The 49,769-nt window shown below is 41.6% G+C and carries 46 protein-coding genes and 1 other RNA gene (1 of these 47 only partly in view); 16 read left to right on the top strand and 31 right to left on the bottom strand.

All coding sequences use genetic code 11. The features are described 5' to 3' along the window. Positions 1-698 (top strand): ATP-grasp fold amidoligase family protein (locus GKR71_RS14000; protein ID WP_154634449.1); only part of this gene is annotated, 698 nt, incomplete at its 5' end. 77 nt (positions 699-775) lie between these two features. Here the strand turns inward: GKR71_RS14000 and GKR71_RS13995 are convergent. Both GKR71_RS13995 and prpR read right to left on the bottom strand, forming a co-directional pair. Next, positions 776-1,918 carry an MFS transporter gene (locus GKR71_RS13995; RefSeq protein ID WP_036951232.1) on the bottom strand — a complete coding sequence of 381 codons (1,143 nt, stop codon included), beginning with the start codon at positions 1,916-1,918 and terminating at the stop codon, positions 776-778. Between the two features lie 687 nt (positions 1,919-2,605). Then, positions 2,606-4,183 carry a propionate catabolism operon regulatory protein PrpR gene (gene prpR / locus GKR71_RS13990; RefSeq protein WP_154609671.1) on the bottom strand — a complete coding sequence of 526 codons (1,578 nt, stop codon included), beginning with the start codon at positions 4,181-4,183 and terminating at the stop codon, positions 2,606-2,608. A gap of 294 nt (positions 4,184-4,477) precedes the next feature. Here prpR and prpB point away from each other — a divergent pair, with 294 nt between their 5' ends. From prpB to GKR71_RS13975, 3 genes are all read left to right on the top strand, one after another. Further along, the gene (gene prpB, locus GKR71_RS13985; protein ID WP_036951115.1) at positions 4,478-5,368 is read left to right on the top strand and encodes a methylisocitrate lyase; all 891 of its coding nucleotides are present in this window, start codon (positions 4,478-4,480) and stop codon (positions 5,366-5,368) included. Positions 5,369-5,442: 74 nt separating this feature from the next. Further along, positions 5,443-6,597, top strand: a complete 1,155-nt coding sequence (prpC, locus tag GKR71_RS13980; RefSeq protein WP_154600031.1) for a bifunctional 2-methylcitrate synthase/citrate synthase — start codon at positions 5,443-5,445, stop codon at positions 6,595-6,597. A gap of 14 nt (positions 6,598-6,611) precedes the next feature. After that, positions 6,612-8,066, top strand: coding sequence for a bifunctional 2-methylcitrate dehydratase/aconitate hydratase (locus GKR71_RS13975; RefSeq protein WP_154634448.1), 1,455 nt, complete (start codon positions 6,612-6,614; stop codon positions 8,064-8,066). An 86-nt stretch (positions 8,067-8,152) separates the two neighbouring features. Here the strand turns inward: GKR71_RS13975 and GKR71_RS13970 are convergent, their stop codons facing one another. From GKR71_RS13970 to GKR71_RS13950, 5 genes are all read right to left on the bottom strand, one after another. Then, the gene (locus GKR71_RS13970; protein WP_154600033.1) at positions 8,153-8,320 is read right to left on the bottom strand and encodes a hypothetical protein; all 168 of its coding nucleotides are present in this window, start codon (positions 8,318-8,320) and stop codon (positions 8,153-8,155) included. Next, positions 8,308-8,676, bottom strand: coding sequence for a type II toxin-antitoxin system RelE/ParE family toxin (locus GKR71_RS13965; RefSeq protein WP_410431437.1), 369 nt, complete (start codon positions 8,674-8,676; stop codon positions 8,308-8,310). The genes GKR71_RS13970 and GKR71_RS13965 overlap by 13 nt, the downstream gene beginning before the upstream one ends. Before the next feature lie 316 nt (positions 8,677-8,992). Further along, entirely contained in the window at positions 8,993-10,366 is a 1,374-nt protein-coding gene (gene dbpA, locus GKR71_RS13960) for an ATP-dependent RNA helicase DbpA (protein WP_230085088.1), read from the bottom strand. Between the two features lie 64 nt (positions 10,367-10,430). Then, the gene (locus GKR71_RS13955) at positions 10,431-11,471 is read right to left on the bottom strand and encodes a galactose-1-epimerase (RefSeq protein ID WP_154634447.1); all 1,041 of its coding nucleotides are present in this window, start codon (positions 11,469-11,471) and stop codon (positions 10,431-10,433) included. Between the two features lie 147 nt (positions 11,472-11,618). Further along, positions 11,619-12,548 (bottom strand): cation diffusion facilitator family transporter, encoded by a 930-nt coding sequence (locus tag GKR71_RS13950; RefSeq protein WP_036951121.1) that lies wholly within the window; start codon positions 12,546-12,548, stop codon positions 11,619-11,621. Between the two features lie 376 nt (positions 12,549-12,924). Between GKR71_RS13950 and GKR71_RS13945 the strand changes: the two genes are divergently transcribed. Beyond that, positions 12,925-13,362, top strand: coding sequence for a universal stress protein (locus tag GKR71_RS13945; protein WP_154634446.1), 438 nt, complete (start codon positions 12,925-12,927; stop codon positions 13,360-13,362). Positions 13,363-13,422: 60 nt separating this feature from the next. Here the strand turns inward: GKR71_RS13945 and eco are convergent, their stop codons facing one another. Further along, the gene (gene eco / locus GKR71_RS13940) at positions 13,423-13,899 is read right to left on the bottom strand and encodes a serine protease inhibitor ecotin (RefSeq protein ID WP_036951124.1); all 477 of its coding nucleotides are present in this window, start codon (positions 13,897-13,899) and stop codon (positions 13,423-13,425) included. Between the two features lie 265 nt (positions 13,900-14,164). On the opposite strand from eco, the gene GKR71_RS13935 reads away from it, so the two are divergent. From GKR71_RS13935 to GKR71_RS13925, 3 genes are all read left to right on the top strand, one after another. Then, the gene (locus tag GKR71_RS13935) at positions 14,165-14,377 is read left to right on the top strand and encodes a DUF465 domain-containing protein (RefSeq protein ID WP_036951125.1); all 213 of its coding nucleotides are present in this window, start codon (positions 14,165-14,167) and stop codon (positions 14,375-14,377) included. Between the two features lie 247 nt (positions 14,378-14,624). Next, positions 14,625-14,981: a nitrous oxide-stimulated promoter family protein gene (locus GKR71_RS13930; protein ID WP_036951235.1), complete on the top strand. Its 357-nt coding sequence runs from the start codon at positions 14,625-14,627 to the stop codon at positions 14,979-14,981. 891 nt (positions 14,982-15,872) lie between these two features. Then, complete coding sequence (locus GKR71_RS13925) at positions 15,873-16,688, top strand: helix-turn-helix transcriptional regulator (RefSeq protein WP_036951126.1); 816 nt, start codon at positions 15,873-15,875, stop codon at positions 16,686-16,688. 152 nt (positions 16,689-16,840) lie between these two features. On the opposite strand, the gene GKR71_RS20095 is transcribed toward GKR71_RS13925, so the two are convergent. The 7 genes from GKR71_RS20095 to xerD all read right to left on the bottom strand — a co-directional run bounded on the left by GKR71_RS20095 (position 16,841) and on the right by xerD (position 27,320). After that, on the bottom strand, positions 16,841-20,020 hold the full coding sequence (locus GKR71_RS20095; protein WP_230083137.1) for an FKBP-type peptidyl-prolyl cis-trans isomerase: 3,180 nt from the start codon (positions 20,018-20,020) through the stop codon (positions 16,841-16,843). Then, a complete protein-coding gene (locus GKR71_RS13915) occupies positions 20,017-20,517 on the bottom strand; it encodes a hypothetical protein (protein ID WP_108478264.1) in 501 nt (166 codons plus the stop codon). The genes GKR71_RS20095 and GKR71_RS13915 overlap by 4 nt, the downstream gene beginning before the upstream one ends. A 685-nt stretch (positions 20,518-21,202) precedes the next feature. Continuing rightward, entirely contained in the window at positions 21,203-22,720 is a 1,518-nt protein-coding gene (gene lysS, locus GKR71_RS13910) for a lysine--tRNA ligase (RefSeq protein WP_036951129.1), read from the bottom strand. Between the two features lie 7 nt (positions 22,721-22,727). After that, positions 22,728-23,829, bottom strand: a protein-coding gene (gene prfB, locus GKR71_RS13905; RefSeq protein WP_108478266.1) for a peptide chain release factor 2 whose coding sequence is annotated in 2 segments (ribosomal slippage) — positions 22,728-23,750 and positions 23,752-23,829 — 1,101 coding nt in all. Because the reading frame shifts where the segments join, the coding sequence is not laid out codon by codon here. A 127-nt stretch (positions 23,830-23,956) separates the two neighbouring features. Next, positions 23,957-25,690 (bottom strand): single-stranded-DNA-specific exonuclease RecJ, encoded by a 1,734-nt coding sequence (gene recJ / locus GKR71_RS13900; protein ID WP_230085087.1) that lies wholly within the window; start codon positions 25,688-25,690, stop codon positions 23,957-23,959. An 8-nt stretch (positions 25,691-25,698) separates the two neighbouring features. Continuing rightward, positions 25,699-26,400 (bottom strand): bifunctional protein-disulfide isomerase/oxidoreductase DsbC, encoded by a 702-nt coding sequence (gene dsbC, locus GKR71_RS13895; RefSeq protein ID WP_036951131.1) that lies wholly within the window; start codon positions 26,398-26,400, stop codon positions 25,699-25,701. Positions 26,401-26,417: 17 nt separating this feature from the next. Continuing rightward, a complete protein-coding gene (xerD, locus tag GKR71_RS13890) occupies positions 26,418-27,320 on the bottom strand; it encodes a site-specific tyrosine recombinase XerD (protein ID WP_036951132.1) in 903 nt (300 codons plus the stop codon). Between the two features lie 117 nt (positions 27,321-27,437). Here xerD and fldB point away from each other — a divergent pair, with 117 nt between their 5' ends. Further along, the gene (gene fldB, locus GKR71_RS13885) at positions 27,438-27,956 is read left to right on the top strand and encodes a flavodoxin FldB (protein WP_036951134.1); all 519 of its coding nucleotides are present in this window, start codon (positions 27,438-27,440) and stop codon (positions 27,954-27,956) included. 25 nt (positions 27,957-27,981) lie between these two features. Here the strand turns inward: fldB and GKR71_RS13880 are convergent, their stop codons facing one another. Beyond that, entirely contained in the window at positions 27,982-28,392 is a 411-nt protein-coding gene (locus tag GKR71_RS13880; RefSeq protein ID WP_036951135.1) for a protein YgfX, read from the bottom strand. After that, positions 28,373-28,639 (bottom strand): FAD assembly factor SdhE, encoded by a 267-nt coding sequence (gene sdhE, locus GKR71_RS13875; RefSeq protein ID WP_036951240.1) that lies wholly within the window; start codon positions 28,637-28,639, stop codon positions 28,373-28,375. Before sdhE ends, GKR71_RS13880 begins: the two co-directional genes overlap by 20 nt. A 291-nt stretch (positions 28,640-28,930) precedes the next feature. Here sdhE and ygfZ point away from each other — a divergent pair, with 291 nt between their 5' ends. After that, the gene (gene ygfZ, locus GKR71_RS13870; RefSeq protein ID WP_036951136.1) at positions 28,931-29,917 is read left to right on the top strand and encodes a tRNA-modifying protein YgfZ; all 987 of its coding nucleotides are present in this window, start codon (positions 28,931-28,933) and stop codon (positions 29,915-29,917) included. 11 nt (positions 29,918-29,928) lie between these two features. Continuing rightward, positions 29,929-30,549: an HD domain-containing protein gene (locus GKR71_RS13865; RefSeq protein WP_036951137.1), complete on the top strand. Its 621-nt coding sequence runs from the start codon at positions 29,929-29,931 to the stop codon at positions 30,547-30,549. 69 nt (positions 30,550-30,618) lie between these two features. On the opposite strand, the gene gcvP is transcribed toward GKR71_RS13865, so the two are convergent. The 7 genes from gcvP to GKR71_RS13830 all read right to left on the bottom strand — a co-directional run bounded on the left by gcvP (position 30,619) and on the right by GKR71_RS13830 (position 40,274). After that, entirely contained in the window at positions 30,619-33,495 is a 2,877-nt protein-coding gene (gene gcvP / locus GKR71_RS13860) for an aminomethyl-transferring glycine dehydrogenase (protein ID WP_154634445.1), read from the bottom strand. 190 nt (positions 33,496-33,685) lie between these two features. Next, entirely contained in the window at positions 33,686-34,078 is a 393-nt protein-coding gene (gene gcvH / locus GKR71_RS13855) for a glycine cleavage system protein GcvH (protein ID WP_036951141.1), read from the bottom strand. A 92-nt stretch (positions 34,079-34,170) separates the two neighbouring features. Continuing rightward, positions 34,171-35,265, bottom strand: coding sequence for a glycine cleavage system aminomethyltransferase GcvT (gene gcvT / locus GKR71_RS13850; protein ID WP_036951142.1), 1,095 nt, complete (start codon positions 35,263-35,265; stop codon positions 34,171-34,173). Positions 35,266-35,740: 475 nt separating this feature from the next. Then, complete coding sequence (ubiI, locus tag GKR71_RS13845; protein WP_108478269.1) at positions 35,741-36,967, bottom strand: FAD-dependent 2-octaprenylphenol hydroxylase; 1,227 nt, start codon at positions 36,965-36,967, stop codon at positions 35,741-35,743. A 25-nt stretch (positions 36,968-36,992) separates the two neighbouring features. After that, positions 36,993-38,171 (bottom strand): 2-octaprenyl-6-methoxyphenyl hydroxylase, encoded by a 1,179-nt coding sequence (gene ubiH / locus GKR71_RS13840; RefSeq protein WP_154634444.1) that lies wholly within the window; start codon positions 38,169-38,171, stop codon positions 36,993-36,995. A 37-nt stretch (positions 38,172-38,208) separates the two neighbouring features. After that, positions 38,209-39,531: a Xaa-Pro aminopeptidase gene (gene pepP, locus GKR71_RS13835; RefSeq protein WP_036951148.1), complete on the bottom strand. Its 1,323-nt coding sequence runs from the start codon at positions 39,529-39,531 to the stop codon at positions 38,209-38,211. Positions 39,532-39,695: 164 nt separating this feature from the next. Beyond that, positions 39,696-40,274, bottom strand: coding sequence for a YecA/YgfB family protein (locus GKR71_RS13830; protein ID WP_036951150.1), 579 nt, complete (start codon positions 40,272-40,274; stop codon positions 39,696-39,698). Between the two features lie 221 nt (positions 40,275-40,495). On the opposite strand from GKR71_RS13830, the gene zapA reads away from it, so the two are divergent. The 3 genes from zapA to GKR71_RS13815 all read left to right on the top strand — a co-directional run bounded on the left by zapA (position 40,496) and on the right by GKR71_RS13815 (position 41,852). Further along, positions 40,496-40,825, top strand: a complete 330-nt coding sequence (gene zapA, locus GKR71_RS13825) for a cell division protein ZapA (RefSeq protein WP_036951152.1) — start codon at positions 40,496-40,498, stop codon at positions 40,823-40,825. A gap of 110 nt (positions 40,826-40,935) precedes the next feature. After that, positions 40,936-41,118: non-coding RNA, 6S RNA (gene ssrS / locus GKR71_RS13820), on the top strand. A 131-nt stretch (positions 41,119-41,249) separates the two neighbouring features. Further along, positions 41,250-41,852, top strand: coding sequence for a 5-formyltetrahydrofolate cyclo-ligase (locus GKR71_RS13815; protein ID WP_230082548.1), 603 nt, complete (start codon positions 41,250-41,252; stop codon positions 41,850-41,852). Positions 41,853-41,902: 50 nt separating this feature from the next. On the opposite strand, the gene serA is transcribed toward GKR71_RS13815, so the two are convergent. Then, positions 41,903-43,153: a phosphoglycerate dehydrogenase gene (gene serA / locus GKR71_RS13810; protein ID WP_036951154.1), complete on the bottom strand. Its 1,251-nt coding sequence runs from the start codon at positions 43,151-43,153 to the stop codon at positions 41,903-41,905. Between the two features lie 446 nt (positions 43,154-43,599). After that, positions 43,600-44,259 carry a ribose-5-phosphate isomerase RpiA gene (gene rpiA / locus GKR71_RS13805; RefSeq protein WP_108478272.1) on the bottom strand — a complete coding sequence of 220 codons (660 nt, stop codon included), beginning with the start codon at positions 44,257-44,259 and terminating at the stop codon, positions 43,600-43,602. Positions 44,260-44,456: 197 nt separating this feature from the next. On the opposite strand from rpiA, the gene GKR71_RS13800 reads away from it, so the two are divergent. Then, positions 44,457-45,377 carry a LysR family transcriptional regulator ArgP gene (locus GKR71_RS13800; RefSeq protein WP_036951157.1) on the top strand — a complete coding sequence of 307 codons (921 nt, stop codon included), beginning with the start codon at positions 44,457-44,459 and terminating at the stop codon, positions 45,375-45,377. Here the strand turns inward: GKR71_RS13800 and GKR71_RS13795 are convergent. The 4 genes from GKR71_RS13795 to GKR71_RS13780 form a co-directional block, all read right to left on the bottom strand. Then, positions 45,367-46,095 (bottom strand): oxidative stress defense protein, encoded by a 729-nt coding sequence (locus GKR71_RS13795; RefSeq protein ID WP_230085086.1) that lies wholly within the window; start codon positions 46,093-46,095, stop codon positions 45,367-45,369. The genes GKR71_RS13800 and GKR71_RS13795 overlap by 11 nt on opposite strands. 115 nt (positions 46,096-46,210) lie before the next feature. Further along, positions 46,211-46,828 (bottom strand): arginine exporter ArgO, encoded by a 618-nt coding sequence (gene argO / locus GKR71_RS13790; protein ID WP_132495786.1) that lies wholly within the window; start codon positions 46,826-46,828, stop codon positions 46,211-46,213. Positions 46,829-47,045: 217 nt separating this feature from the next. Beyond that, positions 47,046-47,918, bottom strand: a complete 873-nt coding sequence (gene mscS / locus GKR71_RS13785; protein WP_036951161.1) for a small-conductance mechanosensitive channel MscS — start codon at positions 47,916-47,918, stop codon at positions 47,046-47,048. A gap of 152 nt (positions 47,919-48,070) precedes the next feature. Continuing rightward, the gene (locus tag GKR71_RS13780; protein ID WP_036951163.1) at positions 48,071-48,436 is read right to left on the bottom strand and encodes a YacL family protein; all 366 of its coding nucleotides are present in this window, start codon (positions 48,434-48,436) and stop codon (positions 48,071-48,073) included. 175 nt (positions 48,437-48,611) lie between these two features. On the opposite strand from GKR71_RS13780, the gene GKR71_RS13775 reads away from it, so the two are divergent. Further along, positions 48,612-48,989 (top strand): VOC family protein, encoded by a 378-nt coding sequence (locus tag GKR71_RS13775; RefSeq protein WP_036951165.1) that lies wholly within the window; start codon positions 48,612-48,614, stop codon positions 48,987-48,989. A gap of 110 nt (positions 48,990-49,099) precedes the next feature. On the opposite strand, the gene acnB is transcribed toward GKR71_RS13775, so the two are convergent. Then, positions 49,100-49,769 carry the 3' portion of a bifunctional aconitate hydratase 2/2-methylisocitrate dehydratase gene (acnB, locus tag GKR71_RS13770; protein WP_036951167.1) on the bottom strand. 1,928 nt of this gene lie beyond the right edge of the window, so 670 of the gene's 2,598 nt are visible here — the last part of the coding sequence; the start codon falls outside the window, past its right edge — the gene reads right to left on this strand; the stop codon is at positions 49,100-49,102.

The raw sequence follows: 49,769 nt of genomic DNA, 5'->3' as shown, positions 1-49,769 counted from the left end.
CTATTCTCGCCACTTATCAACATGTGGATGAAATTGATATTACGAAACTGCCCCAGCGCTTTGTATTGAAATGCACCCACGACAGCGGCAGCAGTATTATTTGCACCGATAAATCACAGTTTGATTTACAAAAAGCCAAAGACAAGCTGTCATTCAATTTACTCAAAAATCTCTATTACATTACTCGTGAACGCCATTATAAAAATATTCCTGCGCAGATTATTTGCGAGGAATATATCGATTTGTTTGAGCAGAAAAAGAGAAAGCTAGTACCCGAAACCTGCCGCATTCATTGTTTCTCGGGTAAACCCGTTTACGCAGAAATCGATTATACCGACGAAGATGGCACCGAGTTTATCAACCTTTATGATACGGAATGGCAATTGCAGCCGGTCAGTTTTGGTTATCCTCAAATGCTAGAACCGGTCAGTGAACCAACACAATTTAGAGAGATGCTAAGATTAGCTGAAATTTTAGTGACGCCATTCGATTATTGCCGAGCTGACTTTTTAATGGCAGAAAACAAACTCTATTTTAGTGAACTTACCTTCGCACCCAATGCGGGACGTACCGTGATCAGCCCACTCTCTTGGGACTTTAAACTTGGAGAGTTATGGGAGCAGAAAATCACAACGCCAAACATGCTTCATTCACGCAAACCTGAGCTCGTACTCGCCAACCTCAATAAGAAAAAATAGCCATAAAAAAACGCGCTACTCATTCAAGATAGCGCGTTTTTTTTCATTACTAGTGGCGAGCAATTTATCAAGCACGGTCAGTTTGCCAATACACTTGCCTTACGACGTAAACTTGCAATCAGCATATAAATTGCCGTCACTAACAGCACAATAAAGAAGAAATTCGTTAACCCGCTATGTTGTTCTAACATTGTTCCCGCTGCGATAGGTCCCATCGCAGAGCCCACACTATAACTAAATAACATCACTTGGGTCGCTGCCACAATAAATGACGAGTCCAAATTATCACACGCTAAAGTGATCGCTATCGGATACAAGGCAAATGATGACATTCCTAGCAGGGCTAGCGCCACAATCATCACCACATAATCTGATGAGATGTAAATCATACCCATCGCAAAAACACCTAATAATGAAACCATGGCTAATAATAAGGTTTTGCTCATCATTACTGACAATTTACTGATCACTGGCTGAATTAACATGCCACCCAAAATAATGGATGCCATCAAAACACCAACTTGATCCGTCGTAAAATTATCTTTTTTCAGTGATAGCGGCATTAGCCCATAAATGGTTCCCATCACAATACCGGATACCATACACCCCATAATAGCTGGCTTACTTAAACGAGTGATCTGCTTAAATGATAATTTTTGATGCAAGCCACTTGCTGGTTGCCCTTGACGTACCAATAAAGGCGGTAAAACTGCCACTAGCAGTAAACCGAGTACCACAATAAAAGGAACAACGCCCTGAGTACCAATCACACCAATAGCAAGCTGCCCAAGTGTTGTTCCCCCATATAACGAGGTCATATAGAAACTCAGTCGTTTTGCTCGCTCTTTTGGATTATCACCAATCAGTAACCAAGATTCCACCACGACAAAAATTCCTGCTACCGCAATACCCGCAATTAAACGATTTGGTAGCCAAGCTTCAATTGTCGGTGTCCATGGCAGTAAAACAACCGTTGCTGCCAACATTAATAAGAAACTAATAAAGGAGAGACGGTGACCAATTTTTGCGATCACAGGCTCAATCATCATTGAGCCAATTAATAAACCAATATAGTAGGCACTCGCTAACCAGCCTGCATATTGCGTATCAATGTCAAAGCTACCCATTGATAACGGGATCAAGCTCATCAAGTAACCTGAAGCAATAGCAAATAGTGTTAAGCCTGCAACAGGTACAAAGGTATTGTCGCCTTTACGCATTAACATGGTGGACATTTTCACGTCCTACTCTCCAAAAATAAGATAAATATTGTGCGCTGCAGACGTCGATAATCACGGCAAAATCATTCATAAAAATGAATATATTTTAGCGACTGGTGCAGTGATGAAATTAAATAGATGAGGCTAATTTGAGCGCAATATAGATCTTTCAAGACCGGAATGACAATGAGAAAAACTAATGATGACTAGTAAATTTATTTATGTGAGAAAAATCACGTTTTTTTATGCAGTAAAACCCCCTAGAAAATCGCCATAAAAACAAACAATTCATTTAATATCAATATCATAAAAAGAAAACCGAAAAATCCCTATCGTTACTTTTTGAAACAAAACTTCCTACTTCTATCCTCTCTTTCAAAATATATTTATCACTTTTCTTAAAAAGAAATCTATTCAAAACTATTTTTGCTAATTAATTAGCCTCAGGCTTATCAATATACTTAATTAGTGGTATTTATTACTCAAACGCCCATTCTTTATAAATTATTATCTTTTTTTAATAATCATCTTCTAACTTCTGGTTGTCTTCTAACTGTCTTCTAACTTCGAGTTGCCTTCTAACTAGTTTTTGCTGTGGCAAGGCGGTAAGCATCAGTTAGCCTGGGGAGCATACATAAGTATGTGACTCAGGTAACTTATGCGAAACCAACACAGCCACAGTGAAAACTAGGTCGAAGACAAGCGTCGCCATAAAGTTGTCCGACTGATACCGAGAAACTCCGCCACCGCCTTACGATCCCCATTAAACCTTGCCATCACTTCCTCTAGCGTCTCGGTTCCTTCCTGCGTCTTTGCCGGATTTACCTTTGTTTTCCTTTCTGGCGATAGCATCTTGAGCATGTCTGGATTGATGCTTTTATCCGCATAGGCACTACAATAGAGCGCGACACGCTCCATTAAGTTACGTAATTCTCGTACATTGCCTGGCCATGAATAGGAGAGAAAAAAGTCTCGACAACTGAGAAGTTGCTTAACTCTAAAGGCTGGAAGAGGCAGTTGTAATCCGGCAAAAGCAAGTTTCAATAATCGTTCTGCAAGCGTGAAAATATCCTCATTACGCTCTGATAATGCGGGAACTTTCATGCGAAGAACACCTAGGCGATAGAAAAGATCGCCACGGAATTTGCCTTGCGCTACCCATTCATCAAGGTCGCAGTGGGTCGCACAGATAACACGAACGTTAACCTGTAGCGGTCGATACCCTCCTACTCGTACCACGGAACGCTCTTCTAACACACGCAATAACCGAGTTTGTAACGCTATTGGCATCTCACCGATTTCATCAAGAAAAAGGGTTCCCCCATTCGCTAGTTCAAACAACCCTGCTCGACCGCCTCTACGCGAGCCAGTAAATGCGCCTTCTTCGTAACCAAACAGTTCCGCTTCCAGTAATGTTTCAGGAATGGCACCACAGTTGACGGCCACAAATGGCATTTGCTGTTTACTGCGTTTTTGCTGATTAAACAAACTGTATTCGTGATGAATAGCTTGGGCCACCATCTCTTTCCCCGTGCCACTTTCACCTTGTATTAACACCGTGGCATCTGAACGGGCATACAACATAATGGTTTGACGAACTCGCTCCATTGCAGGCGACAAACCAATCAGGTCATTAATCGTGTGTCTAACTTTTGCTGTATTCAGCTGAGGATAACGTGATTGCTCAGTCACATGGCGATGGGACATTCTGCTGAGCTCAATCGCATCAGAAAAGGCTTGTCGAATGGTCTGTGTCGAGTAGATAAAAATCCCTGTCATACCCATTTCTTCAGCAAGATCTGTAATTAATCCCGCTCCCACAATGACTTTTACCCCCATGGCTTTTAGTGCTTTTAGTTGTGCTCGAGCATCTTCGGCAGTGACATAGCTGCGCTGTTCAATCTGTAATCCAAAATTATGTTGAAACTGCTCTAATGCAGGGATAATTTTTTGATAACTAATAATGCCAACTTTATCGCTAATTTCCCGAGCCTTCGCTAATGCTTGCATCACATCAAAGCCGTTAATATTCACAATAATAACGGGAACCGAAACATGACTTTTTAAATATGCCCCATTAGAGCCTGCGCTGATAATCGCGTCACAATGCCCCTTCTTTAAACGGCGTCGAACTTCTTCCGCGGCTTGCTCAAAACCGATATTCAGTGGAGTGATGTCAGCTTGTGCACTAAATTCAGGGCTAATATCACGAAATAGCGTGTAAAGACGAGATACTGACACCGTCCAAATAATGGGTTTATCCATTGTTCTCCTCCACTGGGTTTACTTCTACGCGGGGTTTGCTTCGCGCTGTGATGTTTCACTTTTGTTTCATGAAACAATATATCGACTCAATGAAACATGCTAACCAATTGGTTAAAAAATGGCTTTCTTGTCACATAAAAATAAAAGCTTTTATCTTATTGATATTTAAAACTTAATAATAACCTCACGCTTTCCTTCTGAACTGGCACGTCAATTGCTACCTAACTATAGTTAGTAAAAGTCATATCGTTAGTAAAAGTCATTTACACATGATTAACCAACTCCGAGGTGTTTATGTCTAGCCGTTCCGCAGGTCAAAAATTTCGAGATGCCGTTAACAGCGAATCCCCTCTTCAATTGGTCGGTACTATCAATGCAAACCATGCACTCCTTGCTCAACAAGCTGGGTATAAAGCCATTTATTTGTCTGGCGGCGGCGTGGCGGCTGGTTCATTAGGGATCCCAGATTTAGGCATTTCTACACTGGATGATGTGCTGATTGATATTCGTCGCATTACTGATGTCTGTGATTTACCGTTAATGGTGGATGCGGATATTGGTTTTGGTCCTTCCGCATTTAACGTAGCCCGTACCGTCAAGTCGATGGCGAAAGCGGGTGCTGCTGGGCTGCACTTGGAAGACCAAGTTGGCGCGAAACGTTGTGGTCATCGCCCTAATAAAGAAATTGTGTCCACTCAAGAAATGGTTGACCGAATCAAAGCTGCTGTCGATGCAAGAACAGATGAAAACTTTGTCATTATGGCACGCACTGATGCGCTGGCCGTTGAAGGGCTTGAGGCAGCTTTAGAGCGAGCAAGTGCTTACATCGAGGCGGGTGCCGATATGCTGTTTCCCGAAGCGATTACTGAGTTAGGCATGTATCAGCAATTTACTCAACATACGCAAGTGCCTGTATTAGCTAACTTAACTGAATTTGGTCAAACTCCGCTGTTTACTTTAGATGAGTTACGAAGTGTCGGCATTGCCATCGCCTTGTATCCACTTTCCGCTTTTCGTGCCATGAATAAAGCCGCTGAGCAGGTATATAACACCTTACGCCAGCAAGGCACCCAGAAAAATGTCGTGTCACTTATGCAGACTCGTGAAGAGCTCTATAAATCCATTAATTACTATCAGTATGAAGAAAAACTGGATGCGTTATTTTCACAAAATAAAAAACGCTAATTTCTTTTCTTGCAGCACATAAACCGTGAATCGAGCAAGTTGTAATCTCTTCTGCCCCCTACAAGGAATCAATGATGAATGAGCAACTTAAAAGTACTGGTTTCAAACCCAAAAAATCAGTCGCCTTATCAGGCGTAACCGCTGGCAATACGGCACTTTGTACCGTAGGTCGAAATGGTAATGACCTCCACTATCGGGGCTATGATATCCACGATTTAGCCACTCAGTGTGAATATGAAGAAGTCGCCTATTTACTTATCCACGATAAACTCCCTAACCGCACTGAATTGTCAGCGTACAAAGAAAAACTTAAACCTCTAAGGGGTTTGCCGACAAATGTAAAGCAAACATTAGAGTCCATCCCTGCCAATACGCATCCGATGGATGTCATTCGCACTGGCGTTTCGATGATGGGCTGTGTATTACCAGAAAAAGATGTGCATACAGTCGCTGGCGCTAAAGATATTGCCGACCGATTACTTGCATCTCTGGGTTCCATTTTGCTGTATTGGTACCACTTTAGCCACCATGGTCGCCGTATTGAAACCATGACTGATGATGACTCCATTGGCGCCCATTTTTTGCATCTGTTACACGGTAAAAAACCATCTCCTCAGTGGGAAAAATTCATGCATATTGCCTCTATTTTATATGCAGAACATGAGTTTAACGCCTCAACATTTGCAGCTCGTGTGATTGCTGGAACGGGCACCGATTTTTACTCAGCAATTACAGGTGCCATTGCGGCGTTAAGGGGACCGAAGCATGGTGGCGCCAATGAAGTTTCATTAGAAATTCAGCAACGCTATGCCTCTATTGAGGAGGCGGAACAAGACATCGTGGCTCGAATTAAAAACTCAGAAGTTATTATTGGCTTTGGTCACCCCGTTTATACCTTGGCTGATCCCCGCCATCCAATCATCAAATCCGTCGCCTTACAGCTTTCAGAACAAAGTATGAATCGGCATTTGTACACCATTGCAGATCATATTGAATCCGTTATGAAACGTGAAAAAAACATGTTTCCTAATCTAGATTGGTTCTCTGCGGTGGTTTATCACTTAATGGGCGTTCCTACGGCGATGTACACCCCATTGTTTGCCATCGCACGGATTGCGGGATGGTCAGCTCATGTGATTGAACAACGCCAAGATAATAAAATTATTCGTCCTTCAGCAAACTACACTGGCCCAGAAAATAAACTCTTTGTTCCCATTGAACAGCGCTAATTAAGGTAAAAATAATGACCACGCAAACTCAAATGACCCCACATGTTCAATTTGATAAAGTGATGACGGATATTGTCGATTATGTTATTGATTTTCCTATCACTTCAACGTTAACTTACGATACCGCCTATTACTGTTTACTGGACACACTAGGCTGTGGAATGGAATCACTTGAATATCCGGCTTGCAAAAAGTTATTAGGCCCTATCGTCCCTGGTACACACGTCCCAAATGGCACAAAAGTTCCCGGAACACAATTTCAATTAGACCCTGTTCAAGCTGCATTTAATATTGGAACCTTATGCCGCTGGTTAGACTTCAACGACACTTGGCTAGCCGCGGAATGGGGACACCCTTCCGATAACCTAGGTGGTATTTTAGCCACCGCGGATTGGCTTTCTCGTGAAAATCTCGCTAGAGGCAAAAAGCCGTTAGTGATCCGAGATGTCCTCACAGCCATGATCAAAGCTCATGAAATTCAAGGCTGTATCGCTCTCGAAAACGCGTTTAATAAAGTCGGTCTTGACCATGTCATTCTGGTCAAAGTGGCATCAACCGCCGTCGTTGCTCAAATGCTAGGACTCTCCCGTGAGCAAATTCTCAATGCTGTTTCCCTTGCATGGGTTGATGGTCATAGCTTACGTACCTATCGACACACTCCAAACACAGGCTCCCGCAAGTCATGGGCAGCAGGTGATGCCACCTCGCGCGCAGTTCGCTTGGCACTCATGGCACAAAAAGGAGAAATGGGCTATCCAACTGCATTAACTGCCAAAACATGGGGCTTTTACGACTCTCTGTTCCGTGGTCAGCCGTTTAAATTCCAGCGACCTTATGGCTCTTATGTAATGGAAAATGTATTGTTCAAAATTTCTTTTCCGGCAGAATTTCACGCTCAAACCGCAGTTGAAGCCGCTTTACAATTGCATGAACAACTTAGTTCAATGGGAAAAACCGCTGACGATATCGAGTCTATATCAATTCGTACCCATGAAGCTTGTGTGCGCATTATTGATAAACAAGGACCATTACAGAACCCGGCAGACCGCGATCATTGCATTCAATATATGGTAGCAATTCCGCTTATTTTTGGTCGCCTTACCGCATCTGACTATGAGGATAGTATCGCTCAAGATAGCCGAATTGATACGCTGCGTGCCAAAATGCATTGTCATGAAGACCCTGAGTTTACACAGGATTATCATGATCCTGACAAACGCTCTATCACCAACGGTCTGACTATCACATTAAAAGATGGGCAAACCTTGAGTGAAGTCGTTATCGAATACCCTGTTGGTCACAAACGCCGTCGTCCAGAAGGTATGCCTCTATTACTTAAAAAGTTCAGAACCAACTTAGCGCGTCAATTCCCAGAAGCTCAACAACTGAGAATTTTATCTGCATCATTGGACAAGCCATTGTTTGAGAATATGCCTGTTAATGAATTTCTCGATTTATGGGTGATTTAGTTTTGTTATTTTTTTGATTTACAGACAGTCAAAGGCTCCGCTCCATCGAATACCGTTGACTGTCTGCTCATCACAAATACCCCGGTTTATGGCATTTGTGGCACAAGTGTAGAAGTATCATCTTGTCCCGTGGCAATATTTTCCGCTGGTCCTAATGACGCCATCACTTCTTCCCTTAACTTTTCTACCTCTTCATCAATTTCTTGACGCATTTCTGGTGAACATTTTTCTAGTAACTCGCTTAACGTACCCATAATCCCTCCGGTTTCACTAAGTGAGATGCATATTCCGCATCTGCTGATTTAATCAACTTGATATAAAATTGACTCTCGTCACAACCCTTTTTATTACCTGCACATAACACAATTCCACAACTTCTTGGATCAAACGCAAAACAAACTCGAATGGGTACCCCCGAAACTTGGATCCTGAGTTCTTTCATATGAATAAATTTAGAAAGTTTTAATCTATCTGCATAAGGGCGCCCTAAATGAGGTCCATATTCAGAAAGAATCAAAAGCATCGAAAGTACTTTCTTTTTTACTTGATAGTTTTGAATCTCTAACCAATCGTCAAACAAAATCCTCGTTCTTATCGTCCATGTCAACAAATTAAACCTCCTTACTTTGAGAAAAAAATTCAACTCTCTGGTTATTAAGAAAAACTCATTTTCTAAAAAAACAGAAATCAAATAACCGATTAAATACGGGGTATTGCTGTTATAACGAAAAAATTAAGTAGATTAAATAAAAAAAGAAACTCGATAAAATGAATGGAATGCGCTTCGCAGAAATCGCGGCAAGAATAAAACAGGCGAAATAATATCAAAGTAAATTATTAAGTTTTATTTGCTTATTTTGATTATGATAGAAACAAAAAAGCCCCAGTTTACTCAACTAGGGCTTCAAAAATGTCAGTCTAGGAATTTACTTTAGCAATCTCGCTCTCACTGATTTGCCTTTGATTTTACCTTGCTGTAATTGCTTCCACGCTTTGTTCGCCACTGATTTTTTAATAGCGACATAGGCATGCATGGGGTGAATCGCAATTTTACCAATATCATCCCCTTCTAGACCAACCTCTCCAGTTAATGCGCCCAGAATATCCCCAGGACGTATTTTGGCTTTTTTACCGCCATCTAGGCATAAGGTTGCCCATTGGGCTTCTAATGGTGTAATGCGCAATCCTGTTGGCTCTGGCAGCCAATTCAGCTTCATGTTAAGCATCTCTTCGAGCACGTTTGCGCGTTGAGCTTCTTCAGGTGAGCATAGGCTTATTGCTAAGCCGCTTTGTCCTGCACGAGCTGTACGACCAATGCGATGAACATGCACTTCAGGATCCCAAGACAATTCAAAGTTAATCACCATTTCCAGTGCTTTAATGTCTAAACCTCGAGACGCCACATCCGTTGCGACCAAGACTCGGCTACTACCATTTGCAAATTGGACTAAGGTTTGGTCGCGATCGCGCTGTTCCATATCACCATGCAAGACTAGGACACTTTGACGGCTATCCATTAAAGCATCATAAACCGCCTGGCAATCCTTTTTCGTGTTACAGAACACGACACAAGAAGCTGGCTGTTCACGGCTTAACAGCTTTTGCAGTAAGTCAATTTTGTCATGTCGAGACACTTCATAAAACTGCTGCTCCACGTCAGGTAATTCGTTAACCGAATTAATTTCAATGGTTTGTGGATTATTTTGGATACGTCGGCTAATTGCTGCAATGCTATCCGGCCATGTTGCTGAGAATAAAAGTGTTTGTCTATCTTCTGGCGCGAAAGAGATTACTGCGTCAATATCATCCGCAAACCCCATATCTAACATTCGGTCGGCTTCATCAAGTACCAGTGTCTGTAAATGATCTAACCGCACCGTTTCTTTATGTAAGTGGTCAAGCAAACGCCCCGGTGTTGCCACCAAAATATGTGCTGCATGCACTAAAGAATCACGCTGAACACTAAAAGGTACACCGCCACATAAAGTTAAAATTTTGAGATTAGGAATATAACGCGCTAAACGGCGTAATTCATTCGCGACTTGATCCGCTAATTCTCTTGTTGGGCATAAAATGAGGGATTGGGTATTAAAGTTTTTAGCATCAATACGTTGTAATAGCCCTAGACCAAAAGCAGCTGTTTTTCCACTCCCCGTCTTAGCTTGAGCTCGCACATCTTTGCCAGCAAGGATAGCGGGTAATGCCGCTTCTTGAATTGGGGTCATGGTTAGAAAACCCAATTCATTGAGATTGGAGAGCTGCTCCGCAGGAAGCGCATTTAGTTCAGCAAATGAAGTCACAGTTAACATTCCGAATAAAATAAAAGAGATCATCACGAGGGATCATAGCCCCTCGTACATGATACTAAAAAATAAATTGATAGCGAGTTTGACTGGTATAAATATGATTAGCTTTGGCTATGATAGGGTTTGCACCATCTGATTCAGCATGCCCTAAACCATCAAATGGGTATTGCGGAGCCAACACTATTCCAGAAAATGGCGTATAGGTTTTACTTTTACCTAAAACGGAGACTAAATGGTTCCCCGTATACAGATGGATTGCAGGTGATGTACTCATCATATTCATTTGTACATCACCATTGGGAGAACCCAGTGTCGCCACAATTTGTTGCCCGTCGACTACTGGCTCATCAAACACAAAAGTATGATCGTATCCACCTACCGCTTGTTGCTCTTCGTCTTGTAAAAAGTCACAACCAATGCGTTTCTTTTGCCTAAAGTCGAAATAAGTGTCAGTAACTTCACGCCACTCTCCCGTTGGAAGCCCTTCATTATCTTGTGGCAAGAAATACGCAGCCTGCATTTGGAGATCATGCTCAAATGCAGTGCGATCTGATTGTTCACCCGCAAGATTAAAATAGGTGTAATTAGTCAGGTTAACCGGGCAATCTTGGTTACATTGATATCGGTAGTTAATGACTACTTGGTTATCATCAGTGAGCTCATAATGTACTTCAACTTTTAATTCCCCCGGAAAACCTTGGTCACCATCAGAAGATACAAGGGTAAAAATCGCTTGCTGTTGGTCAGGTTGAGCGATTGACCACACTCGATAACTAAAGTTATCACGCCCACCATGCAAACAATGTGCACCTTGATTATGTGCAAGTTGATACTTACGACCTTCAAGATCAAAAGTGGAATTTGCAATACGATTTGCGACTCGTCCTACCGTTGCGCCAAAATAGACTCGCTGCTCCATTTGAGCGGCCATATTAGGCGATCCTAAAATGATATCGCGTTTACCATTCGCCAACGGTAATATACAACTCACCCAGCTGGCGCCTAAACTACTCAAAATAATTTTCATTCCCTGTTTATTTGTGAGTGCTACGACCTTCGGTGTGCGCAGAGTGTGACGTTGTTGCTTGGTAAACTGCATTTTTCCCTAATATCCCTTATATTTCCACTTATCGTGTAACCAACATAATTTAACAATAATAAAACGAATTCTCGATGACGTAAAAAGAAAAAAGCTGAGCGCATAATACGTCAGCTTTTTCAAAAGTGCTTAATGATTAAATAAGAATTAATGCAAACAATCTTTATCATAAGGGTCTAAGTGGGTCATAACATCCAGTACTTGTGGGTTTTTCATTAATTGTTTCCTTACGTTTACCGCTATATCATGCCCTTCTAGAATTGTCATTTGACCATCTAACTCTAAATGAACATCCACAAGGAAAAAGTCGCCAGATTTGCGTGTCTTCAAATCGTGGAATCCTTTAACTCCCGGAATACCTCGAAGAACATCGCTCAATTGTTCAAGCGTTTCTTCATCAGCCCCTTTATCCATTAAGTCTTGCATAGATTGATAAGTGAATTTGAATCCCATTCGGAAGACAAATGTCCCCACAATTAAAGCAGCAATAGGGTCAAGAATGCGGATACCGCATAAACTACCAATAATCCCGATAGCGACGACTAATGAAGAGGCTGCATCAGAACGCGCATGCCAAGCATTCGCCACTAACATGCTAGAATTAACTTTATTTGCTACATGCAGCATGTAGCGGAATAAGCCTTCTTTCGCAACCAAAGCCGTTAATGCAGCAACTAATGCAATCGTATGAACTTCTGGGATTAAATCTGGGTTAATCATTTTTTCGACCGCAGACCACCCCATTCCCACACCCACGATCAACAAAATAATCCCTAAAATAAGGGATGCACCATTTTCATAACGGAAATGACCATATGGGTGATCAGCATCTGGCTTCTTATGGCTTTTTTTATTCGCAATAAGGACAACAAAGTCTGCAACTAAATCCGAAAGTGTATGAATACCATCAGCAATTAAGCCTGAAGAGTGGGAAAATATCCCAACAATAATTTGCCAAATAGACAATAGAGTATTCACCGCCACACTGATCAAAGTGCTTTTTTTTGCGGCTTTAAATTTCTCTTGTTGCAATTCGAATTCATTTTTCCCGGAAGCTGGGATTTCATGTTTATGCATAGTTTATTTTCTTAATGAAAAACAAAACAATTATCATTTAAATATAGTTTATTTTCAATGACTTAATCAAGCTCAATGATATTCTCATATTGTTTGTTAAATGTCTCATAATAAATTGTAAATAATTGATTATATTGATTGAGAATGGTTATTCTTTATTTTTCTATCCTTGATAAGATAAAAAGCCATAATCAGATAAAAGCTATAAAGGAAGATATTCATAACTAACCTATCCTCTATTATAGATAGAGTGTAGGTTCATCTTTATTAGATAGCCATGTTACTGTGAATTCAATATCACAAAATCATAAGTGTAATATGACTTATAAAATGATAGGTATATAATCAAATTAAAATAACAAATGAAGAGGTGGCTATGTATAAGAAAATATTGGTTCCTATTGATCTGTTAGAAGATGATTTAAATTCAAACATCATCAAACATGTGGAAGATTTGGCAACGTTGGGGAAGCCTGAGATTCACTTTTTCTCGGTGATCCCAAGTGTAGAACTATTTTTTGGTATTGAAGTCGCTATCTTACCTGAAAGCCATAAAAACTCGGCTGAGCGTGCAACACTCGCAATGCGGGCATTAGAAGAAGTGATCAAAGATACTAAAATTCCAAGTTCTCAAATTACATGTCAAGTGAGTATTGGTTCAGCAAAAGACGAAATTTTAGATTACTCAAAAACCATTAATGCCGACCTAATTGTCGTCTGTTCTCATCATCCAAGCACATCCACTTATTTATTAGGTTCGACTGCATCCGCCATTGTGCGTCATGCGCAAACATCAGTGTTTGTCGTTCGTTAATCTAAAGCTTACAAAATAAAAATGCCGCATCATAGAAAACTGACGCGGCATTTTAATGCATTATTTCTTAACAGAGTTCATTAATTTATCGTCTGTCGACCAAATGCGGTATTTCACTTCCATATCTTTTGGCGCATAAACAACAATTGGAAGTTTGCTGTTATAACGAACAAATGCTTCATCACCTAATTGAGTGGTAATAAAGCGGTCTTTTGCAGGTTCGCTACAAGCCATCATTGTTGAGGCAGGTCCTTTGACTTCGTCTAATTTGTAGTAGTTATATCCCCAACCCTCTAAGGTTTTTTCTTCTAAGTCACCCATAAACCATTGGCGATTACAATCTGCTTTAATGGTTTTTCCGATAACCAGCTCAACCATGTAGTCATATTCATTTTGCTGAGTATCAAGCTGGATCACATGACGAGTCATACCAGATTCTGCTTTCGGGTAAGGCGCGATCTTTCCTAAATCTTCAGTCGCCATTGCACAAGAAGACACTGCTACCGCAGCCATTACAGACAAAATCGCTTTTTTCATCATAAAATTCCTATTGGTAAAAAAATAACAACATTAAAAACTAGGGTTTGATACATAGTAGGTCAATTCAACCACTTTAATCACTATAGATGATTCTTAATTACAAAAATATAGATAACTCATTAATCCTTTAGTGATAATACTTAATATTAGTATAAGGATCATAAAATTAATAAAAATTATGTAAATCCGCCCCATCAATATGTACATAAAACAATCAATGGTTATACTGAAAGTGAGGCTTAATTCATTATGAGGAGGTAGTATGTTATCTGCTGATCAAGATTTAGTTTCACAATTAATCTCCACACACCCCCGCTTTCAATCTCTCTATGAGAAGCATCACCAATTAGATAAAGAAATTAGCAAGCTTGAAGGACCTTCAGGTGCCGGCTATAACGAACAGGTTGCCAAACTTAAAAAAGAAAAATTGCATCTAAAAGATGAAATGCAGAGAATAATGCAAACCAGTCGATAAGGTGCCTTTAAACTGCAGCTAATCTTACTTTATCAAATACATTGGGGTCTTAGCTTCAATGCATTAGGCTCCAATAAGTTAGCTACAACACAATTGGCGATAATACAGTGTTAATGGCATAAGAAATTTCTCTTATGCCATTTTTGCTATTAATGGGGGGAAAATGCTTTTATATTGATTTAAGCGCCTATAAATAGTTGCTATAAAGATATATATTAAATATATCTTTATTTGAGGAGAAGCGATGATGGTGGGTAAAAGAATATCGAGGGAAATCGTAACGATAGAAAAAATGATAAAAATCTATGAAAAGGCACATCCTGCTCCTGAAGACAACCCAGAACATTACCAAATACTTTTTTCCTATGCCGTAAAACGCCTAAATAAATGCCGTTATGGTGAAGAAAAACCAGCCTGTAAACAATGCCCTATACATTGCTACCAACCAAAGCAACGTGAACAAATGAAAATCATTATGCGTTGGGCCGGCCCTAAAATGCTATATCACCATCCTATTTTAGCAATTCGTCATCTCATTGATGATAAAAAACCTGTCCCGGAGCTACCTAGTCGGGAACGTACTACATCCAACCTGAAAAAATGATCTTATCAACAGAATATTTCACCACACCAATTCGGAATTACATCACTGAGAAAAACAAATTTATCGGTGTAAATGTTAAATATATTTAACGACAACTTGTTCGTTAGCCTCGTGTGTTTTTTTTCACTATCTTATTGGTTTTTTATCAGTTTTTAAACTCACTCACGTTATCTTCTCAATTTTCATCGAATCTCGATAAAATGACTTTAGCTCTCTATCATGTTTCTATTTCTAGAAATGACGTTCATATAAAAATTAGTAACCGAACATAATTAATAATCAAAACCCATGCTTATGAAAAATACAAAAATGATAACACTGCTCAATTAATACTAAAAATGAGATGTACATCTCAATATTTAGCTTAAAACGCATGTTTTGATAAAAAACAAAAATCAATATGATTCAATAATTTTATCAATAATGTCATTAACAATTTTATACATTAGATAAATTTATTATTGATACTTTTAACGAATATACCCTAAATAATTTGCATCACTATTATTTATGATAAGACACAAATAATGACTACTTACCTTTAAAAGATAAAAAAACAATGAAAAAGCGTAAAAAAACACAAAATATTAAAATCTAAAAAATATCGAAAAACTGGAATTTAAAACCACAGTTACCGGTAACTTATAGAATAAGTGAATAGAACACCAAATAGGTTGCTCGGAAAAACCGATTAGTTTTCCTATAAGCATCGTAAAAAGCATATTTCGAAACATTTATTAATACTTTAATTTACGATATGACATATAAAAAAACAGCTCATATAATTTCAATCATCAAGGTTATAGTGATTTTTTATATCAATAGAATTTAAAAACTTGATATTTGATTTCGACTATTACTTAAAGAGCTAATTTTAATAAAGGTGCTACTATGAACAGTCAATTAAGTCATCAGGTGATAAAAAAAGTACGCATAGATAAAAGTAACCCACATGCGATACTCGATTTAACCTCTAAGGGTCTTATCATAATAGAAAAAGGGTCAATATTGCTGGAAACTCCAGCCGCAAATGAGAGCCTACATGAAGGTGATATTCTCTACCATAAACAGGGGTCATATTCGTTTAAAACAGAGAACAATACACTAGATGGTGAATTCTTATGGATCTCATTGGATGATAAGTTTTTACGTGAGTATTTATCTCATTACGGATCACAATTAAGTGAGATTGAGCGAGCTGACAATGTCGCTAATGACATCATCAAGTTTACAACAAGCCCATTGATTAATGAGTTAAAAAATAGCTTAGAATCATTTATTCAAACTCAATATCCTGAAATGATCCTTAAATTAAGGATTAATGAGCTACTCTTGTTATTATCTTATAGTGAGCAAGGTGCAACTCTGTTGTCCAATTTACGACAACTCAGTAATCGTCAAGCTGAGCGTTTGCAGACATTCATGGAAAATAATTATTTAAAAGAGTGGAAGTTAAATGAGTTTGCCAGAACGTTTGGCATGGGCTTAACAACATTCAAAGAGCTATTTCATACTGTTTATGCAACATCACCTCGTTCTTGGATCAGTGAGAAGCGCATCATGTATGCACACCAATTATTGATAAATACGTCGATGAGTATTGTAGAAGTTTCTATGGAAGCCGGCTTTTCAAGTCAGTCTTACTTTACTCAAAGCTATCATAAGCGCTTTGGTTATACCCCTAGTAGGTCGCGTAAAGCCGCCTAGTACCTTCCTCACGTTATATGCCCTGTCAGTATAGGATTAATGTCTTAGCTACACTGACAGAAAGGCAACCCCGCAATAAATCATATCGTTGAAAATAAAAAAAGAGCCTACTATTTAAGTAAGCCCCTTCTTTTTATTTAGAACCTTATTAATCAGTTCGCTTGAATCACTTTCAAATCAATAATTGACATTGAGTTTGGCGGCACTTCACCAGGAATACCTTCTGGGCCATAACCACCTTCAGGCTCAATATAAATTTTGACCATTCCGCCAACACCCACTTTCTCTACGAACGAGTTCATGGGTGGTGGAAGTTGATCATAAGGTAACACCATTGGATTTTTTTCTGTATGCATAACGGTCACCTTGCCATCGGTAAGTTGTTCTCGCATGATCAATGTGATTTTTTTGTCTTTCACATTTGTAATTGGTGTACCTTTTTGTAAAACCTTATAATAAGTATAATTATCTAACTTACTGTATTTCTGCTGTTTTATACCCTGCAGGATCTTCTGATTCCGCTTTTCATTCTCTTTGGCAATAGTCGTATTATCCGCAGATGGGATTTGGATAATGGTCGGCGCTTTACCTGTAGGTGACTTTTTGCTCGTTCTTAATGCATCATTCTCTTCACGTAACTGAGTCACGCGCTGATTAAGATCCCTAATTTGCGCTTTCAGTCCCTCATCTGTTGAAAATGATTTCAAGGATGCCAACTCATCTTTTGCTTTCTTCAAACTATCTTGAACACTAGCAAGCTCCAGCTTAGATTTGTTATCCGCCGCTGTTTTTTCATCGAGCTGCTTCTTGAGTTGAAGCAATTCCTGATCTTTTTTCGAGAGATTCTCGGCATTAAATTTTTCAGCATCTAACTTTAACGCATTCAATTGTTTGTTCGCATCTAGCAGCTTTTGCTCGATGTCTGCTTGCTGTTTGTTGCGATTGGCAATGTCACCTTCAAGCTTAGCAATCAATGCTTCTTTTTCTTTGGCTTGTGACATCAATTGAGTATTTTGAGACTCTAGCTGCTGTTTATCAGACAGTTGCGCTTTTAACGAATCTTGAATGCCTTTATTCTCTTGATCTAACTTTGTTAAAGCTTCTTCTCGGCCTTTGAGTAAGCTAATTTGCTTATTCAATTCCGCAGTTAATTCTTTGACTTGTAGGTCAGTATCTTTGCCTGCAAGTTCAGTCTGTTTTTCTAATTCAGCACGCAGTTTTTGCACTTCAGTATTTGCTTGTGCTAACTGTTTTTTCGCATCCGCATAGCTTTGCTCATTCGATGTTAGCTGCGCTTGTAACTGTGCGTACTGATTTTGGCTATCCGCCAGTTGCTTAGCTATTTTTTCATGGGCATTTTGCTGAGTAACCTGTTGTTTCTTCGCTTCTGCTAACTCAACATCCAGTGCATTTTTTTGCACTAACTTAGCGGTTTGCTCAACTAATGTTGCTTGAATTTTATCGTTCTGCTGTGATTTTTCAGCGAGTTGAGTCAAAAGCTTCTGGTTTTGCTCAGATAAAGCTTTAACTTGTTTGTCGCTAGCTTGAGCCATCAACGCGGCTTTATTTTCCAGCTCTTGCTTCACGTTTTGCAAGTCTGTACTAGCCTTAGCTAGCAGCTGCTTAGATGTAGCTAATTCAGCTTCTACCACAGATTTTTGTTTTACTTTATCTGCCAGTTGCTGATTTTGTTGTTCAAGCTGCTTAACCGCGTCTTGCTGTTGTTTCAGTGCTAATTGGACATCATTTTTTTGCGCTTGAGCCTGCTTTAGCTCATCTTCACGCTGTTTCAGTAAGGCTTGTTGCTGTACTAAGTTGGCACTTACAGACTTCAGCTGTTCATCAGTATTACCAGATGACTGCAATTGCTGCTTCGCGTCAGATTGCAATTTGGTAATCTCGGAGGTTAATTGCTCGATGTGCTGATGAGCATCCGTGACTTGTTTGTCTTTGTCAGCCAACTGCTGCTTCATTTGCGCGGTCAGTTGCTGATTCTGTTGTTCAAGCAGCTTAACCGCATCTTGCTGTTGCTTGAGTGCTAATTGGACATCATTTTTTTGCGCTTGAGCCTGCTTTAGCTCATCTTCACGCTGTTTCAGTAAGGCTTCTTGCTGTACTAAGTTGGTACTCACAGACTTCAGCTGTTCATCCGTATTGCCGGATGACTGCAATTGCTGCTTCGCGTCAGATTGTAGTTTGGCAATCTCGGAGGTTAATTGCTCGATGCGCTGATGAGCATCCGTGACTTGCTTGTCTTTGTCGGCAAGTTGTTTTTTCGCATTTGTCGCTTCAATCACACCATCACTCAGCTGTTTTTCCAACTGTTTGATAGTGTCTAATGACTGGCTATTTTGTTTGGTAAGGTTATCCAGATTAGCTTGTTTTTCAGCAATCACTTTCTGCGATTTAGCTAATTCACTATTCAGCCCATCGATAACAGCTTTATTATCAACAGATTTTACAACACTTTGTAATTGCTCAATTTGTAACTTACTTGCTGCAATGTCGCCACTGAGTTTAGCTATCGTCGTTTGCTTTTCAGTAATGATGCGATTTAATTCAGCAATGTCTTTATTGTAGTTAGTCAGCTTAGTGACTAACTGACCATCAGTTAGCAGCTTATTGTACGAAATCAGCTCACCAACACCTTGAGCAACGCCAAAGCGATACAGATTTTTTAATTGCTGTTGCTCAATGAGCTTTGCCAACTGAGCCAGATTGACTGAGTTTTCAGTCCCTGCTTTCTTCGTGAAATTCGAAGAATATAAGCCAAGAGGATCAATAATGACTTGGTATTTGGCAAAATCCTTCGCCAAATACTTAGGATTCCATTGATTACCTTGTAGCAAATAGGAAGATGCAGGCTGGTAAGATTGAGACTCAGAAGGCAACAAACAGACGTCGATAGCAGGTTTGATATCTGTGTCTGCTACTTGAGCTGGTTCTGCTACTTGAACAGGTGTTTTAGGCTCAATAGGTGTTGATGCCGATGCTTTTGTATTTTGAGATTCAGATGACGTCACCGCATTCGATGATCGCTGAGCCACCTTTTTCTCTTTAGTATTCTTTACTTTACCCGCCGTAACTTGACGGTTTTCTTTCGGCACAGGAACTGGCGAAAGAGAGGATAAGACATCATAACCTTGGGCTTGTGATTTAACACTCAGTGGTACTTCGACAGGTCGAGGCTTTGGTTTTTGACCTTCATTTTCAGATTGAAGGTAAGTATCAAAGTCATCGATGACATTGTTAAAACGCTCCGCGTAGGAAGCTGTTGAAAAACATGTCGAAAAAAGTGCCAGAGAGACACAAAGCCTTAGGTTAAGTCTCATAATCCATTAATTTTCTGCAAAGTTGATTCCGTTGATAGCACTGCGTTGTAACGCACCTTAGCACAAAGAACTTTTGTTTTAGATTCAATAGCCATTTGCAATAGCTCAATGGTATCTGGGCTAGCAGTTGCTTCGATTTGTTTGTATAGCTGATTAATTTCACTCACTTCTTTAAATGAGCCTACCAGACGGTTATAACTTTCTGGTGATAGCGTTTTCAATGAACTGAGTTCTTTAATACAAGTATTTAGTGGCGCAACACCCTGCTGCTCAACAGCATTTGGTGAACGATCTAAAGCATTATTTAAAACGTTCTGAGATTCAGGGTAAGAATCATCAGCCTTACTATTTTGCTGTGAATTATTCGTTGCTGCTGTGGTGGTTTGAGAATCAGCTAATGCCGTCTTTTGCGCATTTGGACCAGTGACACAGCCAGAAAGTAAAGCCGTGCTTACCGCAAGCAAAGACGCGACATAAAATTTATTTTTTAAAAACATATATTTACCTTACCAGTACTTTTCTTCGCTATTATTATGATGTCCTAGAAACCTAGTGTAAGCTAAAAACTCGCTATTTTCTATATAGCCGAATAGAGAAATAGAGACTTCTCATAAATCTTATGCATTTTTATTTTGTGCCAATTTAGTTTTACAACCACAGAATTGTTATTTTAGTACATTAATACTCATATCTCTCTAAATAAGATATCGCATACTTGTGTATATTGATTATTCTTGCACATTAATTAACATCAAAAACACATTTTATTAGTAATAAATCAAATAAGCGTTGCTCGCTCATCCTATCTCTCAGGTTTTTATAAACTTAGTCTAATTAATTAAAATCATGATATTACAAGCAGGTACATTTACTCAGTCAAAAATTGAAAATACTCACATTTTGAGATATCTCAATGAAATGATAAAGATCACTTCGATAACAAAGCTAGGTATTGAGTAAAATAAAATTCTACACTTATTAAAGCAGCCAATGAATAGCAGTTATCTTAAAAAGATATTGATCTTAAATTAACGCATAACGTGATGTAACGCAGATTTTTATTTTAATACTGGAAAGGTACAACAAATTAATTGTGGGTTTGAATGAGAGAATTAAATAAAAATACCATGATTAATTGAGAAGATTCATGCCCAGTTATTAACTGGGCATGAAAAACAAAACTTAAGCTTTGCTAGGACGTAATGCAGGGAATAGGATTACATCACGAATAGTATGGCTATTAGTAAATAGCATGACCATACGGTCAATACCAATACCTAAACCTGCTGTTGGTGGTAACCCGTGCTCTAATGCGGTCACGTAATCTTCGTCGTAGAACATCGCTTCATCATCACCTTCGTCTTTCTGACGAACTTGCTCAGCAAAACGTTCTGCTTGATCTTCTGCGTCATTTAACTCAGAGAAACCGTTACCGATTTCACGACCACCGATAAAGAATTCGAAACGATCAGTAATGAATGGATTATCATCATTACGGCGCGCTAATGGAGAAACTTCAGCCGGATATTCTGTAATAAAGGTTGGTTGAATTAAGTGGCTTTCAGCAACTTCTTCAAAGATTTCGCACTGAACACGACCTAAACCCCAGCTCTTCTCAATCTTGATTCCGATAGACTGCGCGATCGCAACCGCTTTATCCATATCATCCAGGTCAGCAACGTTAGTTTCTGGACGGTATTTGCAGATAGCTTCTTTCATCGTCATTTTGGTAAATGGTTTACCAAAATCGAACTCTTGTTCACCATATTTAACAACGGTATTGCCTAATACTTTCTGCGTTAAAATACGGAATAAGTCTTCAGTCAGCACAATCAGGTCACGGTAATCGGCATACGCCATATACAGTTCCATCATCGTGAATTCTGGGTTATGACGAGGAGATAAACCTTCGTTACGGAAGTTACGGTTGATTTCGAATACGCGTTCAAAACCACCGACAACTAAACGCTTCAGATACAGTTCCGGCGCAATACGCAGATACATATCAATATCTAATGCATTATGGTGAGTCACAAATGGACGTGCAGAAGCACCACCTGGAATAACTTGCATCATCGGAGTTTCTACTTCCATAAATCCATGTTCGACCATGAAGTTACGAACTTCCGCTAAGATCTTAGAACGGATGATGAAAGTGTTACGAGATTCATCGTTAGCAATCAGGTCAAGGTAACGTTGACGGTAACGTGTCTCTTGGTCTGATAAACCGTGGAATTTATCTGGTAATGGACGCAGAGCTTTAGTCAGCAAACGAACTTCATGACAGTGAACGGTCAATTCGCCAGTTTTAGTTTTAAATAAACGACCTTTAGCACCTAAAATGTCACCTAAGTCCCATTTTTTGAACTGTTCGTTGTAGATACCTTCTGGCAGATCATCGCGTGAAACGTAGATCTGAATACGGCCACCAACATCTTGTAATGTTGCAAATGACGCTTTACCCATGATACGACGAGTCATCATACGACCCGCAATAGTCACTTCAATGTTCAGGTCTTCCAGCTCTTCTGCAGATTTTTCACCAAATTCAGCGTGAAGCTTATCAGAGACATTTTCACGACGAAAATCATTTGGGAATGGAATACCCTGTTCGCGCAGCGCAACCAGTTTTTCTTTACGGGCTTTGAGTTCGTTATTTAAATCGGGAGCTTGTTCTGCACCCTGTTGCTCTTGAGACATTTTTTCCTCACAGGCCAGCTTTTAAACTAGCTTCAATGAATTTATCCAAATCACCATCCAGCACGGCTTGCGTGTTACGCGTTTCCACACCAGTACGTAAGTCTTTAATGCGTGCATCATCAAGGACGTAAGAACGAATTTGGCTTCCCCAGCCAATGTCCGATTTATTCTCTTCCATCGCTTGCTTATCTGCGTTCTTCTTCTGCATTTCCAGTTCGTATAATTTCGCTTTTAACTGGCGCATGGCTTGATCTTTGTTTTTATGCTGTGAACGGTCGTTCTGGCACTGAGTCACAATGTTGGTCGGTATATGGGTGATACGCACCGCAGACTCAGTTTTGTTAACGTGCTGACCACCGGCACCCGAGGCTCGGTATACGTCGATACGTAAATCAGCAGGGTTAATTTCGATATCAATATCATCATCAACTTCAGGATAGATAAACGCTGAACTAAATGAAGTATGACGACGACCGCCGGAGTCAAATGGGCTTTTGCGCACTAAACGGTGAACACCCGTTTCTGTTCTTAACCAGCCATAGGCATAATCACCGATGATTTTAATTGTTGCAGATTTTAAACCCGCCACATCACCATCTGACTCTTCGATAATTTCTGTTTTGAAGCCTTTTGACTCAGCCCAACGCAGATACATACGCATGAGCATACTTGCCCAATCTTGCGCTTCTGTACCGCCAGAACCTGCTTGTAAGTCGATATAGCAGTCAGCGCTGTCATATTCACCGGAGAACATTCGGCGGAATTCAAGTTGCTCTAACTTGCCTTGCAGTGCTTCTAACTCAGCGCCCGCTTCGTTGAACGTTTCTTCATCATCAGCTTCTACCGCCAATTCCAATAAACCTTCTACGTCTTCAATACCTTGGGTCAGTTGGTCAATTGTCTCAACAATCGCCTCAAGGGAAGAGCGTTCTTTGCCAAGTGCTTGAGCGCGTTCTGGTTCATTCCAGACATCCGGCTGCTCAAGTTCTGCATTCACTTCTTCTAAGCGTTCTTTCTTGGCATCATAGTCAAAGATACCCCCTCAGAACCGTTGTCCGTTCAGACAGGTCCTGAATTTTGCTTTTTACTGGGTTTATTTCAAACGTCATTTTCACTATCTTATAGTTGATCAATAAAGATAAATATTTTCATTCACGAACCGTTTAGTATAACGGAATTCCTGTCAGGTTTATAGGGCATCAATCCTCTATTTCTGAACGAACTTTTACCGTGGTTTTAATCGGGCCAAATGTGTTCAATCATCAATTGCACATTTTTATTTCCGCGAAACTCGTTCACATCTAACTTAAACGCGATTTTCGCTTTTTTGACGCTATTATCTGGCCATCTACGGACATCAATATTGAACATAATGCCATCCAACATCGGCCCTCCATTCACGGGTTCTAACATCAATTTTAAATGTTTCTCGCCCACCAACTTTTGTTGCAATAACTGGAAATGCCCATCAAATACAGGTTCAGGAAAAGACTGCCCCCACGGACCGCTTTCGCGAAGTAATTCCGCCGTCTCTAATGACAGTTGATTACGCAATAATTCGCCGTCACTCCAAATAACGCCCGATAATTGCTCAGGTTGAATAAGTTCTCCCATCAGCATTTCGAAATGGTATTTGAATGCGTCAAATTTGCTCTCTTCAAGCGACAGACCCGCAGCCATGGCGTGTCCACCAAACTTTTGCATTAACCCCGGTTGCAGCGTATTTAATCGCTCTAATGCATCGCGCATATGAACGCCCTGCACTGAACGACCAGAGCCTTTTAATAACCCATCTCCGGCAGGCGCGAACGCAATAACGGGGCGATGGAATTGCTCTTTAATTCGTGAAGCTAAAATCCCAACCACCCCTTGATGCCATTCGGGATGATATAGCGCTAAACCGTTCGGTAACTGATTTTCGCTGTATTCGATTTTGTTAAATAGCACCAATGCTTCTTGCTGCATACCCGCTTCAATTTCACGGCGGGTCTGATTTAAACCATCTAACTCATTGGCTAGCTGGCGTGCATGTGCCATATCATCCGTCAACAGTAATTCAATACTGACAGACATATCATCCAGCCGACCAGCCGCATTAAGTCTTGGTCCCAGCGCAAAGCCAAAATCATTCGCGACCAGACGAGAGGCATCTCGCTTAGATACCTCAATTAACGCTTTGATCCCAGCACAACAGCGCCCTGCTCTCACTCGATTCAACCCTTGATGCACCAGAATGCGGTTGTTCGTATCCAATGGCACCACGTCTGCTACGGTACCCAGCGCGACTAAATCAAGGTATTCCGCTAAATTAGGCTCGCTGATCCCTTGCTTTTCAAACCACTGCTGTTGGCGTAAATGGGCTCTTAACGCTGACATTAAATAAAACGTTACCCCAACACCAGCCAGTGATTTCGATGCAAATTGGCAATCATTAAGATTCGGATTGATGATAGCATCCGCCGTCGGTAGCGTTTCTCCCGGTAAATGGTGGTCGGTAATAATTACCTTCATCCCATACTCGTGAGCAGTCATCACGCCATCATGAGAAGAGATACCGTTATCTACCGTAATAATCAGATCCGTTCCCTGCTTATAGGCTTCGTCCACCACCAATGGCGTTAAACCGTAGCCATTTTCAAAACGGTTTGGAACGATATAGTTTAAATTCCTATACCCCATCGCTTTAAGCGCACGGATAGCTAATGCTGTACTCGTTGCACCATCAGCATCAAAATCCCCAACAATAGTGATTTTTTGGTGCTCCACCAGCGCCAAATAGAGCAGCGTTAGTGCATTTTCAACCCCTGATAGCGAACGGTAATCAAGCAAATTAGACGCTTTACGCTCCAATTGAGCGAGAGAAGTTATCCCTCTAGAGGCATAAATGCGCTGCAAAAGTTCAGGAACATTAGGCAATGCCGCGGCATTACCTGTTAATTCTCGTTGACGTAAAAAAGTTTCGACATTCACAATGATGATTATTTCTGTTCAAGTATTTGGAGTAATTCGTCAGGTTTTAAAAAGCCAGGGAGTACTTGTCCGCTTGGTAAAATAATGGCAGGCGTTCCTGTAACTTTAAATAATTGACCTAATTTCAAATGATTGCCTAAATCGATTTTACAGTCATCAATCATGGCAACTTCGTCACCTTTGAACGCTTTAGTCAACGCATCTTTTGGTAATGCATTACACCAGATTGATGCCATCTGTTTTGCTGTGTCGCTCTTCATCCCTTGACGCGGGAAGGCTAAGTAGCGCACAGTCACCCCTTTGCTGTTTAACTCACCCACTGTTTCGTGTAATTTCTTACAGTAACCACAGCTAATATCAGTAAAGACCGTTATCGCATATTTTTCATTGGGTGCTTTAAAGATGATCATCTCGTTTTTCAACGCTTCCATCTTCTTCAACAAAGGCTGGTTACTGATGTTCACCGGAACTTTTCCGCTGAGATCATAAATTGGGCCTTGTAACAGGTATTTACCATCGTCCGTCACATAAATTACGCCATTATCCGTTTCCACCGTATTTAATCCCACAATTGGGGAAGGCTTAATGGATTCCACTTGCATATTATAATGTGCCAGTTTTTCGATAATCAGTTTTTCTTCCGTTGCGCCATAAACCGATGCCGTTAATGACGCGATACAGGCGGCTAAAACAAGTAGTTTGCGTTTCATATTTATCCTTTCACCCATCACCCTCTCGGATGATGCTGCTCATGTAAAGCACGTAGCCGCTCAGTAGCGACATGTGTGTAAATTTGGGTTGTGGATAGGTCGCTATGACCTAACAACATTTGTACAACGCGTAAGTCCGCGCCGTGATTCAATAAATGGGTTGCAAATGCATGCCTTAATACGTGAGGAGATAACGCATCCCCATCAATATTAGCAAGTACGGCATAATATTTTATTCGGTGCCAAAATGTCTGGCGGGTCATCTTTGTACCACGTTTGCTTGGAAATAAAACATCGCTAGTTTTCCCATTCAGTAAATCTGGGCGCCCTTGCGCTATATATTTTTCCAGCCAGTAAATCGCCTCTTCTCCCAGAGGGATCAAACGCTCTTTATCACCTTTACCAACGACCCGAACGACGCCTTGACGCAAGCTGATATCCGAAAATGTCAGCCCTGTCAGCTCAGAAACCCGTAAGCCACAAGCATACAATACTTCCAACATGGCTTTGTCCCGTAACTCGAGCGAGTCTTCAGTCGCAGGTGCATTAAGCAAATCTTCAACTTGTTTTTCACTGAGATCTTTGGGTAACCGCTGCGGAATTTTTGGTGCTGCGATTACCGCGGAAGGATCATCCGCTCTTATCTTTTCGCGATAAAAATATTGAAATAACCGGCGAATCGAACTTAATAAACGCGCAGAACTTGCAGCTTTGTATCCGCCATCAATACGTTCCGCGAGAAAAGATTGTAAATCAATCGACTGAACACTTTCCAAATGCAATTGCTGTGCATCCAGCCATCTATCTAACGATTGGAGGTCATTACGATAAGATGCCAAAGTGTTTTCAGCAAGATCTTGCTCCAACCAAATTGTATCAAGAAACTGTTCAATTAACGGATTCAGTTGTTTACTTTCCACGCCAGATCCTATGCCTCTTTATTATTACAGTGCAATCTATTATGCCTGATTGTAGCACCATCTGTTACAATACGTCCCTCGTGATAAAAACCAGCGCTGGATATAGTAATAATATATATGAAAATAGGTCTTTTTTACGGTTCAAGTACCTGCTACACCGAAATGGTCGCAGAAAAAATACGTGACATTCTTGGTGATGATTTCATTACCCTCCATAACGTCAAAGATACACCGCCAGAATTAATGGAACAGTACGATGCTCTTATTTTGGGTATCCCTACGTGGGATTTCGGTGAAATTCAGGAAGATTGGCTAGAAATTTGGGAAGCGCTTCCCAAACTTAACCTTGCGGATAAAATGGTCGCAATGTATGGCATGGGTGACCAAGTTGACTATAGCGAATGGTTTTTAGATGCACTTGGCATGCTCTATCACCAGCTTAAACCGACTGGCGCACAGTTTATTGGCTTTTGGCCTACTGAAGGTTATGAATTTGAAAGCCCGAAACCGCTCACGGAAGATGGTGAGATGTTTGTGGGTCTTGCATTAGATGATGTGAACCAGTTTGAACAAACCGATGAGCGAGTCGCACAATGGTGTGAGCAGATCCTACAAGAAATTGAAGCTGCTCTTTAAGCGCCAAAGACAACTAACTGCAATATCAAATATCAGGGTATTGCAGTAGTAATTGATTGAGATTGCGCCAATTCTCTTCGGAAACAGAATCCTTTGCAATCCACAAGCGAAGCTTCTGAGGCTTACCTTGCAACGCATTAAGCGTTAATAAAATACCAAAACGGCTACACCATGGCGCTTTGATAATTTCCCACTCATTCTTTTTCCATTGAAGCTTGTTGCCATTCACCAATACAGCCACACCTTTGACTTTAGCGATATTTTTTTGGCTTTTTGCCCAACTAGCTACCAACACCACTAATAATGGCAGCCAAATCATTGAATTACCTGGAGCCCATGGTGCAACAAGCAAAATAATGCCCGTTACCCCATGAAGACAGGTGGAAAAAAGCTGAGTTTTCCATGAAATGGAAAGATTAGATTTCCACAGGACCACGATTTTTATTTCTTTCTTGAATGAGTTTAATCATAGAGAACAGTTCTTCGTCCTCCGGACGCCCGTGATTCATCAACCAATTGAACAAATCTGGGTCTGGACATTCGAGCAGGCGCACAAAAACACGCTTATCGTGGTCTGTTAGCTCGTCATATTCATATTCAAAAAATGGCATGATAGAAATATCAAGCTCACGCATGCCTCTCCTGCACGCCCAATGAATTCGCGCCTTGTTATTGATATCGATTTGACTTTGCCCGCTAGGCATTCCATTATCCATTTCACTACGACCTTTTGTTGCAGTTGACTGATAAGATTGATTATTTTAAATACTCTATCAGATAATCTGTCAATAAAACATGTCACACTCTACATAGTTCACATTTTAGGTTGTAAAATACCGTTTTTCTACAAACTATTTACCCTCTTATGCTGAATAATAGGTTAATGGCACTTTAGTTCGGTTTGAGGCTTGCAATGTGACCTAGCTATTTTACCATTAAGCACCATTATCAAATAAAGAACAACAGGTGAAATCATGACTTCCCATGTAGACAACGCACAACAGTTTCCCCTCGATTCTCAGTCTTTACCCCTTGTTTTGATTTCACTGGAAAACTGGGAACTTATCCACCTACACGGCGCTGATGCAGAAAAATATCTGCAAGGACAAGTCACCGCCGATATCAGCACACTTGAGCATGCACATACACTAACCGCTCATTGCGATCCAAAAGGAAAAATGTGGAGTGACCTACGTTTATTCCATCACTTAGCCGGTTATTCTTATATTGAAAGACGCAGTGTTGCTGATGCCCAACTCGCAGAGTTAAAAAAATACGCTGTTTTCTCTAAAGTCACTTTTGAAAAGAAACCAGAACTGAAATTACTGGGTGTGGCAGGCCAAGGCGCACGAGAAGCGCTTTCATCTGTGTTCGCCACACTACCCGATACCCAAAACCAAGTCATCGCAGAAGGCAACAGTACCCTTCTACATTTTGACCTTCCCGCAGAGCGATTTTTAATTATTACAGACGAAACGACTGCTCAAAACATCACCGAGACCTTAAATGCGACATTGGTTTCTGACCAACAATGGTTAGCATTAGAAATTGCGGCGGGCTTTGCCGTTATCGACCAAGAAAATAGTGCCCAACATCTGCCTCAAGCTGCAAACTTACAAGCCATCCCTCACGGAATTAGCTTTAAAAAAGGCTGCTATACCGGCCAAGAAATGGTTGCACGCGCCAAGTTCCGTGGTGCCAATAAACGCGCGATGTACTGGCTAACGGGCACTGGCTCCTCACTTCCAACTATTGGTGATGGTGTTGAGTGGCAACTCGGTGAAAACTGGCGCCGTACCGGAACAGTACTCGCCGCCGTGCGTTTAGGGAATGGAGAACTTAGCATCCAAATCATCATGAACAACGATATGGAAGCTGATAGCGTGTTTCGCGTTATGGGTGACGAGCAAAGTCGCCTGACCATTGCACCACTGCCTTATTCATTAGAAGAAGATAAATAATTGGGGTTTTTATGTCATCTGCAATAAGTAATAAGCCACTCGACGTTTTGAATTTTGGGGCTTTTACTGAAGTCGTACAATTTTTGATGGAGCTCGATAAACTGAAAAGCGTTTATCGCAAGAATAAATTATTAAACCGCGAAAGACACGAAAACACAGCCGAACATAGCTGGCAGTTTGCTGTTGCTGCTATGGCTTTTGCCCCTTATGTGCCGGGCGTTAATCTTGAACGCGCCATTAAACTTGCGCTCGTTCATGATATCGTCGAAATTGATGCAGGTGACGTTTTGGTGTTTGATAATGCCGCTCGTGAAGCCATTCATGATGACGAAGTCAAAGCAGCTAACCGCCTGTTTAATCTACTGCCAAGCCCGCAAAATGCTGAATTCTTAGCATTATGGAATGAGTATGATGCCGTCGAGACATTGGAATCGAAATATGCCAATGCCATTGATAGAGCCATGCCGATGTTATTGAACTTGCATAATCAGGGTCAAAGCTGGGTTGAAAACCATATTCGTCATGAGCAGGTCGTTAGTAAATGTGACTATATTCAGGAGATCCTCCCTGAATTTTGGTTGCAGCTTAAACAGCAATTAGAGCAAGCCCACCAAAAAGGCTGGCTGCTGTAATTAAAAAAATAAAACAAAAAACGCCAGATAAATATCTGGCGTTTTCATATTAAAAAGCTAAAAAATTAATTACATATACTCATCAATAGGCACACAAGAGCAATGTAAATGGCGGTCGCCATAAACATCATCAAGGCGTTTTACCGCTGGCCAGTACTTGTTCACTCGTGTTGCGTGAGATGGGAATACAGCCAATTCACGGCTATAGCTATGACCCCACTCTTCTGCCAACTCAGTTTGAACGTGTGGCGCATTGACTAACGGGTTATCTTCCAGCGTCCATTTACCTTGAACCACTTGATCAATCTCATCGCGGATAGACAGCATTGCATCGATAAAGCGATCGATTTCCACAATACTTTCTGACTCAGTAGGTTCGATCATCAACGTACCTGCAACTGGGAATGACATGGTTGGCGCATGGAAACCATAGTCAATCAAGCGCTTAGCAATATCCAGCTCACTGATGCCTGTATCTTTCTTGATTGGACGTAGATCCACGATACATTCATGAGCCACATAACCCTCTTGTCCGGTATAGAGGATCTCATAGCGACTCGCTAAACGCTTCGCAATATAGTTAGCGTTCAAGATTGCCACTTGGCTGGCTTTTCTCAGCCCATGAGAGCCCATCATTCGGATATACATCCAGCTAATTGGCAGAATAGAAGCGCTACCAAATGGCGCAGCAGAAACCGCACCTTGTTCGGTTAGCATTTCTTGAGTGACGACAGAGTGCCCTGGTACAAACGGTGCTAAATGTTTCTTCACACCGATAGGTCCCATACCTGGGCCGCCACCGCCATGAGGAATACAGAAGGTTTTATGTAAGTTCAAGTGAGACACATCCGCGCCGATAAAGCCCGGTGTTGTCAGCCCCACTTGTGCGTTCATATTCGCGCCATCTAAGTAAACTTGCCCGCCATATTGGTGGATAATTTCACACACTTCGCGAATGCTCTCTTCATACACACCGTGAGTTGACGGGTAAGTCACCATCACGCATGAGAGCGCTGCACTGTGCTCCTGCGCTTTTTCTCGCAGGTCAGCAAGGTCAATGTTACCTTCATCATCACAGCGTACCACCACCACTTCCATACCCGCCATGTGAGCAGAGGCTGGGTTAGTTCCGTGAGCAGAGGCTGGGATCAAACAAATATTACGTGCGCCTTCATTGCGGCTTTCATGGTAACGACGGATTGCTAACAGACCCGCATATTCCCCTTGAGCCCCTGAGTTAGGCTGCATACAGACAGCATCATATCCCGTCAATTGCACTAGCCAGTGGGAAAGCTGCTCAATCATTTGATGATAACCTTGCGCCTGCTCCGGTGGACAGAACGGGTGTAACTCACCAAATTCAGGCCACGTAATTGGCAGCATTTCCGCAGCAGCGTTAAGTTTCATAGTGCAAGAACCTAATGGGATCATCGCTTGGTTCAACGCTAAATCCTTACGCTCTAAGCTGTGCATGTAGCGCATCATTTCCGTTTCGCTATGATAACGATGGAAATTTGGATGGGATAAAATCACGTCATCACGCAACATGGCTGCTGGAATTGCACTTTCACTTTCCGAAACTTGCTTATCTAATTTTTCGAAATCCAGTTTTTGGTCAGTACCCGTGATCACAAAGAACAGTTCGTTGAGATCTTGGCGAGTGGTAATTTCACTGAACGTAACACCCACTGCACCGTGAATATCTGTCCGTAAGTTTATTTTTGCTTTTTCAGCGCGCGCTAAGACCGCCGCTTTGTCTGCTACTTCGATAGCCAGAGTATCGAACCACGTTTTATGGCGCAGAGCGATGCCTGACTCTGTAAGCGCTTTCGCAAAAATTGAGCTAAAGCGATGAATGCGCTGAGCAATCATTTTCAAGCCTTCAGGTCCATGATACACCGCATACATCGCGGCAATATTGGCCAGTAAAACTTGGGAAGTACAAATGTTGGAGTTCGCCTTTTCACGGCGGATATGCTGTTCACGAGTTTGCATCGCCATACGTAGCGCAGTATGACCTGCAGCATCACGAGAGACCCCGATAATGCGTCCCGGCATCGCACGTTTGAATTCATCTTTACACGCAAAGAATGCAGCATGAGGGCCACCATAACCCATTGGTACACCAAAACGCTGCGCTGAGCCGAAAACAATGTCAGCCCCTTGTTTTGCAGGTGCTGTCAATAACACTAATGCCATCATATCGGCAGCCACACAGCTGACAATATTCTTCGCTTTTAGTTTGGTAAATAACTCGCTGTAATCATGAATATTCCCTGTGGTGCCAACTTGTTGCAGTAATGCACCAAACACACCTTCGTGTTCCAGCACTTTTTCCGCACTGTCGACAATCACTTCAAAGCCAAATGTGCCTGCACGAGTCCGCACAACATCAAGGGTTTGAGGATGGACGTCATCCGCAACGAAAAAGCGTTCTGCATTTTTCAATTTACTGATGCGTTTTGCCATCGCCATGGCTTCTGCTGCCGCTGTCGCTTCATCCAGCAAAGAAGCTGATGCTAAATCTAAGCCCGTTAAATCAATCGTTAATTGCTGGAAATTCAGCAGTGACTCAAGACGACCTTGGGAAACTTCGGGCTGATAAGGGGTATAAGCCGTATACCAGCCTGGGTTTTCGAGCAAATTACGTAAGATAACAGGAGGAAGGATCACTGGGGCATAGCCCATGCCGATATAACTTTTATAACGTTTATTTAGGGAAGCAATCCCTTTTAATTCTGCGAGCGCTTCTTGCTCGGTTGCACCACCGCCGACTCTTGGTGGCTCAGGCAGTAAAATGGCTTTCGGGACAATTTTGTCCATTAAATTATCAAGGGAGGTCGCGCCAACAGTACCTAACATGGTTTTTATTTGTTGTTCTGATGACCCTATATGGCGCGAGATAAATTCTGAACGGTTTTCTAGTTGACTCAGTGACATCGACATATCTGTGTTCCCATCCTTTTTGCTATGCGTAGCGTAGGTTATAAGACTCTAGCGATGATAAAACCTATTGATAAACTGCGAGATAAGTAGACTAGTTCAAACTAACCTTGGTTAAAAATATTCATTATGTTCTTGATATTTCGCACTGTAGCAAGCGATCACACTACAGTGCGAAACATGATGCTGTGGATTACTCTTCCGCAGCGATCATGCTCAGATAACCTTGAGCATCGATAAGGTCAGCTAACTGAGAGTCATCGCTCATCTTAATACGGAAAATCCAGCCTTCTTGATATGGCGATTCGTTCACCAGCTCTGGAGAGTCGCTGAGTGCACTGTTAACTGCAATAATTTCACCACTAATCGGTGCATAAATATCGGATGCTGCTTTCACAGATTCAACGACAGCACAGTCGTCCCCTGCGCTCACTACATCACCCACATCGGGTAAATCAACAAACACCATGTCGCCTAAAGTTTCTTGCGCATGTTCAGTAATACCCACAGTGAACTCACCGTTTCCTTCATCACGCAGCCATTCGTGTTCGCGGGTATATCTTAATTCTTTAGGTGCATTGCTCATTTCTAGCCTCTCTTTTGATTCTGACCATATGTTCTTGAGAAAAAGTTTTTGAGAAAACGTTTTAAAATCAATTTGTATTAGAAAATATCTAATTACACTAATGCCTTACCTTCACGGACAAATCCTGGTTTTACCACTTCAACCGGCATTTCCCGCTGACGAATTTCAACGATGGCGTGATTTTTAATGTCACCCGGTACACGCGCTAGCGCGATACTGAAACCTAACGTTGGAGAGAATGAACCACTAGTGATCACTCCCTCATGCAATTTACCTGATTCATCCGTAAAGCGCACAACCTGTTCAGCACGTAAAATGCCTTTTTCGCGCATCACAATACCCACCAGCTTATCGGTACCTTTCGCTCGCTGTTTTTCCAACGCTTCACGGCCAATAAAGTTTCTGTCTTGCGGCTCCCAAGCAATTGTCCACCCCATATTGGCCGCTAATGGAGAAATAGACTCATCCATATCTTGCCCATAGAGATTCATACCCGCTTCAAGACGCAGAGTATCACGAGCGCCTAAACCTGCTGGATGAACGCCTGCCTTCAGTAACTTATGCCAGAAATCCACGATATGCTGTTTCGGCATCGCAATTTCATACCCTTTTTCACCGGTGTAGCCCGTGGTCGCAATAAACAGATCGCCAGTTTGAACACCATAAAAAGGCTTCATATCTTTGATGGCAGCACGTTGTTCTTCAGTCAGCAACGTGTGAACTTTTTCTTGAGATTTCGGACCTTGAACGGCAACTAATGCCAAATCATCACGTACAGTAATCGCGACCGCATAATCTTTCGCGTGCTGCTCAATCCATGCTATGTCTTTGTCTCGCGTCGCAGAGTTAACCACAAGGCGGTAGAAATCATCTTCAAGGTAATAAACAATCAGGTCATCAATCACACCACCTGATGCATTCAGCATACCTGTATACAGTGCGCGACCTTTGATGGTGAGCTTAGCAATATCATTGGCGAGAAGATAACGAAGAAAATCGCGGCAACCTTCGCCATGTAGGTCAACAATCGTCATGTGGGAAACATCAAACATTCCTGCATCGGTTCGAACAATATTATGTTCGTTGATTTGTGAACCATAGTGCAGTGGCATCATCCAGCCATGAAAATCCACCATTTTTGCGCCGCAGGCTATATGCTCATCATATAGAGTCGTTTGCTTTACCATGAATACCCTCTTTACATTACTGTGTCTGATGGGGTGATTGCGTAATGAACGGCATAAATTTTTTTCTGTGAACCCCGTTTCATCAAAACGCAAATCATCGGATTTGATTCAAAACCGCTAACATTCAAAATTGGATGCTATAAATAAAAATAGGGTGATGTACTCTCTGTATTACTGATTGCGCCCTCACATTACCAGTGGTTTTTGTTAAATAATTGAGAACGATCACTCAATCCCTTCATATTTGGCTTATTAGTGCGCAAAATATCATCGTAATTGAGACTTAACCCAAAAATGTGGACAAATTCAGAAAAACACATAAATTAGAAAAACTAATCCGAAATCATGGGTAAATTAGTTTTTCTCAGCTATTGCTAGGCAAGACTGGTTGCGAACAAAATGGAAAGAGAAATAAAAAACCTGAGTATTTAAAATTAAACACTCAGGTTATTTGGAAGAGAAAATTCAGACGGAATTAAGCGTTATTAGTCGGTAGTTGCTTTAGCCATTTTGGCATATCCGATAAGCCCATCGCGTGGTTTAGTAGTTGAGGCTTAACACCCGGTAAACTGTCAGCTAAAACAAGACCAATATCTCGCAGCAATTTCTTCGCAGGGTTGTTGCCATCAAACAGTTCACGGAAACCTTGCATTCCCGCTAACATCACCGCTGCGCTGTGCTTGCGGCTACGTTCATAATCACGCAAATAGAAATATTGACCAAAATCTTTGCCTTCACGATGTAGCCTTCTGATTTCACCAATCAGCATAGCGACGTCCATAAAACCAAGATTCACCCCTTGGCCCGCCAAAGGATGAATGGTGTGAGCCGCATCCCCGAGTAGCGCTAAACGCTGCGCCGCAAACTGACGCGCATAACGTCCGGTTAATGGGATAGTTAAACGGTCGCTTTCTAATTGGCAAAAACCTAAATTAACATCAAATGCGACGGTCAATTCTTTCTCAAATTCTAACTTATCTAAATCTTGACGACGCGCAGCGGCTAAGTTTGGCTGAGACCAAACAATCGAACATAAGTGCGGGTCGCTTAGCGGTAAGAACGCGAGGATGCCTTCCCCATTAAAAGCTTGGCGAGCAATACCTTCATGGGAACGTTCGGTTCGAATAGTTGCTACCAGTGCGGTATGTTCATAATCCCAGAAAGTGAGCGGAATATCTGCATGACTACGCAGCCATGAATTTGCGCCGTCAGCCCCGACTATCAAGCGAGCCGTCAGCATATTTTCATCATCTAACGTGATGAAAACGTCATTTTCTCCCCATACCACCTTCTTGATGGTTGCAGGGGCCAGTAAAGTTACATCACGCAATTGGCTGGCTTTTTGCCATAAGGCATCGCGCACCACATTGTTTTCAACGATATGACCTAAATGCGAGAGATTTTGGTCTTTAGCAGAAAAAGCAATACGACCGAAACTGTGGTTATCCCACACTTCCATCCCGCTATAGGCGGCAGCACGCATCCCTTTGATTGCTGACCATACATCTAAATGAGTCAATAATTTTTCACTGGCGGCATTGATTGCCGACACGCGTAGCGCATGGGGATCGTTAGCAGAGAATGGCGTTTTAGGTGGATGGTTTTCAACGACCGCCACACGTAAACCACTGCCTTCGAGTCCACATGCCAGTGCGAGTCCAACCATACCACCACCGGCGATAACCACATCAAACGATTGCATATTTTTATTCCTCTTAGTTTTGTGGTTATTTATGTGCGACCCAGCCAAGGGTTTGGCGGGCTAAAACATCACGAACAGGCGGCAACATCTCCATCGCCATCAGACCTAAATTACGCCCCACAATTAATGGGAAGCAACGATTAGCAAATAAGCGCACCAGACCATCGGTCATGGTGACTGTTTTTTCTCGATCGGCTAATCGGGTTTGTTGGTACTGACTTAGCAATGAATAACTGCCAATATCTTGCTGATTATCATGAGCATTGACGACTAACTCAGCTAATTGCATGACATCACGGATCCCAAGGTTGAAACCTTGCCCTGCAATTGGGTGTAATGTTTGCGCTGCATTTCCCACCAACGCAACACGGTGACTGACAGGATTCACCGCTTTTCTTAACACTAATGGGTAACAATTACGTTTACCAGCTTGGGTTATTTCCCCTAAACGCCAGCCAAATGCTTGCTGTAATTTGCGAATAAAGGTTTCATCATCCCACGCATTAATATCGTCAGCATGTTCTTGGCGATGACACCAAACTAACGAGCTACGCCCTTCGGACATAGGTAATAATGCCAAAGGACCAAATTCAGTAAAGCGTTCGAAGGCACGCCCTGCGGGGTCAATCGATGTTTTCACATTAGCAATAATTGCCACTTGTCCATAATCATCTTGCTGCCATTGCATATTGCAAGCTTGACCAATCGCAGAACGGCTACCATCCGCCGCCACTAATAAACTGCCCGTGATTTGCTCACCGCTGTCTAACGTGACAGTCACGTTGTCCACTGTACGCTCAACATGCTCCACTTTAGCAGGACAATAAAGTGTAACGCCGGGTGCTTTACGTAACAGTGAAAATAAACGAGCACCTGCTTCATGCAATTCGATCACATTACCCAATTCAGCGATTTGGTGATCTTCAGCATGAATATTAACAAACCCTGCATGCCCTCTATCGGACACATGAACGTGATTAATGGGGGTAACGCAATCAGCAAATGCAGACCAAACACCAATCGACGATAGGTACTGGCAAGTGCCGTGCGCTAACGCAATCGCTCGTGCATCAAAGCCCGGATGCTGGTTATCCGGTTGAGATGCTTCGATTAGTGATACCGAAACACGTCCTCGACTGAGTGATGAAATTGCCAGTGCCAATGTCGCGCCAGCCATTCCTCCCCCAACAATAATCACATTCATAGGTTGTTAATTACCTTCTATTATTACTTTTTACTGCTTAACCTAAGCGTTTTTTAGCCGCCGCCATTAACGCTTCAATTTCATCAGGATCTTTAACGACCATCGCCGTTAAGTTTTCATTCCCATCTTCAGTGATAAGAATGTCGTCTTCGATACGTACGCCGATACCACGGTATTGAGGCGGTACGTCAGCATCTGGCGCAATATATAATCCTGGTTCAATGGTTAGCACCATGCCCGGCTCTAAAATGCGGTCTCTTTCTACACCGTAAAAACCGACATCATGAACATCTAAGCCCAGCCAATGGCTTAAACCATGCATAAAAAATGGATGATACGCTTTGTTTTCGATCAATTGTTCGACGTCACCCTGCAAAATGCCTAATTTCACTAAGCCTTCTGTTTTAATGCGAACAATTTGACGAGTCACTTCGTGGATACTGGTGCCTGGGCGGTAAAGTTCTAATGCGGTGTTAATAGATTGAAGCACGATATCGTATATTTCACGCTGTTCTTTGGTGAATTTTCCGTTCACAGGGAAAGTTCGGGTGATATCCCCTGCGTAACCTTCTAACTCTGCACCGGCATCAATTAGGACTAAGTCCCCATCTTTCATCGCACATTCATTTTCTGTGTAGTGCAAAATGCAGGCGTTTTCGCCACTACCGACGATGGTGTTATAAGATGGGAAACGCGCACCATGGCGAGTAAATTCATACTCAATCTCACCACAGAGTTGGTATTCATACATATTCGGGCGGCAAGTTTCCATTGCACGAATATGGGCTAATGCCGAAATTTCACCCGCTTTGCGCATGACGGCCATTTCTGCATCCGACTTAAATAGGCGCATTTCGTGCACCATTGGACGCCAGTCAATGAGCGTGCGAGGGGCTTTTAAGTTGCGACGGCTTCCTCGACGCAGAACATCCAATGCACCGAAAACCAGTTTATCCGCGTAATCAAATTCACCTTGAGCGTGATAAACCACATCGAGACCATTGAGTAATTGATAAAGCTGGTCAACGATTTCATCGAATGGCAGCGCTTTATCAATACCTAATTTTTCTGGTGCAGCATCTTGTCCTAAGCGACGCCCAAACCAAATTTCTGCGGTAAGATCGCGAACACGGTTGAATAGCACGGTGTGGCTATGTTTCTCGTCACTTTTTATTAAAACTAAAACCGCTTCTGGCTCACTAAATCCAGTCAGATATAGAAAATCACTGTGCTGGCGATACGGATATTCGCAATCCGCATTACGTTGTGCTTCAGGTGCTGAAAAAATAATAGCAGCACTTGCTGGCGCCATTTGAGCCAATAATGCATTACGACGAGAAATAAATTCCTGCTTATTCATACCGTTATTGCCTTATTATTTGGGTTTTAGATTGGTTGCTTGTTTGATAATTAGCTAAAAATCAAACGGCAATCAGTTCAAATTAGGTAAATCCGTTCCTTAACCGTAGGTGACTGACAATGCAGAAAGCCTACAGTTAGTGGGTCGCTACCTAATATTATAGATTAGTGAAGAACGGGCTTGATATTCTCAACAGCGGTTGGGCCTTTTTTCGGCTCAGCCAATGCGATATAACACAGTTGAACGGCAACTCTCACATATTCAACAACTTCTTCTAATGCTTGCTCTAACTCTTCTTGGTCTTCTTCTTCATCATAACCAAGCATACCGATGTTACGTAGATCAGTAATTACTTCACTAATCTCTTTTTTATCAGTCAGTTTAGGTTGAGCAACACCAATGCCAAGTAAGAAGTGGTTAACCCAGCCAGCTAGTGCGTCCGCATGGTCAAACACAGAAGCGTCTTCATCCGGAAATAGCATATTGAATGCAAATTCGGTGTCATCTAATGCTTCAAATGTGAGGTCATACAGTTCACGCAGCGGTTGTGAAACGGTTTGCGGAAACGCAAGTCCGTCATTTGCTAGATCATGAACAAGGGTTTGCCAACCGAGGTCACGGCTTCCTCCACAAATCAGTCCGGTTATTAAACCATGGATCTCGGCGGCAGTGAGTGCGATTGAGTGCTGTTGGAGTAAGTTGTCCAACGATTCATAGTTAGGTAAAGATTTTTGTATAGACATCTGAATTCGTCATGTTAGCTTGGGATTCGTGATATGCTACCACCAAGGATAGCCGCTAGACCAGTCTGCTTTTTTTGTCTGAGTTATTATTAGCTTATTTTTATTCTAAACTAGTAATATATCGCCAATGCCTATCTAAGCATAAGCTATGCAAAAATTAACAACATTTACGCCAAATGTCCTACTTTTATTGGCGAAAAAGATTTTAGTATGGAGGTATCATGTCCGCACAACCCGTTGATATTCAGATTTTTGGGCGCTCTATGCGCGTTAATTGCCCAATAGAACAAAAAGAAGCGCTCTTAGAGTCAGCAAAAGAATTAGAAGAACGCTTAAAAACGTTAAAAGACCGAAGCGGTGTCACTAACACTGAACAACTTATTTTCATTGTCGCATTGAACGTCTGTCACGAATTAGCACAAGAAAAGACAAAAACGCGCGATTATGCTTATAATATGGAAGAGAAAATAAAAGTATTGCAGCAGACGATTGAACAAGCGTTGCACGATCAGGTGAAAATCACTGAGAGGCAGGTATTGCCCCTAGAGTAAATATGCTTATTAATCAATCACTAGTAAAATAATAAAACGAAAAATTAGGTTGCATTTACACTCTAATTTCGTACAATGAAGTCACTGAGTAACGAAAGTTCTCAAAACAAATTTCTCTGAGATGCGCGTCAGTGGGTAAGTCCCCTGAGCCGATATTTCATACCAAACAGAATGTGGTTATTGCGCTGGTGAGCATGCCTGATTCGCTCAGGAAGCCTAAAGGTTGCTAAACTGCGTTCACCTTGAACCAAGGGTTCAAGGGTTACAGCCTACAACGGCATCTTGGAGACCTCCCTTCTATTTAGTCTGCACTGTATTCTTTGCACAAAATCTCAAACCCACACTAAAAATTACGTATTCCTTGCGATATACTATTTTGTAAATTTTTCCACGAGTTATCAACTTGATATTAGGAATATGATTTATGGAAATGGTTATGTCAGATACGCTATCTTCACTACGTCAGCAAATCCGTAAATCTATTCGAGCTACCAGACGGGAACTGACGCCTGAAGTTCAAGATGATGCGGCACAACGCATTATCGCCCACACACTTAATCACCCAAAAGTCGCACAGGCTAAAACTATCGCCCTATTTCTTTCGTTCGATGGTGAAATTAATACACGTCCATTAATCCAAGCCCTTTGGGATCACGGTAAACAAGTTTATCTTCCCGTTATTCACCCTTTTGATCCTCACCACCTATTATTTTTGCACTACACGCCGAAGACTACCTTAGTAAAAAATAAATTTAATATTGAAGAGCCACAATTGAATGTATTAGATGTATTACCTATCGAGCGACTGGATATTATGATGATCCCGCTGGTAGCTTTTGATAGCCAAGGGCAACGGTTAGGAATGGGAGGCGGATTTTATGATAGAACATTGGCAAATTGGCAACAAACTGGCTTTTATCCTATTGGACTCGCCCATGATTGTCAGTTAGTTGAAGATTTACCTGTCGCGCACTGGGATATTCCATTACCAGAAATTATTACTCCGAAAAAAATATGGCGCTGGTAGATACCAACGCCACTGTGCTTTTAATGAAATGTTTTTAATGCATCGACTGATTAGAACAGCAGACGAGCACGGATGGTGCCTGGTAGAGATTTTAATTTCAGTAATACTTCATCCGCTTGGCTTGGTGACTGCGTCAACACATCAATAACCACATAGCCCACATTCCCCGAGGTTCGCAAGTATTGCCCAACCACGTTAATGTTATTTTCAGTAAACACTTGGTTGATACTGTTCATGATACCAGGGCGGTTTTCATGAATGTGCAGTAAACGGTTAGTATCATCCATATGCACTGGCAGCGAAACTTCAGGGAAGTTAACCGCAGATAATGTTGAACCGTTATCTGAGTATTTTGCCAGTTTACTTGCCACTTCTAAGCCAATATTTTCTTGCGCTTCTTCCGTTGAACCACCGATATGTGGAGTCAGAATAACGTTATCGAATTTAATCAACTCAGAAATGAATGGGTCATTAGGATCGTTGTTTGCTGCTGGTTCCGTTGGGAAAACGTCAACCGCTGCACCTGATAATTTCTTGCTTTCTAACGCTGAACTTAATGCAGGAATATCAACAACAGTACCGCGTGATGCGTTGATGAAAATCGCACCTTGCTTCATTTGCTCAAACTGCACTTCGCCAAACATGTTTTTCGTGCTGGCCGTTTCAGGCACATGTAAGCTCACCACATCGCTCATTTTTAATAATTCTGGTAATGAACGAACTTGAGTTGCGTTACCTAATGGCAATTTGTTTTCGATATCATAGAAGTAAACATCCATACCGATACCTTCAGCTAAGATCCCTAACTGTGTACCGATATGACCATAACCGACAATACCTAAGCGTTTGCCACGAGCTTCAAAGCAGCCTTTCGCTTGTTTTTCCCAGATCCCGCGGTGTGCTTGCATATTCGCTTCAGGAATACGACGTAACAGAAGTAATAACTGACCTAATACCATTTCCGCCACGGAACGGGTGTTGGAGAATGGTGCATTAAAGACAGGAATACCGCGCTTCGCTGCAGCATCGAGATCAACTTGGTTGGTTCCAATACAGAAACATCCCACAGCCACCAATTTTTCTGCTGCGGCAAAGATCTCTTCCGTCAAATGAGTACGGGAGCGGATCCCCACAAAACGTGCATCTTTAATCGCTTCTTTTAATTCTTCGTCCGACAGCGCACTTTTGTGATATTCGATATTGGTGTAACCCGCTGCTTTGAGGTTATCCACAGCACTTTGGTGAACACCTTCAAGCAGTAAAAATTTAATTTTGTCTTTCTGCAAAGATACCTTGACCATTTACCCTACCCTATCGTACTTAATTTTTGACCGATGAATTTCGTATGAACTCAAAATAATTCGAGATGCACGCCATGAAATTAAGGCACTCCAGCCCCCTCACATGCACCTTGAAATAAAACGAGAATACCAACATAGCAAAATTCAGCGCAGTAGCAATACAAACGATTGCTTAGACTCTGCTAAAAAGTGTGATGAAAAAGAAGTTATGTGGTGGAAAATCTAGAGCGGTAACACAAAATAAGCATTTTGCCCACCCAATGGGCATTTGTGTGAGATATATCACCAAAATAACGGAAGGTAAAAAAAATTTAAATAATTTTCATGTTGATGATATTTACAAAAGTCATTAACCATCAAACTATTTAGTTAAAAACACGCTAATCAAAAACAAAATAAGCCAGTGAACTCAAAAAGCCACTGGCTTATCATTACATTCTGATTAATTACAACTTAATGGTTTTTACGCCATCAGCCGTTCCCATCAGCACAACATCCGCACCACGGTTAGCAAATAACCCGACTGTTACGACACCAGCAATGCCATTGATTTTATTTTCTAATGCGACTGGGTCGAGAATTTCTAAATTGTGAACATCTAAAATAACGTTGCCGTTATCCGTCACCACGTTTTCACGGTAAACCGGCTGACCACCCAGTTTGACTAGCTCACGAGCCACATAGCTACGCGCCATTGGGATCACTTCCACTGGTAGAGGGAATTTGCCCAGTACGCCCACCAGCTTAGATTGGTCTACGATACACACGAATGTTTTAGCAATGGCAGACACGATTTTTTCACGGGTTAACGCTGCACCACCGCCTTTGATCATGTTCATATTACCGTCAACTTCGTCAGCACCATCAACATAAACATCTAATGAATCCACGCTATTACAGTCAAAAACGGGAATACCCAAGGATTTTAATTTTTGCGTTGATGCTTCAGAGCTAGAGACTGCGCCTTCGATTTGCCCCTTCATTGTTGCTAATGCATCAATAAAATGAGAGGCAGTAGACCCCGTACCAACACCAACAATGGTGCCTGGTCTAACATATTCTAATGCTGCCCAACCTACTGCTTTTTTTAATTCATCCTGAGTCATGCGAGAGCCTTATACTGAAATAATGAGTCATTAAGTAGATGCTCAATAGTATATACCGGACACCCAGCAAGTTGCAGTATTGTTATTAGGGATTGTGCACTACTTCTTATGAAAAATACCCTTTAGGAATATTTGCAAGTGTTATCCCTAAAAATATGGCATAGTGATTGGCAGAATAACAAGAAGGAGAGTTTTTGATGAAGCGCCCTGATTATCGCGCCTTGCAAGCACTGGATGCCGTCATTCGTGAACGCGGATTTGAACGAGCAGCACAAAAATTGTGTATCACCCAATCTGCGGTTTCTCAACGAATCAAACAGTTAGAAAACCTTTTTGGTCAGCCTTTACTCGTGCGCACCGTTCCGCCACATCCGACTGAACAAGGTCAAAAACTGCTAGCGCTGCTTCATCAAGTAGAATTACTCGAAGAACAGTGGCTTGGAGATGAAAACAGCGGCTCTACCCCATTATTGCTCTCCTTAGCGGTCAACGCCGATAGCTTGGCAACCTGGTTCTTACCTGCATTGAATCCAGTTCTGGGCAACACCCCTATTCGCTTGAATATTCAAGTGGAAGATGAAACTCGTACCCAGGAACGTTTAAGACGCGGTGAAGTAGTCGGTGCTATCAGTATTCAGCCACAAGCGCTACCGGGCTGTTTAGTCGATAAACTGGGTGCTCTGGACTATATTTTCGTGGCATCTCCTGGCTTTGCGGCTAAATATTTCCCTGAAGGTGTAACTCGCGCATCGCTACTAAAAGCGCCTGCCGTGGCTTTTGACCACTTAGATGATATGCACCAAGCCTTTGTACAACAAAACTTTGGTCTATCGCCAGGTAGTGTCCCTTGCCATATCGTTAACTCATCGGAAGCGTTTGTGCAGCTAGCAAAACAGGGCTCAACATGCTGTATGATCCCACACTTGCAGATTGCCAGCGAATTAGAAAATGGTGAACTAATCGATTTAACACCGGGGTTGTGCCAGCGCCGTATGCTTTATTGGCATCGTTTTGCGCCAGAAAGCCGCACAATGAAGAAAGTGACTGACGCCCTGCTAAAAACAGGACGCCAGATGCTAAAACAAGATGATGAAATTGCGGCTGAAATTAACGCTTAATTTCAAAAACCACATCGACTTGGTCATTAAAATCAATACTTTGTTGCTCATAGGTCTCATCAACATTGAGATCTTGAGCAGCGGCTTTCAATGAACCGCCACGGCTACGCATCGCCATTGGGTATGGCACATCTGATGGAGCATTGTAATTAATGCTGTAAATCGGTCCTAACTGGGCATTAAACCCTTTCGCCAACGCTTCAGCCTGCTGTTGAGCATTCTTCATTGCTTGGTCACGCGCAGCATTACGATATTTCTGCGGATCATTCACGCCAAATTGGACTGAATTAATTTCATTCAATCCTACCGCTAATGCACCATCGAGTAGAACATTCAGTTGATCCAGTTTTCTCACTTTCACTTCAACAGTTCTTGTCGCGGTATAGCCTTTTAAGGATGCTTTCGCAGACGAACTATAATCATAATTTGGTTGCGTACGCACATTGGCAGCTTCAATATCTTGCTTTTCAATGCCATTTTTCTTTAGAAATTCATAGTATTCAGCAACACGCTTATCAACGGCGGTTTTCGCAGCAGCGGCATCTTTATTGGTTACTTGCACATTAATGCTCAGCGTGGCCATATCTGGCGCCACTTTCACAGCACCACTTGCTGATGTCGAAATATGCGGCCCCTCTGGTGCGGCGCTTGCCAATGACATGGTTGGTACCGCAAGACCTGCCAGCAGGGCAGCAACAACGATAGATTTCAATTTCACAGAACCTCCCAATGGTATTTTTCTCTACAAGAAAAAGGAAGTTCATCACAAACTTCCTTTGATTAAGGTTCACATTATCATATTCAGCGCAAACTGCGATTCAGAATAATGCTAATTAATAACCCAGACCATGCATCGCGAGTTTAAATGCAATAAACCACATGACACAACCGACAAACAGGTTAATAAAACGCTGAGAGCGTGGTTTATTCAGTATAGGAGAAAACCAAGCGGCTAACATGGCTAATAAGAAAAACCACACGAATGAAGCCGTTAAGGCCCCTGCTGTAAACCATGGGCGTAATTGGCTTTCTAATTGCCCACCCACACTACCTAACACCACAAACGTATCTAAATACACATGAGGGTTAAGCCAAGTGACCGCAAATAAAGTCACAATCACTTTCCAGCGTGTCATCGTTTTACTTTCTAGCTGTAAGACCTCATCATCTGGGGTCATGGCGGTACGAAACGCACCATAGCCATACCACGCTAGGAAAGCGACCCCAGCCCATGTAATTAACGCCATCAATAACTCAGACTGGCTTAATAGCGCACTACCGCCAAATACACCAGCAATAATTAAAATCGTGTCACTTAGCGCGCATAATAATGCACTCATTAAATGAAACTGTTTGCGACTACCTTGTTGTAACACAAACGCATTTTGTGGCCCCAAGGGCAATATCATTGCAGCCCCAAGCAGAGCCCCCTGAAAATAAATCGTAAACATGCAATTTTTCCTAATAATTATTCAGATTATCTGCAAAGAATGATATCCAGAAAAAATTATTAGTGAAAACGATTAACTCTAATGGACCATAAGTAGAGCTAATCAGGATTGGCAATAACGAAATGATGAAAAGTCAGGATGAAGTTAAGGACAAAGTGCAAATAAAAATGGCGCAACTTTTAGATCGCGCCATTTTTAAAGATAAATACGTTAATACTTATTCAGCAGAAATATTTTTTGCGCTGGTATTAACTTGGTGAAGATGAACATCCATTTGCGGGAATGGAATACCAATATTGTGCTTATCAAGAGCACGCTTAAAGTTTTCCATTAAATCCCAATAAACTGGCCAAGTATCGCCATTCGTTGTCCAGAAACGCACTAAATAGTTTAATGAAGATGGTGCCATTTCATTTAAACGGATAGTCACGCCTTTATCGTGCAGAATGCGCGAGTCAGCAGCAACGATATCACCCAATACTTTTTTAACCACATCAATATCAGAATTGTAAGCAACACCGACCATAATATCTTGGCGACGAAGCGGCTCACGAGTCACGTTAATGATGCTGTCACCAATAATTTTACCGTTTGGGATCACCACAATACGGTCATCTGCCGTTCTCAATGTAGTTGAGAAAATTTGCACGCTTTGTACTGTACCGTCAATCGCACCAATCTTAACAAACTCACCCGCTTTTAATGGTCTGAATACCACCAGCAGAACGCCCGCAGCAAAGTTACCTAATGAATTTTGTAATGCTAAACCAACCGCTAAACCGGCGGCACCCATTACCGCGATGACAGAGGCAGTTTGTACGCCAATTTTGCCCAGCACAGCAATTAGGGTAAATGCCACAATGGTATAGCGAGCAATAGCAGATAAGAATTCGCTAACAGTGGAGTCAATTCCTCTCATTGTCATCACGCGATTCAAACCACGGCTAACCCATTTAGCAATCATCAAACCCACAATTAAAATAACAAGTGCGGAAACGATATTGACGACATACTGGACTAGCAGATCCTGATTTGCCACAAACCAATTTGTTGCATCATTCAATGCGCCTGTAACATCATCAGTATTCATATGTATATCCTTTTCGATCAAATTTAGACTAGGAAAACTCGCTCAATTCAATTAATAACCTTGGAAACTATTAGTAAATAATTGAATAACACGCTTAAAATAATAGCTATAAATTATCAAAATATAAAATTAATCGATAAATAAAATGCTATTTATCGATTTTCGATAACAAACTCACGGTAGTCATCCAACATGTCGAAAAAGTCATTTACACCGCAAAAGGCAATACTTTCATTATCATAGTAACTCATGCCTTCTTCTAACCCATCCGTCTCAAAAGCTAATTGGTTCGCACGGATCATCACTTCCTCATCATCAAGAATAAGTGTGTATTCGTGACCAATAAACTCCCATTGCTTTTCACTGCCTTTAATCAGTTCATAATTTTCTGCGATGGTATCCAGTAAACTGAGATCATTTTTAATTTCCTCATTTAACCAGTAACCGATAGCTTCATGATCCATTGAAAATTTAGCGGTAATACTTCCTGTAATATCCTTTAAGAATTGGTAGTCCATATGCAATACCTCACACTTTGCGTCTTTGAATTAAGTATAACGCGAGTCAAGCGGGTTTGCTTAGCGCTATTACGGGCTGTCAGAAAAAATTAATGGTCGTGACTATTACGCTGCATAAATATATTTATTCGATTAAGATTGATACACACTCCCCAACTCGGTAATAGGAACGTTAATGATTAATCGATTAGACCATTTAGTCTTAACCACCACAGATCTTGATGCCTGCCTTGATTTTTACCAACGTATTTTAAAGATGTCTGTGATCACCTTCGGTGAACAACGTTTTGCCCTGCAATTTGGTCAGCAAAAGATAAACATTCACCAATATGGGAAAGAGTTTGAACCTAAGGCACATTTGCCTGTTCCAGGATCGTTAGATCTCTGCTTTATCAGTGATATGCCACTAATAGCAGTTCAAAAGCACATTGAGCAGCAAGGTGTGAAAATTATAGAGGGGCCAGTACAACGAACTGGTGCTATCGGTAAGATTATCTCTTTGTATATCAGAGATCCTGATTTGAATTTGATTGAAATTTCACAATATCTTTAACGCTCACCTAGCTATATTCGTATTCTTTGCTAAAAGCAAGATAGAAAAAACCCCAAAAATTGAATTCTCAATTCTTGGGGTTAAGTCAGTATGATTCTATCTACTGCTGATTAAACAGCAGTTTGGAAAATCACACCATCGGCTTTTTCAGTGTACTGATCCAGTCGGTCAAAGTTCAGATAGCGGTATGTATCTTCCGCAGTCTCGTCGACTTTATTCATAAACTGTTGGTACTCAGCTGGCGTTGGTAAGCGACCTAACAGAGAAGCAACTGCGGCTAACTCTGCGGATGCCAGATACACATTCGCCCCTGTACCTAAACGGTTAGGGAAGTTACGAGTCGATGTAGAAACGACTGTCGCACCATCAGCCACGCGTGCTTGGTTACCCATACACAGTGAACAACCTGGGACTTCGATACGCGCTCCGCTCTTACCAAATACGCTGTAATAACCTTCTTCAGTTAATTGCGCTGCATCCATCTTGGTTGGTGGCGCAACCCACAGGCGAGTTGGTAATTGACCTTTATGGGAATCCAGCAGCTTACCTGCCGCACGGAAATGACCAATGTTAGTCATGCAAGAACCAATGAATACTTCATCGATTTTTTCATTCTGAACATCAGACAGTAAGCGCGCATCATCTGGGTCATTTGGTGCACACAGAATTGGTTCCTTGATCTCATTAAGATCAATTTCAATCACTGCGGCATATTCTGCATCGGCATCGCCTTCAAGTAACTCAGGGTTCGCTAACCAGTTTTCCATACCTTTGATACGA

It is taken from the genome of Providencia sp. wls1922 (assembly GCF_009706505.1).
GTDB classification, from domain to species: Bacteria; Pseudomonadota; Gammaproteobacteria; order Enterobacterales; family Enterobacteriaceae; genus Providencia; species Providencia lanzhouensis.
The sequence above is the reverse complement of the archived record's forward strand: the minus strand, read 5'-3'. Positions and strand labels throughout refer to the sequence as shown.

What these genes read in the sequence shown, in the direction of transcription:
- rpiA (WP_108478272.1), bottom strand. Translation starts at nt 44,259, where the DNA reads ATGACTCAGGATGAATTAAAAAAAGCAGTAGGTTGGGCAGCATTAGAA.
- mscS (WP_036951161.1), bottom strand. Translation starts at nt 47,918, where the DNA reads ATGAATACTGATGATGTTACAGGCGCATTGAATGATGCAACAAATTGG.
- GKR71_RS20095 (WP_230083137.1), bottom strand. Translation starts at nt 20,020, where the DNA reads ATGAGACTTAACCTAAGGCTTTGTGTCTCTCTGGCACTTTTTTCGACA.
- argO (WP_132495786.1), bottom strand. Translation starts at nt 46,828, where the DNA reads ATGTTTACGATTTATTTTCAGGGGGCTCTGCTTGGGGCTGCAATGATA.
- GKR71_RS13830 (WP_036951150.1), bottom strand. Translation starts at nt 40,274, where the DNA reads ATGTCTATACAAAAATCTTTACCTAACTATGAATCGTTGGACAACTTA.
- serA (WP_036951154.1), bottom strand. Translation starts at nt 43,153, where the DNA reads ATGGTCAAGGTATCTTTGCAGAAAGACAAAATTAAATTTTTACTGCTT.
- GKR71_RS13915 (WP_108478264.1), bottom strand. Translation starts at nt 20,517, where the DNA reads ATGTTTTTAAAAAATAAATTTTATGTCGCGTCTTTGCTTGCGGTAAGC.
- GKR71_RS13815 (WP_230082548.1), top strand. Translation starts at nt 41,250, where the DNA reads ATGGAAATGGTTATGTCAGATACGCTATCTTCACTACGTCAGCAAATC.
- GKR71_RS13950 (WP_036951121.1), bottom strand. Translation starts at nt 12,548, where the DNA reads ATGCATAAACATGAAATCCCAGCTTCCGGGAAAAATGAATTCGAATTG.
- gcvT (WP_036951142.1), bottom strand. Translation starts at nt 35,265, where the DNA reads ATGGTAAAGCAAACGACTCTATATGATGAGCATATAGCCTGCGGCGCA.
- zapA (WP_036951152.1), top strand. Translation starts at nt 40,496, where the DNA reads ATGTCCGCACAACCCGTTGATATTCAGATTTTTGGGCGCTCTATGCGC.
- GKR71_RS13780 (WP_036951163.1), bottom strand. Translation starts at nt 48,436, where the DNA reads ATGGACTACCAATTCTTAAAGGATATTACAGGAAGTATTACCGCTAAA.
- GKR71_RS13975 (WP_154634448.1), top strand. Translation starts at nt 6,612, where the DNA reads ATGACCACGCAAACTCAAATGACCCCACATGTTCAATTTGATAAAGTG.
- GKR71_RS13865 (WP_036951137.1), top strand. Translation starts at nt 29,929, where the DNA reads ATGTCATCTGCAATAAGTAATAAGCCACTCGACGTTTTGAATTTTGGG.
- pepP (WP_036951148.1), bottom strand. Translation starts at nt 39,531, where the DNA reads ATGAATAAGCAGGAATTTATTTCTCGTCGTAATGCATTATTGGCTCAA.
- GKR71_RS13930 (WP_036951235.1), top strand. Translation starts at nt 14,625, where the DNA reads ATGGTGGGTAAAAGAATATCGAGGGAAATCGTAACGATAGAAAAAATG.
- GKR71_RS13995 (WP_036951232.1), bottom strand. Translation starts at nt 1,918, where the DNA reads ATGCGTAAAGGCGACAATACCTTTGTACCTGTTGCAGGCTTAACACTA.
- ubiI (WP_108478269.1), bottom strand. Translation starts at nt 36,967, where the DNA reads ATGCAATCGTTTGATGTGGTTATCGCCGGTGGTGGTATGGTTGGACTC.
- prpC (WP_154600031.1), top strand. Translation starts at nt 5,443, where the DNA reads ATGAATGAGCAACTTAAAAGTACTGGTTTCAAACCCAAAAAATCAGTC.
- GKR71_RS13775 (WP_036951165.1), top strand. Translation starts at nt 48,612, where the DNA reads ATGATTAATCGATTAGACCATTTAGTCTTAACCACCACAGATCTTGAT.
- GKR71_RS13955 (WP_154634447.1), bottom strand. Translation starts at nt 11,471, where the DNA reads ATGCAGTTTACCAAGCAACAACGTCACACTCTGCGCACACCGAAGGTC.
- prpB (WP_036951115.1), top strand. Translation starts at nt 4,478, where the DNA reads ATGTCTAGCCGTTCCGCAGGTCAAAAATTTCGAGATGCCGTTAACAGC.
- prpR (WP_154609671.1), bottom strand. Translation starts at nt 4,183, where the DNA reads ATGGATAAACCCATTATTTGGACGGTGTCAGTATCTCGTCTTTACACG.
- ubiH (WP_154634444.1), bottom strand. Translation starts at nt 38,171, where the DNA reads ATGAATGTGATTATTGTTGGGGGAGGAATGGCTGGCGCGACATTGGCA.
- GKR71_RS13925 (WP_036951126.1), top strand. Translation starts at nt 15,873, where the DNA reads ATGAACAGTCAATTAAGTCATCAGGTGATAAAAAAAGTACGCATAGAT.
- eco (WP_036951124.1), bottom strand. Translation starts at nt 13,899, where the DNA reads ATGAAAAAAGCGATTTTGTCTGTAATGGCTGCGGTAGCAGTGTCTTCT.
- GKR71_RS13945 (WP_154634446.1), top strand. Translation starts at nt 12,925, where the DNA reads ATGTATAAGAAAATATTGGTTCCTATTGATCTGTTAGAAGATGATTTA.
- GKR71_RS13970 (WP_154600033.1), bottom strand. Translation starts at nt 8,320, where the DNA reads ATGGGTACGTTAAGCGAGTTACTAGAAAAATGTTCACCAGAAATGCGT.
- GKR71_RS13800 (WP_036951157.1), top strand. Translation starts at nt 44,457, where the DNA reads ATGAAGCGCCCTGATTATCGCGCCTTGCAAGCACTGGATGCCGTCATT.
- GKR71_RS13935 (WP_036951125.1), top strand. Translation starts at nt 14,165, where the DNA reads ATGTTATCTGCTGATCAAGATTTAGTTTCACAATTAATCTCCACACAC.
- gcvP (WP_154634445.1), bottom strand. Translation starts at nt 33,495, where the DNA reads ATGTCGATGTCACTGAGTCAACTAGAAAACCGTTCAGAATTTATCTCG.
- dsbC (WP_036951131.1), bottom strand. Translation starts at nt 26,400, where the DNA reads ATGAAACGCAAACTACTTGTTTTAGCCGCCTGTATCGCGTCATTAACG.
- gcvH (WP_036951141.1), bottom strand. Translation starts at nt 34,078, where the DNA reads ATGAGCAATGCACCTAAAGAATTAAGATATACCCGCGAACACGAATGG.
- fldB (WP_036951134.1), top strand. Translation starts at nt 27,438, where the DNA reads ATGAAAATAGGTCTTTTTTACGGTTCAAGTACCTGCTACACCGAAATG.
- lysS (WP_036951129.1), bottom strand. Translation starts at nt 22,720, where the DNA reads ATGTCTCAAGAGCAACAGGGTGCAGAACAAGCTCCCGATTTAAATAAC.
- ygfZ (WP_036951136.1), top strand. Translation starts at nt 28,931, where the DNA reads ATGACTTCCCATGTAGACAACGCACAACAGTTTCCCCTCGATTCTCAG.